This is a genomic window from Pseudomonas sp. GW821-FHT09C10 (genome assembly GCF_059418085.1).
Genome location: NZ_JBWKPE010000011.1, coordinates 122,265 through 178,532, shown reverse-complemented (window position 1 = coordinate 178,532; position 56,268 = coordinate 122,265). Strand labels below are relative to the sequence as shown.

The following is a 56,268-nucleotide window of genomic DNA, read 5'->3' as shown; positions in this document are numbered from 1 at the left end:
TTCGGCCGGGTGCTGACCGCCCTGCGCGATGCCGAGAACCGCCTGATGTTCTGCGGCTACGACCCGCGCGGCTTCAAGCTGTTCGTGTGGGTGCTGAGCGCGGTGTTGTGCGGCCTGGCAGGCGCGTTGTACGTGCCGCAGGTGGGCATCATCAACCCGAGTGAAATGTCGCCGACCAACTCCATCGAAGCCGCCGTGTGGGTGGCCCTGGGCGGGCGTGGCACGCTGATCGGGCCGTTGCTCGGCGCCGGTGTGGTCAACGGCATGAAGAGCTGGTTCACCGTGGCCTTCCCGGAGTACTGGCTGTTCTTCCTCGGGGCGCTGTTCATCATCGTCACCCTGTACCTGCCCAAGGGCGTTATCGGGCTGTTGAAGAAATGAGGAACGTCATGCTCGAACCTATTTTCGACGCGGGCAGCGGCCGTGATGCCATCGGCATCGGCCAGGCCGCAGGCACCGGCCTGAACACCCGCCACGGCACCATCCTGACCCTGGAAGATATCAGCGTCAGCTTCGATGGGTTCAAGGCGCTCAACGACTTGAACCTGTACATCGGCGTCGGTGAATTGCGCTGCATCATCGGCCCCAACGGCGCGGGCAAGACCACCCTGATGGACGTGATCACCGGCAAGACCCGGCCCAGCCACGGCAAGGCCTGGTTTGGCGAAACTCTCGACTTGACCAGCATGAGCGAAGTGCAGATCGCCCAGGCCGGTATCGGCCGCAAGTTCCAGAAGCCCACGGTGTTCGAAGCCCTGAGCGTGTTCGAAAACCTGGAGCTGGCGCAGAAGACCGACAAGTCGGTGTGGGCCAGCCTGCGTGCGCGCCTGAGCGGTGAGCAAAAGGATGGTATCGATGAAGTGCTCGACACCATCCGCCTCACCGCTTCGGTGCATCGGCCCGCCGGGCTGCTCTCCCACGGGCAAAAACAGTTCCTGGAAATCGGCATGCTGCTGATGCAAGACCCGCAACTGTTGCTGCTGGACGAACCGGTGGCGGGCATGACCGACGCCGAGACCGAATTCACCGCCGAACTGTTCAAGCGCCTGGCGGGCAAGCATTCGTTGATGGTGGTGGAACACGACATGGGCTTTGTCGGCTCGATTGCCGATCACGTCACCGTGTTGCACCAGGGCAGCGTGCTGGCCGAAGGGTCGCTGGAACAGGTGCAGGAAAATGAGCGGGTGATCGAGGTGTACCTCGGTCGCTAAGGAGAACTGAACATGCTGCAAGTCGACAAGCTGCACCAGTACTACGGCGGTAGCCACATCCTGCGCGGGCTGTCCTTTGACGTGAAGATCGGCGAAGTCACCTGCCTGCTCGGCCGTAACGGCGTGGGCAAGACCACCCTGCTCAAATGCCTGATGGGGTTGCTGCCGGCCAAGGAAGGCGTGGTGAACTGGGAGGGCAAGGCCATCACCGGCTTCAAGCCGCACCAGCGCGTGCACGCCGGCATCGCCTACGTGCCCCAGGGCCGGGAGATTTTCGGGCGGCTGACGGTGGAAGAAAACCTGTTGATGGGGCTGTCGCGTTTCCCCGGTGCCGAAGCCAAGGAAGTGCCGGCGTTTATCTATGAACTGTTCCCGGTTTTGCTGCAAATGAAGCACCGACGCGGCGGCGATTTGTCCGGCGGCCAGCAGCAACAGTTGGCCATCGGCCGCGCCCTGGCCAGCCGCCCGCGCCTGTTGATCCTCGATGAGCCCACCGAAGGCATCCAGCCTTCGGTGATCAAGGAGATCGGCGCCGTGATCAAGAAGCTCGCGGCGCGCGGCGATATGGCGATCCTGCTGGTGGAGCAGTTCTACGACTTTGCCGCCGAACTGGCCGACCAGTACCTGGTGATGTCGCGCGGTGAAATCGTGCAGCAGGGCCGTGGTGAAAATATGGAGAGTGAGGGTGTGCGCGGTTTGGTTACCATCTAACCTGTAGCGTCCTGACGATAAGCACAAGAAACCATGAACCTGCCCGTTTCCCCTGCCCTGTTCACCCCCAGCTGGCACGCCGAGCTGGACCTCGGCTACGCGCGTTTCGGCGACACCACGCGCCCGGTGATGCGCCGTCACCTTGGCCCGCTGCGGGTGCAAAAGCACCTGTACGCCGAAGGCCCCGAGGTGTGCCAGCACATCATCGTGCACCCGCCCGGCGGGATTGCCGGCGGCGACCGCCTGGACATCCGCGCCCATGTCGCCGAGGGTGCCTGGGCGCAATTGACCAGCCCCGGCGCGGCGAAGTGGTATCGCGCCAGCGGTCCGGCGTATCAGCAACTTGATCTCACCGTGGAGGCCGGCGCGACCCTGGAATGGCTGCCCCAGGAAACCATCGTGTTCAGCGCCGCCCAGGCCGAACTCAGCACCCGCATCGACCTGCACGGCGATGCACGGCTGCTCTACTGGGACGTGATCGCCCTGGGGCGCCCGGCCAGTGGCGAGCGCTTCGACCTGGGCCACTTTCAATCGCACCTGGATATCCGCCGCGACGGCCAGTTGCTCTGGCACGAGCGCCAGCGCATTGTGGGCGCCGATGGCCTGCTCGACTCGCCCATCGGCCTGGATGGCCAACCGGTGTTCGCCACCCTGCTGGTGACCGGCGACATCGAGCCCGAATTACTCGAACGCTGCCGCGCCCTGCCCCACGCCGTGCGCGGCGACCTGACCCAACTGCCCGGCTTGCTGGTCGCCCGCTGCCTGGCCAGTGAAGCGCTGCTGGCGCGGGGGTGGTTGATTAATTTATGGAAATTGTTACGCCCGGCGGTGCTAGGACGGGAAGCAGTTTCACCACGAATATGGAGCACATGAAGATCAAAATGTGGGAGGGGGCTTGCTCCCGATGGCGGTGGGTCAGTGAAAGATGTATTGCCTGACACCCCCCATCGGGGGCAAGCCCCCTCCCACACTTGATCTCTGTTGTATTTAAGAATGCATTCTTTGAAGGACCTTGAACCATGGACCTGACCCCACGGGAAAAAGACAAACTGCTGATCTTCACCGCCGGCTTAGTCGCCGAACGGCGCCTGGCGCGCGGTGTGAAGCTCAACTACCCGGAAACCATCGCCTATATCTCCGCCGCCTTGATGGAAGGCGCCCGCGATGGCCGCACCGTGGCCGACCTGATGCACTACGGCACCACCCTGCTCAGCCGTGAACAGGTGATGGAAGGCATCCCGGAAATGATCCCGGATATCCAGGTGGAAGCCACCTTCCCCGACGGCACCAAGCTGGTGACCGTCCACCAGCCGATTGCGTGAGGGCTGGCCATGATTCGTGATGCAACCGAGCAAGACCTGCCGGCGATCCGCAACATCTACAACGACGCGGTACTCAACACCACGGCAATCTGGAACGAACAACCGGTGGACCTGGCTAACCGCCAGGCCTGGTTCAATGCGCGCCAGGTCCAAGGCTATCCGATCCTGGTCGCGATGGAGAACGATGAAGTCACCGGTTACGCCTCATTCGGCGATTGGCGCCCGTTCGAAGGCTTTCGCTACAGCGTCGAACACTCGGTGTATGTACGCAACGACCAGCGCGGCAAGGGCCTCGGCCCACGGCTGATGCAGGCCCTGATCGAACGCGCCAGAACCTGTGGCAAACACGTGATGGTGGCGGCCATCGAAAGCGGCAACCAGGCCTCGATCCGTCTGCATGAGCGCCTGGGTTTCGTCACCACCGGGCAAATGCCTCAGGTGGGCATCAAGTTCGGCCGCTGGCTGGACCTGACCTTTATGCAACTGACATTGAATCCGGGCGCGCAACCGCCCAAGGAGTGAGTTCGATGAACGCCGCGCAACTGCGTCGAGTCAATGCTGAAAGTTTTGCCCACTACCGTCGGGGCCTGATCGAGCTGTTGCTGGATGCGGTCAAGCACGGTGCGTCGGTGGGTTTCATGGCCGACTTCGATGAGGCCCAGGCCCGTGCCTATCTGGACGGCGTACAGGCGAGCATTGAAGACGCCAGCCTGTTGCTGTGGGTGGTGGTGCGCGATGAGCAGGTGATCGCCAGCGTGCAGTTGGCGCTGTGCCAGAAAGCCAACGGCCTGAACCGCGCCGAAGTGCAAAAGCTGCTGGTGCACAGCAACGCGCGGCGCCACGGCCTGGGCCAACAATTGATGAACACCCTGGAACTCGCCGCGCGCCAGCACAAGCGCGGCCTGCTGTACCTGGACACCGAAGCCGGCTCGCCTGCCGAAGCCTTCTACCAGTCGCTGCGCTACACCAAGATCGGTGAACTGCCCGACTACTGCCAAAGCCCGGACGGGCGCTACAGCCCGACCGCCATCTACTTCAAGACCCTGGGGCAACCTGCATGATTCCTGGCGAATATCAGATCCAGCCTGGCGAGATCGAACTCAACGTCGGCCGACGCACCGTCACCCTCAGTGTGGCCAACAGCGGCGACCGGCCGATCCAGGTGGGTTCGCACTACCATTTTTTCGAGACCAATGACGCGCTGACATTTGACCGCCCATTGAGCCGTGGCATGCGCCTGAATATTCCGGCGGGCACGGCGGTGCGGTTCGAGCCGGGGCAGAGCCGTGAGGTCGAGCTGGTGGATTTGAGCGGCGGGCGGCGGGTGTTCGGGTTTGCCGGGCGGATCATGGGTGACCTTTAGGGCCTCATCGGGGGCAAGCCCCCTCCCACAGGGGAACGCATTCCAAAGGTGGGAGGGGGCTTGCCCCCGATAGCGATTTCACATTCAACACAAATATTTCAGGGCACACACATGAAAATCAGCCGCCAAGCCTACGCCGACATGTACGGCCCCACCCTCGGTGACAAGGTCCGCCTGGCCGACACCGAGCTGTTCGTCGAAGTCGAGCAGGACTTCACCGTCTACGGCGAAGAAGTGAAATTCGGCGGCGGCAAAGTGATCCGCGACGGCCAGGGCCAGAGCCAATTGCTCGCCCATGAAGTCGTCGACACCCTGATCACCAACGCGCTGATCATCGACCACTGGGGCATCGTCAAGGCCGACGTCGGCTTGAAGAACGGCCGCATCCACGCGATCGGCAAGGCCGGTAACCCGGATATCCAGCCCGGCGTGACCATGGCCATCGGCGCCAGCACCGAAGTGATCGCCGGCGAAGGCATGATCCTCACCGCCGGCGGCATCGACTCCCACGTGCATTTCATCTGCCCACAGCAGATCGAAGAGGCGCTGACCAGCGGTGTCACCACCATGATCGGCGGCGGCACCGGGCCGGCCACCGGCACCAACGCCACCACCTGCACCTCCGGGCCCTGGCACCTGGCGCGCATGCTGCAGGCCAGCGACTCGTTCCCGATGAACATCGGGTTTACCGGCAAGGGCAACGCCAGCTTGCCCGAGCCGTTGATCGAACAGGTCAAGGCCGGCGCCATCGGCTTGAAGCTGCACGAAGACTGGGGCACCACGCCCGCCAGCATCGACAACTGCCTGAGCGTCGCCGACCAGTACGACGTACAGGTGGCGATCCACAGCGACACCCTCAACGAATCCGGCTTTGTCGAAACCACCCTGGCCGCTCTCAAGGGCCGCACCATCCACACCTACCACACCGAAGGTGCCGGCGGCGGCCACGCGCCGGACATCATCAAGGCCTGCGGCTTTCCCAACGTGCTGCCCAGCTCCACCAACCCGACGCGGCCGTTCACGCGCAACACCATCGACGAGCACCTGGACATGTTGATGGTCTGCCATCACCTGGACCCGAGCATTGCCGAAGACGTGGCCTTCGCCGAAAGCCGCATCCGCCGTGAGACCATCGCCGCCGAAGACATCCTGCACGACCTCGGCGCGTTCTCGATGATCAGCTCCGACAGCCAGGCCATGGGCCGCGTCGGTGAAGTGATCACACGCACCTGGCAGACCGCCGACAAGATGAAGAAACAGCGCGGCGCCCTGCCCGGTGACGGCCCGGGCAACGATAACTTCCGCGCCAAGCGCTACATCGCCAAGTACACCATCAACCCGGCGATCACCCACGGCATCAGCCATATCGTCGGCTCCATCGAAGTGGGCAAATGGGCTGACCTGGTGCTGTGGCGTCCGGCGTTTTTCGGCATCAAGCCGACCCTGATCCTCAAGGGCGGCGCGATTGCGTCCAGCCTGATGGGCGATGCCAATGCGTCGATCCCCACCCCGCAGCCGGTGCACTATCGCCCGATGTTCGCCGGTTTCGGCAGCTCATTGCATGCCACCAGCCTGACCTTTATCAGCCAGGCAGCCCTGGACGCAGGCTTGCCGCAAGCCCTGGGACTGAAGAAACAGATTGGGGTGGTGAAAGGGTGTCGCGATGTGCAGAAAACCGACCTGATCCACAACGATTACCTGCCGGATATCGAGGTGGACCCACAGACCTATCAGGTCAAGGCCGACGGGGTGCTGCTGTGGTGTGAGCCGGCGGATGTGTTGCCGATGGCGCAGCGGTATTTCCTGTTCTGACTTGAAACCTGTGGTGAGGGAGCTTGTGCCCTCACCACAAATCCCCTTAGAACTGCTCGCGCGGATTGAACGCGGCTTTTTTGGCCAGCTCCTGCCACAACGCCTTCACGTCGTCATCGCCTGCCGGTGGCATCACCGCCTTGAGCTGCACGTACAGGAAGCCACGCTGCCCGGCCTTGTTCAGCAAGCCATGGCCCTTGGCGCGCATGCGCTGGCCGTTCTGGCTGCCGGCCGGCACCTTGAGGTTGATCTTGCCGGTCAGGGTCGGCACGGCCACTTCCGCGCCCAACGCCAACTCCCACGGCGCCAGCGGCAGGTTGATGATCAGGTTTTCGCCGTCCACTTCGAACTTCGGGTGCGGCGCAAACTTGACGATCAGGTACAGGTCACCGTTGGCCCCGCCGCCAACACCCGGTGCGCCCTGGCCCTTGAGGCGAATACGCTCACCGTCGGCCACGCCGGCGGGGATCTTCACGTTCAGGCTCTTGGTGGTGTTGCTGACATGCCGGCCCGAGGCGTCGTATTGCGGCACCTGGAAGCTGATCTGCTTGGACTCGGTGGACAGTGTCTCTTCGAGGAACACCGACAGCTGCATCTCCACGTCCTGGCCTTTACGCCCGGTTGGACGGCGCTGGCCGCCACCGAAGGCATCGCCACGCCCGCCAAAGATCGAGCTGAAGAAGTCGGAAAAATCCTCGGTGCCCTGGCCACCGCCAAACCCGCCACGGCTCTGCCAGCCTGGCGGGCCCTGGAACGGCTGGCCATGCTGGCCGTATTTGCGCAGTTCGTCGTATTCGGCGCGCTTGTCGGCGCTTTTAAGCGCTTCATAGGCTTCGGACGCGTCCTTGAACTTGGCTTCGGCGTCTTTTTCCTTGCTCACGTCCGGGTGATATTTGCGCGCGAGCTTGCGATAGGCGGCCTTGATTTCCTTGTCATCGGCGCTCGGCTCGACACCCAGAATCTTGTAGTAGTCTTTGAAATCCATCGGCGGTTCACCATCCTTAATCGAGATCGCACAGCCCGGGGCACAACGTGCGCTGGTTTGCACCTGTTGAGTCTTGTGGCCTGGGGGTGCGTCAAAGTGTTATCGGCGCTTGCCGTATGCACCAGATGTGGGGGCGAATGCTGAACTTTCAAGCACGATTTAACGGATGGTCGGCCTACGCATCCGCCCTCGACTGGCATACACTGCGCGGCCGTTTTTCAACCGGAACCCGATAGACATGAAAAACCCATCCCCAGCCCGTGCCTGCGGTATCGACTTCGGCACGTCCAACTCCACCGTCGGCTGGATCCGCCCCGGCATGGAAACGCTTATCGCGCTGGAGGACGACAAGATCACCCTGCCGTCGGTGGTGTTCTTCAACTTCGAGGAGCGCCGCCCGGTCTACGGTCGCCTGGCCCTGCACGAATACCTGGAGAACTACGAAGGCCGGCTGATGCGCTCGCTCAAGAGCCTGCTGGGTTCCAAGTTGATCAAGCACGACACCAGCGTATTGGGCACGGCGATGCCGTTCACCGACCTGCTGGCGCTGTTTATCGGCCAGCTCAAGAGCCGCGCCGAAGCCACCGCCGGCCGCGAATTCGAAGAAGTGGTGCTGGGCCGCCCGGTGTTTTTCGTCGATGACGACCCGATGGCCGACCAGGAAGCCGAAAACACCCTGGTCGACGTGGCGCGCAAGATCGGTTTCAAGGACATCTCGTTCCAGTACGAACCGATTGCCGCTGCGTTCGACTACGAGTCCACCATCGAGAAGGAAGAGCTGGTACTGATCGTCGACATCGGCGGAGGTACGTCCGACTTCTCGCTGGTGCGCCTGTCCCCGGAGCGCCGCCACAACGACAACCGCCAGGACGACATCCTCGCCACCGGCGGCGTGCACATCGGCGGGACCGACTTCGACAAGCAACTGTCCCTGGCCGGCATGATGCCGCTGTTCGGCTATGGCAGCCGCATGAAAAGCGGTGCCTACATGCCCACCAGCCACCACATGAACCTGGCGACCTGGCACACCATCAACTCGGTGTACTCGCAGAAATCCCAGCTGGCCCTGGGCAGCATGCGCTATGACATCGAAGACACCGGCGGCATCGATCGCCTGTTCAAGCTGATCGAACAGCGCGCCGGGCACTGGCTGGCCATGGAAGTGGAAGAGACCAAGATCCAGCTCACCCACGAAGACAGCCGCCACGTGCCGCTGGACCGGGTTGAAGCGGGGTTGAGCGTGGACCTGAGCCGCGCGCTGTTCGAGTCGGCCATCGATGGCTTGCTGGAGCGCGTGCGCAACAGCGTGACGCAGTTGCTCACCGATGCTTCGGTAGCGGTGGCCCAGGTGGACACGGTGTTCTTCACCGGCGGTTCCAGCGGCATCCCGGCGCTGCGCCACAGCATCTCGGCCATGCTGCCGAATGCCCGGCATGTGGAAGGCAATATCTTTGGCAGCATTGGCAGTGGCTTGGCGATTGAGGCGAGCAAGCGCTACGGCTGCTGAGTTTCACCTGAAATACCGTGGTGACTTCATCGGGGGCAAGCCCCCTCCCACACTGACCGTGTTCACAAGTCGACCGGTGTAGACACATTAAATGTGGGAGGGGGCTTGCCCCCGATGGGGCCCGCCCAGGCAACACACGCCTTAAACCATACCCCCGAGCTTCAGCTCACTCTTCAGATACGCATAGTAAATCGGCCCCGCCACCACCCCCGGCAAACCAAACGCCGCTTCAAACACCAGCATCGCCAGGAGCAACTCCCACGACTTGGCACTGATCTGCCCGCCGACGATGCGCGCGTTGAGGAAGTACTCGACCTTGTGGATCACGATCAGATACCCCAGCGCCGCCACCGCCACCCAGATCGACAACGACAGCGCGACGATGGTGATCAGGGTGTTGGACATCAGGTTGCCAATCACCGGCAACAGGCCGAGCAGGAAGGTCAGCACGATCAGGGTCTTGGTCAGCGGCAGGTGGATGCCGCACAGCGGAAGCACCACGGCGAGGAACACGGCGGTGAAGGCGGTGTTGAGCGCGGCGATCTTGATCTGCGCGAAGACGATATTGCGAAAGGCCTGGACCAGCAGGTGCAGGCGGTCGAACAGCGCGGCTGCCAGGGGTTTGCGCTTGGTCAGGTCGGGCACCCGCTGCAGGGCGATGATCGCACCGAGCACCATGCCGATCAGCAGGGTAACGAACATGTGGGCGGCGTCTTTGCCGACCAGTTGCAGTTCGCTCAGGTGCTTGCTCAGCCAGTCGCCGATGGCTACGCGGAACTCGGCCGCGCTGGCGGGCAGGTAGGCATCGAGGAACGGCGGCAGTTGGCCGCGCGCGCGGTCGACTACGCCCATGAATTTATCCAGGGAAGCCCCGGGGTTTTCCGCCTCATGAAGCAGGAAGCTGATGGCGCCGGCGAAGATCAGGGCCAGCACGCTGACGATCAGGGTGCCGAGCAAGGCCACCGCCAGCCAGCGCGCGCGGCGCCCTTCGATCAGCCGTTGCAGTTGGGGGGTGAGCATGTTGACCAGTTCATAGACCAACAGGCCGGCCAGCAGGCTGGGCAGCAATTTCAGCGGCAATACCAGCAGCAACCCGCCGAAAATGATGATGTAGCTGGCCAGCAATAACACGTGACGCTGAGAAAACGTTGGCATACAGCCTCAAAACGAACGGCGTTAAAGGATGGGCAGTCTGCCAGCCTTGAGAGAATCAAGCGAGTGGATAGGTTGCGAATACGATCAAGTGTGGGAGGGGGCAAGTCGAATAGTCGCCCCCTCCCACAAGGGGATTCGCGTACTCAACTGCCCTTGAGGCAGGTGCTCATGAACGTCTTGCGGGCATCGCCGGTCAGCGCCTTGGTTTTCGCCGACGCATTGCAATCCTTCATCTTCTGCTGTTGCGGGGTGAGCGTCTTCGCATCATTGGCCGCCGGCGCCGACAGGCAGGTTTTCATGAAAGCCTTGCGCTCGTCGCCCTTGAGCGTCTTGGTAGTGGCTTCGGCATTGCAGGTGGTCATCTTGTTTTGCTGGGCGGTGGCGGCAAAGCCTTGGGAACACAGCAGCAGGCCCATCATCAACAACGGAATACGCAGCATCTTCATGGAGTTTTCTCCCTGTTACCGTGCCGGGAGGCACGGCCTACCCAGCAGTGTAGCCAAACCTTGTTACATCTTCATCGGCTACGAATATTCGTCCGCCGGTACTGCTCCGGGGTGCAGCCGGCCTGGCGCTGGAACATCGCGATAAACGCCGAGGCGCTGCTGTAGCCGAGGTCAAACGCCACATTTTGCACACTGCGCTCGCTGTCGAGGGCTTCGATGGCGGCGAGGTAGCGCAGGCGCTGGCGCCATTCGCCAAAGCTCATGCCCAGCTCACGCACAAATTGCCGCGCCAGGGTGCGCTCGCTGACATGCACTTGTTCGGCCCAGTGCGCCAGGGGACGGTTGTCAGCGGGGTCGGCCTGCATGCCTTCCAACACGCCGAGCAGCCCGGGGTGGCGGGCGTAGGGCAAAAAACCCTCGTGGATCGGCGCCTGCCTGAGCTGATCGACCAGCACCTGGGCCAGGCGGATGTCGGCCTCGGTGTGCGGGATGTTGACGTCACGCTGGGCGAAGTCGCTGAGGATGGCCTTGAGGATGTCGCTGATGGCCAGGGTGCAAGGCTGCTTGGGCAAGTGCTCGCAGAGCGGCGGCGAAAGGCCCACCGAACGGTAGACAATCGCCTCGGCGTTGTAGGAGCTGTGTTCGGTACTGGGTGGGACCCACACCGCGTACTGCGGCGGCGATATAAAGCGGTTGCCGGCCACTTCCATGCGCATCACGCCGCTGGCGGAGTAGTCCAGTGAGCCCCAGACATGCTGGTGCGGGGTGCACTCCGTGTCGGGGGCAAAGTCGGAGTAGCGGAAGTACACGGGGCTTGGCAGGCGGGCAAAATCCGCGAGGCGTACGGTGTGTCTGGCCATATTGTCTGGATATAGAGGTCGTTTGTCTGGATCGCAGTATAGGCTTCGATCCAGACAAGGGATAATCCGGCCTCATCAACACACTTGGTTTCTTTCGATGCAATACGCGTATCCCCTGCTGGCCATCTTTATCTGGGCCGGCAATACCGTGGTCAATAAATTGGCCGTGGGTTCGATCTTCCCGGCTGAAATCGGCTTTTATCGCTGGTTGCTCGCGGCCCTGCTCTTCACGCCGTTCATGCTCAAGCCGGTCATCGCCCACTGGCCGCTGATCCGCCCGAACCTGGGCAAGATCGGCATCCTTGGCGTGCTGGGCATGGCGGTGTACCAGAGCCTGGCGTACTACGCTGCCTCGCTGACCAGCGCCACCAATATGGGCATCATCCTGTCGTTGATGCCGTTGATGGCCTTGACGGCGGCCATCATCAGCCTGGGCCAGCGCCTGACCTTTGGCGCACTGACGGGGGCGGTGCTGTCATTCGCAGGGGTGGTGGTGGTGGTGTCGGCCGGCAGCCTCGGCGCGTTGCTGCAGCACGGCGTGAATCTGGGCGATGCGATGATGCTGGTCGCGACCCTGGCGTACGCGGTCTACAGCACCCTGTTGAAAAAATGGCAACTGCGCCTGCCGCCGCTGGTGCTCCTGTATTTGCAGGTGCTGGTGGCGGTGGTGGTGCTGTTTCCGCTGTTTCTGTTCTCGGCAAAAGCCGGCCTGGGCTGGACGAATATTCCGCTGGTGCTCTATGCATGCTTGCTGGCTTCGATGCTGGCGCCACTGGCGTGGATGCACTCGGTGAAGACCCTGGGCCCCAGCCGCACCACGTTGTTTTTCAACCTGCTGCCGTTGATTACCGCATTGATTGCGGCCGTGGTGCTCAGGGAAGAATTGGCGTTGTATCACCTGGTGGGCGGCTTGCTGACCTTGGGCGGGGTGATTTTGTCGGAGCGTTGGACCACGCCAGTGCGCCGCCAGGCTTAAACCCCGGCCGCCTTCAGGCGCTGGGCATGCTCGACGAACAACCGAATCGGCTCGGCGCCCTTGCCGACCAGGCCCATGGATTGGTTGACGATGTCGAAGTGGTCCAGGGCGTAGTCATCGCCGATCACCCGCCCCAGGTGCGAGCTGCAGCGCCCGACCATGCCGTCGCACTGGCCCTTCTCGCGCACGAAGCTGCGGGCGAACAATCGGCAACTTCGATTCGTCCCGTCCAGCAGGTTGCGTCCGCGATCGGTCTTGCCCGGTTGCAAGGTGCCAGACCATGAGTAGTAGCGCACGCCATTGTCCACCTCCGCCCCGTGCCCGCCCCAGGTATGCGGCAACCCTTGGGGATACTTGCGGTTGAACAGCGCCACGCCTGCGCTGGTCAGGGAATGGTGGGACGCCTGCAAGTCCGCCTTGAAACGCGGGCCGCGATAGCCGGTTTCCAGCAGGCTCATCACCGTTGCAACCAGATGAAACAGCGCGCTCATCAGCCGGCCCTTCACGCTGTCGGCCGGATAATGGGCGTGGATATGGTCCGCCAGTTCCGAACCGTGGTTGGGCCCGGCCACCGACGTCACCGACGCCACCCACTCCGGGCGCTTGGCCGCCGCATAACGGGCGGTTAGCGCGCCCTGGCTATGGCCGATCAGGTTGACCTTGTCGGCGCCGGTCTCAAGGCGAATGCGCTCGATCTGCGCCAGCAACTGCTCGCCACGCACCTCGCTGGAGTCCAGCGGCGCCACCTGGATGGGAAACACCTGCGCCCCACCCGCCCGCAGTGCCGGGACAATGCCATACCAGTAGGGGAAGAACCCCAGGCGCACGAACCCCAGCATGCCGGGCACCAGCACCAAGGGATAACGCGTGGCTAACGACTGCGACATGAAGCGAACGTCCTTGATCAAGAGAGGATGATGGCAGGCTAGCCCAATTCCGGCGACGCGCTGATGACACGCCTGGCAAATCCAATAAAACTTTTTGCTGCGCCCGTGACTCACAACTGGGAGCGATCACGCCGACAGAGCGTGGCGTAAAACCGGATTAGCCCCAGGAGATTGAGATGACTGAAGCAAACTTGACTGACGTTGCGACCCTGCGCAGCCGCGCCCGCCAGAACGTCGAAAACGGTGCCGTGACCGAGGGCTATGACGCCGACCGCGAAGAGATCATCCGCCTGCTCAACGGCTCCCTGGCCACTGAACTGGTGTGTGTGCTGCGCTACAAGCGTCACTACTTCATGGCCAGCGGCGTTAAAGCGGCCGTCGCCGCGCAGGAATTCCTCGAACACGCCACCCAGGAAGCCGAGCACGCCGACAAACTCGCCGAACGCATCGTGCAGCTGGGCGGCGAGCCGGAGTTCAACCCGGACCTGCTGTCGAAGAACTCCCACGCCCAATACGTGGCCGGTAACAGCTTGAAGGAAATGGTCTACGAAGACCTGGTGGCCGAGCGGATCGCGGTGGACAGCTACCGCGAAATCATCCAGTACATCGGTGATAAGGATCCGACCACGCGCCGTCTGTTTGAAGAGATCCTGGCTCAGGAAGAAGAGCATGCGGACGATATGGCCGACATCCTCGAAAGTCTCTAAGCAGCGCAATTCAAAAAAATGTGGGAGGGGGCTTGCCCCCGATGCGTCGTTTCAGCCACTGCATCTGGTGACTGACACTCCGTCATCGGGGGCAAGCCCCCTCCCACATTGGGGTTTGTGCTCTATCTGCTAGCCTTTCACCGTCTTCGGCGCCTTGCCTTCCTTCATCTGCTGCAACAACGGTGCGCACTGGTTCGGCGCATCGGCGCTCGGTGCCACCAGCGCCAACAGGCCCGCTGCCGGGCCGGCGATCACGCCCAGTGCCACCATGCCCGCGCCACGCAGGGCCAGGGGAATGGCTTTTACACCCGCGTTGGGCTTGATGAACGGGCCGTTGACATACAACGGCGAACGCAGGGAAAACAGGCGGAAACCCTTGGATTCTGGGGTGATGGTCAGGTCGAGCTGTTCGGTGGCCATGTTGGCGGTGCCATCGATATAGATGATCGCGTTCTCGGTATCGAACACAAACAAGCGCGTGGTTGCCAGGCCGGTCTTGATCCCGAAGTCCGCCGCCGCGCAGTTGATCTTCACTTCCTTGTCGCCGAACAGGCGCCCCACCACGTAGTTGCCAACGTTGAGCCCGGCAATTTCCATCAGGCCACGGCTGATGGCGCCGTCGTTGATCAGCATCTTCAGGTCACCGTTGGAGGTGCCCAGCAGCGCCGCGACGGAGTTGCCACGCCCGGAAAGATCGGCATCGCCGTTGAGTTCACCGAAGCTGGTTTTCATCGGTTCGAAGGTCGGGAACAACTGTTTGAGCTTGAAGTTGCGCGCAGTCAGTTTGGCGCGGCCTTCCATCGGCGTGGTGCGGCCGTTCAAGCGAATCTGCGCATCCAGCCTGCCGCCGGCGACGCCGAATCGCAGCGGTTCCAGGTTCAGTTCGCCGTCGTTGAGCACCAGGTGGGTATAGAGGTCGGTGAAGGGCAACTCGGCACTGTGCACGATGCGTTTGCCGGTGAATTCCACATCGGCATCCATGTCGCGCCAGCGCTCGGTGCGGAACTCTTCCACCGGCAGCACTTTGGTCGCCGGCTGTTTGCTCTCACCGCCACGCGCTTTTTGCTTGGCGTTGGAGTCGGCACCGATCAGGGGGGCGAGGTCGCTCATCAGCAATTGGTTGGACACCAACGCACCGCTGAGCTTGGGACGTGGCTGGCTGGCGACATAGGCGAGACTGCCGTGAATATCGCTGTTGCCGATCTTGCCGTTGAAGTTCTCGTAGCTGAATGACGCGCCGCTGGCCTCGTGCAACTTGGCGATCAGGTGGCCGTCAGTGGAGTAGGCCGGCGAATCCGGCAAGGTGACGCCGGTCAGCGGGTAGAGGTTACCCAGGCTGCTGCCGGACAGTTTCAGGCGCAGGTCCAGGGCGCCGAGGTTCAACGGGTCGGTCAAGGTGCCGGCCAACGCGATGCTGGTATCGGCAATCTTGACCTGGGCTTGCAGCGGAAACGGCTTGGCCGCGTCCTGCAAGGCCAGCAGGCCGCCGATCTTGCCGCTGCCGTCGAGCTTCTGGCCGTGGTACTGGCCCTTGACCTTGAGGGCGAACGCATAGTCCTGGGGCGCGGAGCCTTTTTCCAGGGCCTTCCTGGCATCGGCGTCGCCGACGATCTCGCCGAACGGGATCGGCTTGCCCAGGGGGTCGATGATCACGTCCAGCTGAGTCTTGAGGGTCTGGTCGTCGAGGGTTACGTGGCCCTTGTCGAACCCGACGGCGCCGATGTCCACCACCCAGTTGGAAGGTTCGGCGTCGGGGTCCTTGGGGTCGAACGTGAACGTCCAGTTGGCGCGGCCATCGGCCAGGCGCTGCAACTCGGCACTCGGCTCGGTGAGGTCGATACGCGGGATCACCACGCGCTGCACCAGCAACGCCAGCGGCGAAATGCGCAGCTCGACCTTTTTCAGCGTGACCATCTGCGGTTTTTTCGACCAGTCGGGGTTGCCCAGGGTCAGGTCCTCGGCAATCACATGGGGCCACGGCACCCAGGCACGCCAGCCGCCTTCATCGGGCTCACGTGCCCACACCACCGCCAGGTTGCCGTTGATGGCAAACGGACGATGCAGTTCTTCGGAGACTTTGGCATTGAGGGGCGGTTTGATGCGGTTCCAGTCAAAGAACACCAGGACCACTACCACCACAGCGATTAACACAACGAAGCTGGCGCAGCTCCACATGACGATTTTACGAGTGCGCGTCATTGCACAGGACTCCTGAATACGACCGGCTGAACCAACACCTGTAGGACAGCTTATAAAACTACGACTGGCAAACCGCTCGTGGGTTTAACCCAATCTCCGATTTACCCTTGAAAACCTGCTTTCCTGACCGTTTCGACAGATTCGATCATCCACGGCGCACCATTGTTACCCATGTTCGTGTCGAAAATACCCACCTCGGTGCAAAACCGCGTGCTTGAGAGGCCCGATCTAGAGCCTCCCTGACGAACAATCAATTCTGTTGATTATTACCATTGTGTTTATGAACTTTTATATCGACTTATCGAGAGTAGCATTAGCCCTGTACCCACTTTATCGCCCTCCCAAGGAGCAACCCATCATGAAACGCCAAGTACTCGCTACCGTCCTGTTATCCATCCTGGCTTCCAGCGCCTTTGCCCTGCCAGCCGCCGAACAGGTTACCCCACAAGCCAAGGCCGACGCCGTTCACTTCAACCAGACCCTGGCCCGCAGCGGTTCGCAAGAAGACGAGAACCGTGACTACGCCAAAGGTGCTGTCGCTGAAAACGGTTCGGAACACGCCAACAAGCGCGCCTACGCTGAAGGTGTTGCCGAAGGTGGCCGTGATCGCCTGGAACAGAAAGGTCTGGTTGAAGGGGGTGCGGAACAAGCCAACGAGCGTGCCTACGCCGAAGGTGTTGCCGAAGGTGGTGCTGATCGCCTGCAAGAACTGCATCAAGCTCAGAGCTGACCCCGTGGTGGCCCAGAAAAAAGCCCGATCTGCCGACCGGGCTTTTGACTTTTTGTAGAGCCTGTCACGCAACATCCTCACCTATCCCCCGCCAAGTTCGACGTCAATGAAGCTGTTTTGCTAGAGTGCGTCGCTGTACTTGCCGACAAAGCCCGCCCGCCCATGCTGCCCCGCGCCGAACAGAAGCAACAAACCCGCCTCGCCCTGATGGACGCTGCCCGCCATCTGATGGAGTGTGGCCGTGGGTTTGGCAGCCTGAGCCTGCGTGAAGTGGCCAAGACCGCAGGCATTGTCCCCACCGGGTTCTATCGCCACTTTGCCGATATGGACCAGCTTGGACTTGTATTGGTGAGTGAGGTGGGCCAGACCTTTCGCGCCACCATTCGCCTGGTGCGTCACAACGAATTCGTGATGGGCGGCATTATCGATGCCTCAGTGCGGATTTTTCTCGATGTGGTCTCGGCCAACCGCTCGCAATTCCTGTTCCTGGCCCGCGAGCAATACGGCGGTTGCCTGGCGGTGCGCCAAGCCATCGGTGCCCTGCGTGAAGACATCACCCGCGACCTGGCGGCCGACCTGACGCTGATGCCCAAACTGCAGCACCTGGACGCCGAAGGGTTGCACGTGATGGCCGACCTGATCGTCAAAAGCGTGTTTGCCACCCTCCCCGACATCATCGACCCGCCCGCCCAGGCCTTGCCTGCCCACCTCACGCCCCAGGCGAAAATCACCCAGCAACTGCGCTTTATTTTTATCGGCCTCAAGCACTGGCAAGGCCTGGGCAGCACCGAATAGGTCGTCAACCCGCGGTGTGAAAACGCTTGGCGGTGGTGTAGTGCTTGTTCCAGTAGCTGTTGCTCAGTGAATCGATGCGGATGCTTTTGCCGGTGCGCGGTGAATGAATGAATTTACCCCCACCGATATACAGGCCGACATGGCTGACCTGGCCGCGCCCATTGCCTTTGAAAAACACCGCATCCCCTGGCTTTAAAGCCGTGCGCTGGATCGTCGGGGCCGTTGAGCGGTGCATTGCCACCGTGGTGCGCGGTATCTGGATATTGGCTTGGGTCTTGAACAGGTAAACCAGGAAGCTGCTGCAATCGAACCCCTGCTCTGCTGAAGAACCACCCCATTTGTAGGGGGTGCCCAGCAGCTCGTGAGCGCGGTCGATCACATCATTGATAGAGGCCTCCTTAACCGAAACTGTAAAGGTCGAACGCGGCTGCAGATTGGCCGAGGCCGATGAAATGGCCAAAGACAGACTGACAATAGCCAAGCAAAAAAATGACTTGAACATGATAAACGTCGCAGTGGATTAAACACGGCGCATAGCCTAAAGACACGGCACGTAACGTTTTGAACGCCAATTCCTGATCGAGCGTAGGACAAATCCGAAAACGCTCGAGAGCAGTGCACGCATAAGTTAATCGCACCATTTTTGACCACTCATAAACCCTTCCCACGCCCCGTTCAGTAGCACAGCCCTGTCTGCCGACAGGTAATTCCTACGCCTGACCGGATTGGCAAGCCCCTTGCTCTAGCACTTCCATCGCTCATAGCTGGAAGCTTCCTGATGCTGGTGATCCACCGCCGAATCGCCCCCCAAGCCCTCTGGGCCGCTGAGCTGCTGCTGAATTTCGAAGCACGCAGCAAAAGCCGCCTGCGCTGTTTCAGTGCCGACGGTGAAGACGTCGGCCTGTTTCTGGAGCGCGGCCAGCCGCCGTTGCACGATGGCGAATTCCTACAAGCCGAAGACGGACGTGTCGTACGCGTGTGCGCCCGCCCTGAACACCTGTTGCACGTCACCTGCAGCAACGCCTTTGAACTGACCCGCGCCGCCTACCACCTCGGCAACCGCCATGTGGCCTTGCAAGTGGGGGATGGCTGGTTGCGCCTGCTCGACGACTACGTGCTCAAGGCCATGCTTGAGCAACTGGGCGCCCACACCGAAACCATCGAGGCGCCGTTCCAACCGGAACACGGCGCCTATGGCGGCGGCCACCACCACTCCCGGCATGGCGATGAGGATTTCAACTACCCGCCCAAGCTGCATCAGTTCGGCGTACGTCTATGAGCCCAGCCTGGGCGCTGTTGCGTCTGGCCAGTCCGCAGTTGCCGATTGGCGGCTACAGCTATTCCCAAGGTTTGGAAATGGCCGTGGAGAACGGCCACGTCAACGATGCCGCCAGCGCTCGCCGCTGGATCAGCGACCAATTGCTGCTCAACCTCGCGCGCTTCGAAGCCCCGCTGTTGCTCGCCCATTGCCGCGCCGCCGCAGAGCAGGACTGGCCAGCGTTGGCGCAGCTGTGCGAAGCGCATCAAGCCAGCCGCGAAACCCGGGAGCTGTATCAGGAAAGTCGGCAGATGGGTTACTCCCTGCAGCAGTTGCTCAATGGCCTGCCGGAACTGGACAGCGACGCCCGCAGCTTCCTGGAGCAACGCCGCGAACCGCACTTGGCCCTCGGCTGGGCACTGGCCGCGCGCGCCTGGGCGATCAGCGCCGACGACGCTCTCGCCGCCTGGCTCTGGAGCTGGCTGGAAAACCAATTGGCCGTGCTGATGAAAACCCTGCCCCTGGGCCAGCAAGCCGCGCAACGCCTGACCAGCGAGCTGCTGCCCCTGCTGCAACAGGCCCAGCAGGACGCCGCCCGCATCGACCCCCATCATTTCGGCAGCGCCGCCTTCGGCCTGTCCCTGGCGAGCATGGCCCACGAGCGCCAGTACAGCCGCCTGTTCCGTTCCTAAGGCTTTTTTGGAGATTCAGACATGAATACACAACCCCTGCGTGTCGGTATCGGCGGCCCGGTCGGCTCCGGCAAGACCGCCCTGACCCTGGCCCTGTGCCTCGCGCTGCGCGATCGCTACAACCTGGCGGTGGTCACCAACGACATCTACACCCGCGAAGACGCCGACTTCCTGGTGCGCAACCAGGCCCTGGCGCCGGAGCGCATCATCGGCGTGGAAACCGGCGGCTGCCCGCACACGGCGATTCGCGAGGACGCCTCGATCAATCTGGAAGCGGTGGACCAACTCAACCGCCGCTTTCCCGGCCTGGACCTGATCCTGGTGGAGTCCGGCGGCGACAACCTCTCGGCCACCTTCAGCCCGGAGCTGTCGGACCTGACCCTCTACGTGATCGACGTGTCCGCCGGCGACAAGCTGCCGCGCAAAGGCGGCCCGGGTATCTGCAAATCCGACCTGCTGGTGATCAACAAGATCGACCTGGCGCCGCTGGTGGGCGCCTCGCTGGAGCTGATGAACAGCGACACCCAGCGCATGCGCAACGGCAAGCCCTTTGTGTTCAGCAACCAGAAAACCGGGGTCGGCCTGGATGAAATCGTCGCCTTCATCGAACGCCAAGGCCTGCTGACTGCCGCCTGATCAACCCATAAGGAACCTGTTTATGAACCTCAATAAACTCCTCGCAGCCGCCGCCCTGCTGCTCACTCCCGCCCTGGCCTTCGCTCACCCTGGCCACGGCGACAACGGCCTGGTGGCGGGTATCAGCCACCCGCTGGGTGGCCTCGACCATCTGCTGGCCATGCTTGCGGTGGGTCTGTGGGCCGCTCAGCAAAAAGGCGCCGCGCGCTGGGCCCTGCCGTGCACCTTTGTCGGCACCATGCTGATCGGTGGCATCCTGGGTTTTGAAGGCCTGCAATTGCCCGCGCTGGAAAGCGGGATCGCCGCCTCGGTGCTGGCCCTGGGCCTGGCCGTGGCACTGGCGGTGCGTCCGCCGTTGTTCATGGCCATGGGTGCAACGGCGTTGTTTGCGTTGTTCCATGGTGTGGCCCATGGCTTGGAGTTGCCGGAGATGTCGAGCCCTTGGGCGTATGCCGCCGGTTTTGTCGGCGCGACCGCTGCACTGCACGCAGCCGGGTATGCGCTGGTGCGCTGGTTGCCGGCCGCAGCGGCGCCGCTGGTGCGGATTGCCGGAGCGGCTTCGGCGGCGACTGGGGTGTGGTTGCTGGCAGGCTAAGATTTGCAGCGCTTATAAGGCCCTTATCGGGGCAAGTCCCCTCACATTCGACCGAGTTCCACCTGTGGAACGCAGTCAAAAGTGGGAGGGGGCTTGCCCCCGATAGCGGTGGCGCAGACACCACAGTTCCCAAGCCTGCTACCATGCGCGCCTACACCCCTGCCGTGACGACGCCAGCCGATGCCCATCGCTCCAAGCTCCGCCCCCCAGCCTTCGTTGAATGCCGTGCTCACGCACTTCCACACCCTGATCGTGCCGCTCTGGCAGGGCCCAGGCTGGAATGCCGAATTGGCGTTGCCCTATGAGGCGCTGGACGCCGATCACCACCCACTGCCGCCGCAACGCTACCGCGCCATGGCCTGCGCGCGACAGTTGTACCTGTTCGCCAGCCAGATCGGCGCGCCAGGGGCGGCCTTCGCAGAAGAGCGCGCGGCGGTGCTGTTCCGCTCCCTGCAACGGCATTTCCACGATGCCGAACACGGCGGCTGGTTCTACAGCATCGACCCCGCCGGCCAGCCGCTGGACAAGCGCAAAGACCTCTACACCCACGCCTTCATCATCTTTGCCTGCGCCCATTACTGGGCCAAGGTGCGTGAGCCGTTGGTGGAATCGGTGCTGAACGCCGCCCTCGAAGTCGTCGCCCAGCGCTTCGCCACCGAGGACGGCCTGTACGAGGCGGTGCTGGAACGCAACTGGTCGTCCCTCCAGTCCGGCCCGCTGCAAAACCCGTTGATGCACCTGGCCGAAGGTTTCCTCGCCACCCTCGCGGTGCGCGAGGATGCCCCTGTGCAAGCGGCCCTGCTGGCCTTGGCGACGGCCATGCAGCAGCGTTTCATCGACCGCCGGCACGGCGTGATGATGGAAAAACCGCTGGGCGCTGTGGATAACTGGTTTGAGCCGGGACACCAGTTCGAGTGGTTCTTTTTGCTCGAATCGTCGCCCGTGCTGCGCGGCACCCCGCTGCATGCGTCACTGACGCGGGCGTTTGCCTACGCTGAGCAAAAGGGTGTGGACAGCGCGACCGGAGCGGTCAGCGGCATGTTGGCACTCGACGGCAGCGTGCGCGACGGCACCCAGCGTATCTGGGCCCAGGCCGAGTACCTGCGGGCACTGACCTTGCGCCCTGGCAGTGAGTCGGTGCTGCAGCGCCAACTGCTGGCGCTGCAACAGCATTTCCTGCATGAGAAAGGCTGGCATGAATGCCTGGATGCCAACGGCGCGGTGAGCCGACGGGATATGCCATCGACCACCCCTTATCATTTGGCAACCTGCTACCAGGGGCTGATCCAGCATCTCGGGTGACCTGCAGGACCTCGGTCTAACGACCCATCACGCAATCCACTTGCGATCCCCGCTAAAGCTGATCGTCAGCCAGCGCGCCGCATCCGGTGCGCCCAGCCCTGTGGATATCTCTTCACGCAGCCCATCCAGGGTCGCGACGTTATCCACCGGGTAATCCGCCGGCAGCACCACATGGATTTCGATAAACCGCGCCCGACCGTGCTTTTGCACGTAGGACACGTAGTCATCGAACCCATGCCTGGCCTGCGCCGCGTCCATCACCTCGCGCACTTTGTCATCCAGGTGATCCGGCGCGATCCCCAGCACCTCGCGCAATGCCGGGCGCAGGATCTTGAACGCCGGTGCCAGCATGCTCAGGGCCAACAGGATCAGGATCAATGGGTCGACATACACCGCCCACTCGCCATAGCCCTGGGACTTGAGCACCAGCGCGGCGAGAAAGCTGACCAGCAGGCCCACCGAGAGCATCGCGTCCACCAGCCAACTGATGTTGTCGAACTGGATCAGCGAGGATTTCAGCCTACGGTTGCGATAGCGCACATAGAAGAAGTAGGCGAACTCGACCACGGTAAACACCGCCGCGTAGATGATCACCAGGCCCAACTCGATCTCGCGCCCGCCATTGATAATGCCGAACACACCGTTCAAAAACGCATAGATGGCGATCAGCAGCAGGAAGCTGCCTTCGATCAGCAGCACCATGGGTTCCAGGTGCCAATAGCCGAACTGGAAGCGCTCGTTGCTTTTCTTGGCGATCAGCTTGGCCGTGATCAGCATCAACACCTTGATGGCGGTGGCGATCAGCGAGAAAAAGCCGTCGAACAGAATGGATTGGGCGCCAGATATCACACCCGTGACAATCCCGGCGATCGCTACCGCGAACATCAGGATCGTCGATTGTTTGAGCAGTGACTGCTCACCTCGGTTACTCACATTTCCTCCCGTCAAAACCTTTAAACCGCAGGGTGCGGTGGGGTTTTCAGGGGTGGAGTGTACCTTATGGCCTGTTTTGGCCGATTTGACGCCATCGGGGTGGTGCGACGATTCGATAAGCCCCCGATGGCAGCAACGCGGTCTAGAGCCTTACTTGGCCCCCCGCTCAATCGCAAACCCAGCCCAGGTCTGGCTCACCGGCATCAGTTCCAGGCGGTTGATGTTGACGTGCGCCGGCGTGTTCAGCACCCAGAAGATGGTGTCGGCAATGTCCTGCGGCTGGATCGGCTCGGCACCGGCGTAGGTGGCGTCGTAGCGCGCCTGGTCACCGCCGAAGCGCACCAGGGAGAACTCGCTTTCGCACAGGCCCGGCTCGATGTTGGTCACACGCACGCCGGTGCCCTGCAGGTCACAGCGCAGGTTCAGGGAGAACTGCTTCACGAACGCCTTGGAACCGCCATACACATGGCTGCCCGGGTACGGGTAGCTGCCGGCGATGGAGCCCAGGTTGATGATCCCGGCGCCACGGCCGTGGGCGATCAAACGCGGCAACAGCAGGCTGGTGGTGGTCAACAGGCCTTTGATGTTGGTGTCGACCATGGTTTCCCAATCGTCGAGGTTGCACTTGGGCGCCGGGTCGGTGCCCACGGCCAGGCCCGCGTTGTTGATCAGCCCGCGCAGGGTGGCGAACGATGGCGGCAGGTTGGCGATCGCCTCTTCCATGCCTGTGCGATCCCGCACGTCCACCACCAGGCCGTGCACTTCGGTCTGCTTGGAAAGCTCTTCGACCAGCGCATTCAAACGCTCGGCACGACGACCGGTAAGCACCAGTTTCCAGCCGGCCTCGGCAAACCGACGGGCGCAGGCTTCGCCGAAACCTGAGGTGGCGCCAGTAATAAACAGCGTGTTGGACATGGTGTTCTCCTTGCGGGCATCGGGAAAAAAATCAGCCAGCAGAATGCCCTTACGCCGCGGTTGCGGCAACCGCCATGCATAGAACTTCATGCACGACTGGTCATTTTTTAATCATTCAGAGCAAAGCCTTATGAGCCGTGGCTTGCAGCCATATGCGCGCAGGTTATCCACAGCTGCGCCCACAGTCTCTGGGGGCAAGTGCAAAACGCTTCAGGCCGCTGTGTACAAGGCTTCCAGGCGATTTTAGAAAGTTTTTTGCTTGACCTGGACGAAGGCGTATGTAGACCCATGGGCATCGGTGGAAAACGAGCGATGGCTCCAGGCCAGTCATTCCGGCCTCTGCGGCCGTCTTTCCAGAGTTTAGTCACAGACTTATCCACAGGCCGGCGGGACATATTTCAGTCATATACCTGTGTCTTTAAACAGGTTGACAAACCCCTCGATCGGCCGCGAAAAAGCCACTGATCAAAAAACAACCATATAGCTGAAAGCCACGGTTTTAAAGGCGTTCAGCCAGCTACTCCCACGTTACCCACAGCCGGTTCCACAGTGGATGGGGACAAGTCAAAAGTGTGACAAAACAGGGATTTGCGGCGGCTATATGTCGCGCTTTGGAGGGGGGCTGGATTTGTTTTCCACAATTTGGGATCGGTCTTGCGGGCGACACAAAACAAATGTGAGAGGGGGCTTGCCCCCGATAGCGATTTGTCAGTCAGTACTTCTGAAACTGACACTCCGCCATCGGGGGCAAGCCCCCTCCCACAGGGGTACTGCGTCATTATTTAGATCAGTGGCCACCGAGATAAGCGTTGCGCACTTCCTCGTTCACCAGCAATTCCTTGCCGGTGCCGGTAAGGCGAATCTCACCGTTGACCATCACATACGCCCGGTCCGACAAACGCAGTGCGTGGTTGGCGTTCTGCTCCACCAGGAAGATGGTCATCCCGGTGGAGGCCAGCTCGCGCAGGGTGGAAAAGATCTGCTTCACCACAATCGGCGCCAGGCCCAGGCTCGGTTCGTCCAGCAGCAACAGCTTGGGTCGGCTCATCAGCGCGCGGGCGATGGCGAGCATTTGCTGCTCACCACCGGACATGGTCATGGCGCGCTGGTTACGTCGTTCCTTGAGCCGTGGGAACAGCTCGAACATGCGTTGCATATCGTCCTGGGCGAACTTGTCGCCAATGGGGATGGTGCCCATCAGCAGGTTTTCCTCGACGGTCATGTCGGGGAACACCCGCCGCCCTTCCGGCGACTGCGCAATGCCGTTGGAGGCGATGTAGTGGGACGACTTGTGGGTAATGTCGACGCCGTTGTAGAGGATCTGCCCCGACTCGGCCCGTGGCTGGCCGAAGATCGACATCAGCAGTGTGGATTTACCCGCGCCGTTGGAACCGATCAGGCTCACGGTTTCGCCTTCGTTGATGTGCAGCGAGACTTTTTTCAGGGCCTGGATCGGGCCGTAGAACACGTCCAGGTCCTTCATTTCGAGGATAGGTGCACTCATACCAGCTCCTCTTCGTCAGCGCCCAGGTAGGCGGCAATCACTTTCGGGTCGTTGCGGATCGCTTCCGGCCCGCCTTCGGCAATCACGTTACCGTGGTCCAGCACCACAATGTGGTCGGAAATACTCATCACCATGCCCATGTCGTGTTCGATCAGCACCACCGTCAGGTCGTGTTCGTCGCGCAACAGGCGAATCATCGCGCTGAGGGCTTCGGTTTCCTGGGGGTTGAGGCCCGCTGCCGGTTCGTCCAGGCAGATGATCTGCGGCCGGGTGCACATGGCGCGGGCGATTTCCAGGCGGCGCTGCTGGCCGTAGGAAAGCTCACCGGCCAGGCGGTTGGCGCAGTCCACCAGGTCCACCACTTCGAGCCAGTAGAACGCGTGGTCGAGGGCATCGCTTTCGGCCTTGCGGTAACCCTTGGTGTTGAGGATGCCCGCCAGCATGTTGCGGTTGACCCACATGTGCTGGGCCACCAGCAGGTTTTCCAGCACCGACATTTCCTTGAACAGGCGAATGTTCTGGAAGGTCCGCGCCAGGCCGGCGCGGTTGACCAGGTGGGTGCCGCCGAACATCTTGTAGTACACCCGGCTCAAGAAGCTTTTCGGCGATACGAAGTCGACGGCCTTGAAGCGCTCGCCGAGCAGCTGGATCACATTGGTCTGCTTGCCACGGATGTTCAGTTCGATCTTGCCGCCGCTGGCTTTGTAGAAGCCGGTGAGGCAGTTGAACACGGTGGTCTTGCCGGCACCGTTGGGGCCGATCAGGGCGAAGATCGAGTTGCGTTCGACCTTGAGGCTCACATCGCTCAAGGCCTTGATGCCACCGAAGTGCATCATCAGGTGTTCCACGGAGAGGACGATTTCCTTGCTCATGGCGCTACCCCCTTGCGTGGTGTCACACCGGTGCGGCTGATCCGGATCAGGCCGCGCGGTCGCCAGATCATCATCACCACCATCAGCACGCCAAACAGCAGCACGCGGTATTCGCTGAAGCTGCGCAGCAGTTCAGGCGCAACGGTCAACACGAACGCCGCGATCACCACGCCGACCGTCGAGCCCATACCGCCCAGTACCACGATGGCCAGGATCAGCGCCGACTCGAAGAAGGTGAACGACGACGGGTTGACGAAGCCCTGGTAACTGGCAAAGAACACCCCGGCCAAACCGGCCGTGGACGCGCCGATGGTGAAGGCCGAGAGCTTGACCAGCACGTGGTTCAGGCCCATGGAGCGGCAGGCGATCTCATCTTCGCGCAAGGCTTCCCAGGCGCGGCCGACCGGCATGCGGGTCAGGCGGTGCTTGATGTACAGCACGGCCAGCACCACCAGGAACAGCACGATGTAGATGAACATGAACTTGATGTTGGGGTTGTAATCGATGCCGAAGAACTCGTGGAACGGAACCCCGCCCTCCTTGGCCTTGCGCCCGAACTCCAGGCCCAGGAAGGTCGGCGAAGGCACCGGCATACCGTTGGGGCCGCCGGTGAACGACAGCCAGTTGTTGAGCACCAGGCGAATGATTTCACCGAAACCCAGGGTCACGATGGCCAGGTAGTCACCGTGCATTCGCAGCACCGGGAAGCCGAGTATGCACCCCGCTAAAGCCGCTGCGATGGCTGCCAGCGGCAACACGCTCCAGAAGCCCAGGCCGAGGTATTGATAACCCAGCGCCAGGCCGTAGGCGCCGATGGCGTAGAACGCCACGTAACCCAGGTCGAGCAGCCCGGCCAGGCCGACCACGATGTTCAGGCCCAGGCCCAGCAACACGTAGATCAGCCCGAGGATCACCACGGTCAGCAGGTACTTGTTGGCGAAGATCGGGAACACGATGGCGATCACGATCAGCGCCGGGATGATCCAGCGCAGCCGCGACTTGTAGTCCGGTGGCAGTACATGCACGCCGGAGCCGCTGCTTTCGAAGCCCTGCAGAATCTTCAGGCCCTTGGGGGTTTGCAGGAACAGGCTGAGGGCAAAGCGCCCGGCCATCACGATGGCAACCAGGGTAGCCACACGGACCGGTTCCAGGTTGAAGCTGTAGCCGTCGAGGACCACGCCGACGATCGGACCGAACACGATCAACGAAATCAGCCCGGCAAGGACCGTATCGACCACACTTTTCTTGATATTGATGGGTTTGGCAGCAGACATGTTTACACCTTAGCCACGAGTGGGCGACCAAGCAGGCCCTGGGGACGGAAAATCAGAATCACCACCAGCAGGGAGAAACTGAACACGTCTTTGTAGTCGGAGTTGATCAACCCCGAGAACAACGACTCGGAAATACCCAGGATGATCCCGCCCAGCATCGCCCCAGGCAGGGAACCGATGCCGCCGAGTACCGCTGCGGTAAACGCCTTGATGCCGATGATGAAGCCGGCGTAGAAGTCGAACGTGCCGTAGTTGAGGGTGATGAGCACACCGGCCAGGGCCGCCATGGCGGCACCGATGACGAACACGTAGGAGATCACGCGGTCGGTGTTGATCCCCAGGATCGAGGCCATCTTGCGGTCTTGCTGGGTGGCGCGGCACATGCGGCCGAGCTTGGTGTACTTGATGATGTAGGTGAGCAACGCCATGCCGGCAAACGCCGCCACGAGGATGAAGACCTTGGTGTACGTGAGTTGGACGAACCCACTGCCGATATCGACGCGCCAGGCGCCGGCCAGCAGGGTTGGAATGCCTTGTTGTTTCGCGCCCTGGGCGATCTGTGCGTAGTTCTGCAGGATCAGGGAGATGCCGATGGCGCTGATCAGCGGAGCCAGGCGGGTGGAGTTGCGCAACGGTTTGTAGGCGACCCGTTCGATGACCCAACCGTACACGCCGGTGACGACCACGGTGAAGATCAGGGTGCCGAGAATGAGCAGCGGGAAGGATTCGATGCCGAAGTAAGCCAGCAGTGCCAGACTGATCGCCGCGAGGTAAGCGGAAATCATATAAACCTCGCCGTGGGCGAAGTTGATCATGCCAATGATGCCATAGACCATTGTGTAGCCGATGGCGATCAGGCCATAGACCGACCCGAGGGTCAGGCCGTTGACCAGTTGCTGCAGGAAAATACCATCCATAACGCAATCTCACGCGGTGAGCACCTGCACACCAGTCGGTGTGCGGCGCTTCTGGAGGAAAAGACAGATCTCAATCACAACGCTGTCCCAATGTGGGAGGGGGCTTGCTCCCGATGCGGTGGGTCAGCTGAACAACTATTGACTGACCCACCGCTATCGGGGGCAAGCCCCCTCCCACATGGATTACTTCTGCTTTTCCAGCTGGTGGTATTTGCCGTCTTTATCCCACTGGTAAACCACGTAGTCGGAGACTTTCAGGTCGCCCTTCGCGTCCCAGGTCTTCTCGCCCATCACGGTTTTGACCGGGTGCGCTTTCAGCCATTTGGCCGCGTCTTCGCCCTTGTTGGACTTGGCGCCGTTGAAACCGGCGGCCAAGGCCTGCAGCGAGGCATAGGCGTACAGGGTGTAGCCCTCAGGCTCGTAGCCGGCCTTGCGGAACTCCTCCACCACGGCCTTGCTGTCCGGCAGCAGGCGCGGGTCGGCGCCAAAGGTCATGTACACGCCATCGACGTATTGCGCGCCGCCAGCGGTGGCCACCAGTTCATCGGTCACTACGCCGTCATCGGACATGAACTTGACGTCCTTCAGGCCCGCTTCACGAATCTGGCGAACCAATGGACCGGCTTCCGGGTGCAGGCCACCGAAGTACACGACGTCAGCGCCCAGGGAGCGGATCTTGGTGACCAGCGCACTGAAGTCCTTCTCGCCACGGGTCAGGCCTTCTTCCAGCACCGGCTTGACGCCGCGCTTGGTCAACTGGGCAGCGGTGGCGTCGGCCAGGCCTTTGCCGTAGGTGTCCTTGTCGTTGATGACGGCGACTTTCTTGCCCTTGAGCACGTCGACGATGTAGTCGCCGGCGACGATGCCTTGCTGGTCGTCACGCCCGCACATACGGAACATGGCGCCCAGGCCGCGCTCGGTCACTTGTGGGTTGGTAGAGCCGGGGGTGATCGCGATGATGCCCGCTTCGTCGTAGACCTCGGAGGCCGGGATGGTGTTCGACGAGCAGAAGTGCCCAACTACGCCAATCACTTTGTCCTGGTCAGCCAGGCGGTTGGCCACGGCCACGGCCTGCTTGGGTTCGCATGCGTCGTCGCCTGGCACCAGCACAACCTTCTCGCCGTTGATGCCGCCGGCTTTGTTGATCACTTCGGCTGCCGCCTGTGCACCCTTCATGTACTGCTCACCGAACGAGGCATTGGCGCCAGTCATCGGCCCCGCAACGCCAATCTTCACATCAGCTTGAACAAACGTAGAAACACCCAGCGCCGCTGCAACGGCGAGGGCCAGAAAACCTTTCTTGTAAAACGTCTGGGACATGAGTGGTGCTCCGATATTTTTGATTTTTGGCACGACAACTTGCGTTCAAACTTTTCACTGAAAGCCCAGAGCAAGCCTCGTGCCATTACGTTTTTATTCTTCAAAAAGACACGGTGTCATTGTTATTGCAGGCGTTTCGGCTCCGCTCGCCAGGACGTGCAACCCTCTAGCATCAATAGGTGCAACCCACGGTCCGAAAAAGTACAACCCTGACGGGTCGCACCTGCAACCAAAGCAATAAACGACAGTTCCTACAGCTGTAACAGCCTGCGTAACGGAACTGCACATTTACAGTGCGCGACTGCTACGACCTGCACCAATACAGATTAGTAGCCGGCTAAGAAAATGCAGGCTTCTGAGCGGTATTTCGCTGATCAGATCACGATCCTCAGACATTGCCCGGCGTGATACAGCGAGAATCCGGCCTCATACAGGCAACTGCGCAGCCCAACCCCGGCCAGCGGTTGCATGGGTGCAAACGGAATCGGCAACGCTTGGGGATCCTGGTGACACAAATAGTCGGCGAACGCCTTGCCGACCACGCTGCCGGTGGTCACGCCGCGCCCGTTATAGCCGGTTACCGCCACCAGGCCGGGGGCGGGCTCGAACAAGCGCATCAGGTGATCGGGGGTGAAGGCGATGCAGCCGGTCCAGGTGAATTCCCATTGCACCGATTTGAGGTACGGGAAGTAATGTTGCTGCACCCGATCAGCCCACGCCCTGAGGAACCAGGCCGGTTTCTGGTTGCCGTTGCCCAGGCTGCCGAGCAACAGGCGGCCATCGGCATCGCGGCGGATGCTGCTCAGTACCTGGCGCGTGTCCCATGAGCCTTGGCCACCGGGCAGAATCTGCTCGGCGGCGGCGTCGGTCAGCGGCGCGGAGGCGACCTGGTAGTAATAGCCGGGGAAAAAATTGCGTCGCAGCTCGGTCCATTCACCTTCGGTGTAGGCGTTGGAGGCGATGACCACTTGTGCAGCCTGCACCGAACCGCTGGCGGTCTGAACGGACCAGCTCGCACCTTGGCGCTCCAACCGGGTGACCGGCGAATGGTCGAACAACTGCCCGCCAAGTCCCACGGCGGCATTCGCCAAACCGCTGGTGTAGGCCATCGGGTTCAAGGTACCGGCACGCCGATCCAGCAAAGCGGCGGCGATTTTCTTGGTGCCGGTGGCGCGTTCGCAGGCCTGGCCGGTGAGCAATTCCACCGGCGCGCCACGGCGCTTCCACTGCTCTTCACGACTGCGCAAATCCGCCTCGCCACGGGCGTTATGTGCCATGTGCAAGGTGCCCTCGCGGCGCAATTGGCAATCGATGGTGTATTTGTCGATCAGGCTGAACACCAGCGACGGTGCCGCGCCGAGCATGCGGTTGAGCTGGCTGCCCACCGTTTCGCCGAAACCGGCTTCGATCTCGTCCGGGGGGATCCACAGGCCGGCATTCACCAACCCGACGTTGCGCCCCGAACCGCCGTGGCCGGTGCGATGGGCCTCCAGCACGGCGACGCTTTTACCCTGTTCCAGCAAATGAATGGCGGCGGACAAACCGGTGATCCCGGCGCCGATCACGCACACATCGACCTTGACCTCGCCCGCCAGCGCCGCACGCTCCGGTCGGCCGGGGGTTAGGTGTTCCCACAAACATGTTTCGCGTAGTGCCATTGCCAGACTCCGGTGAGACCTAACAAACAACAATCTTGATGTGCAATGCGGTCACATGTGGGAGGGGGCTTGCCCCCGATCGCAGTGTGTCAATCAACAGATGTGCAGCTGACCCACCGCTTTCGGGGGCAAGCCCCCTCCCACATGTGACCGCATTCCGTCTTGAGGAGGTCAGTCGAAGGTGATGCCTTGAGCCAGTGGCAACTCCAGCGAGTAGTTCACGGTATTGGTCTGGCGGCGCATATACCCGCGCCATGCATCCGAACCCGACTCACGCCCGCCGCCGGTCTCTTTCTCACCGCCAAACGCGCCGCCGATTTCCGCGCCGCTCGGGCCGATGTTGACGTTGGCGATTCCGCAGTCGCTGCCCACCGCCGACATGAATTGCTCGGCCTCGCGCACGTCAGTGGTGAAGATGCACGACGACAGGCCTTGGGGCACGGCGTTGTTGAGGCGCAGGGCTTCGGCAAAGTCCTTGTAACCGACGACGTACAAAATCGGCGCGAAGGTTTCGGTGCACACCACATCGCTCTGCTCAGGCATTTCGACAATGGCCGGCGACACGTAGTACGCGTTGGGAAACTTATCTTCCAACTGGCGCTTGCCGCCGAACACCTTGCCGCCTTCGCTCAAGGCCTGCTCCAGGGCGTCCTGCATAGCCTCGAAACCATGCTTGTCGATCAGCGGGCCGATCAGGTTGCCCTCCAGCGGGTGGCCGATGCGCACTTTGGAATAGGCGGCCTTGAGGCGGGTGACGATTTCTTCCTTGACCGACTCGTGGGCGATCAGGCGGCGCAGGGTGGTGCAGCGCTGGCCGGCGGTGCCGACGGCGCTGAACAGGATGGCGCGCACGGCCATGTCCAGGTCGGCGCTCGGGCCGAGGATCATGGCGTTGTTGCCGCCCAGCTCGAGGATGCTGCGGGCAAACCGCGCGGCAACTTTCGGCGCCACTTCGCGGCCCATGCGGGTGCTGCCGGTGGCGCTGATCAGGGCCACGCGCGGGTCATCCACCAGCGCAGCGCCGGCATCGCGGCCGCCGATGATGACCTGGCTCAGGTACTGCGGCGCGTCCTTGAAATTCTTCAGCACACGCTCGAACAGCGCCTGGCACGCCAGGGCGGTGAGCGGGGTCTTTTCCGATGGTTTCCAGATCACTGCGTTACCGCACACCAGCGCCAGTGTGGTGTTCCACGCCCACACGGCCACCGGGAAGTTGAAGGCGCTGATCACCCCGACCACGCCCAGCGGGTGCCAGGTTTCACGCATATGGTGGCCTGGGCGCTCGGAGGCGATGGTCAAGCCGTACAACTGGCGGGACAGGCCCACGGCGAAGTCGCAGATGTCGATCATTTCCTGTACCTCACCCAAGCCTTCCTGGGTGATCTTGCCGGCTTCCCAGGACACCAGTTCGCCCAGATCGGCCTTGTATTGGCGCAGTACATCGCCGAACTGGCGCACCAACTCGCCGCGACGGGGGGCCGGCACGTTGCGCCAGGCCTCGAATGCATGCTCGGCGCGACTGACCTGCTGCTCCACCTCGGCGGCACCTTCCCAGTGCACACTGCCGATACGGCTGCCATCAATCGGCGAATGCACGGGTTGTTTACCCGCCTGGTACAGCGCCGGGTTTACCCCGAGACGATCAAGCAATGCGGCAACCATGGGTCACTCCTTCAATCTTCGAACAAAAAATCGCACCGCGGCACGCACGGCGATCCAGGCCTTATTTGTAGCTGGCCCAAGACTTGCCAACAAACGACGATTAGGCGAGATATCATTCCGTTTATTCATGCAAAGAATAAAAAGAGGCATGCCGTGCTGAACAAAAGACATTTGCCCTCGATCACCGCCCTGCAGTGTTTCGAGGCCGCCACCCGCCACCTGAGCTTCACCCGCGCCGCCGAGGAGCTGAACCTCACGCAAAGCGCAGTGAGCAAACAGGTCGCGCAGTTGGAAGAACTGCTCCAGCACCTGCTGTTTCGCCGCGTGCGTCGCCGCTTGCAGATGACCCCGGCAGGCGATCTGTACCTGGTGGAAGTGCGCAAGATCCTCACGCAGGTGGAGATGTCCACCCACTACCTGCGCTCCTATGGCGGCGAGACCGAAGTGTTGCGCGTGTCCACCCCCTACACCTTTGGCGCGCGCTGGCTGGTGCCGCGCCTCAAGGGCTGGCGCCTGCGCCACCCGCAGATCCACCTGGACCTGTGCAACGAACAGGAGCCGGACGAACTGCTGCAAGGCAAGGCCGACATGGCCTTCTACTTCGGCCAGGGCTCGCGCCCCGGCACCGAGAGCCTGAAACTGTTCAGCGAAGAGTTGGTACCGGTGTGCGCCCCGGAAAGCCTGCCGGCGCAGCCGTTCACCGATCCCACGCAACTGAGCGACCTGGTGCTGCTGCAAAACGCCTCGCGCCCCCAGGGCTGGCATGATTGGTTTGCCGACCAGGGTTATCACACCGAACACAGCTACCACGGGCCGCGTTTCGACACCTTTTATATGTGCATTCGTGCGGCGCAGGTCGGTTGCGGCGTGGCGTTGTTGCCGCGCTTTCTGGTGGAGGAAGAACTGGCCGACGGCAAGCTGGTGATCCCCTGGCAGCATGCAATGCCCAGCCAGGACGCTTACTACCTGGCCTTCCCGGAACACGCGGCGGAGGTGCCCAAGGTGCGGGAGTTTGTGAAGTGGATGATGGAGCAGGTTGTTTAGTGCCTGGAATATCGCCATCGGCGGCAAGTGGCCTTGGCAAAAAAATCACTGGCAAACCTACCCGCGTCTATGCGCCACTAGCCCCCTTCCTTAATTGTGCGTAAAGGTCGGCGCCCATCGCCCGACCTGTCTGGAGATTCCCGTTATGAGCGAGAGTGTGTTTGCCGATCGCATCGTGCAGAACTTGCTCGACACCGACTTCTACAAGCTGACCATGATGCAGGCGGTGCTGCACAACTACCCCAACGTGGAAGTTGAATGGGAGTTTCGTTGCCGTAACAGCGAAGACCTGCGCCCGTACCTGGCGGAGATCCGCTACCAGATCGAGCGCCTCGCCGAGCTGAGCCTGAGCCCCGACCAACTGGGGTTCCTGGAACGCATCAGCTTTATGAAGCCGGATTTTTTGCGCTTTCTCGGGCTGTTTCGCTTCAACCTGCGCTATGTGCAGACCGGCATCGAGAACGGCGAGTTGTTTATCCGCCTGCGTGGGCCGTGGCTGCATGTGATTCTGTTTGAAGTGCCGTTGCTGGCGATCGTCAGCGAAGTGCGTAACCGCTACCGCTACCAGACGGTGATCCTCGAACAGGCCCGCGAGCAGCTGTACCGCAAGTTCGACTGGCTGACGGCCAACGCCAGCAGCGACGAGCTTGCCGAGTTGCAAGTGGCCGACTTCGGCACGCGCCGACGTTTCTCGTACCGCGTGCAGGAAGAGGTGGTCAGCGTGCTCAAACATGACTTCCCCGGGCGTTTTGTCGGCACCAGCAACGTGCACCTGGCCCGCGAGTTCGACATGAAGCCGCTGGGCACCATGGCCCATGAATGGATCATGGCCCACCAGCAACTGGGCCCACGCCTGATCGACAGCCAGATCGCCGCCCTCGACTGTTGGGTCCGCGAATACCGTGGCCTGCTGGGTATCGCCCTGACCGATTGCATCACCACCGATGCCTTCCTCGGCGACTTCGACTTGTACTTCGCCAAGCTGTTCGACGGCCTGCGCCACGACTCCGGCGACCCGGTGCAGTGGGCCGAAAAAGCCATCGCCCACTACCACAAGCTGGGCATCGAGCCGATGAGCAAGACCCTGGTGTTCTCCGACAGCCTGTCGTTGCCCAAGGCCTTGGAAATATTCCGCGCGCTGCGTGGTCGCATTAATGTGAGCTTCGGCATCGGCACCAACCTGACCTGCGATATTCCAGGGGTGGAACCGATGAGCATCGTGCTTAAAATGACCGCCTGCAACGGCCAGCCCGTCGCAAAGATCTCCGATGAAGCGGGCAAGACCCACTGCACCGACCCGAATTTTGTCGCCTATTTGCGTCATGTTTTCAAAGTACCTGCCATCTCTAGCAAGGAGTGAATCATGCAAGCCGTACAGCGTGAGATTGCTGAACAGCTCAAGGTCCAAGCGCCGTTCAAGGACCAGGCCGCCCTCGAGGCCGAGGTTGCTCGGCGCGTGGCGTTTATCCAGGACTGCCTGCGCAATTCCGGGCTCAAGACACTGGTGCTGGGCATCAGCGGCGGCGTCGACTCCCTGACTGCCGGCCTGTTGGCCCAACGCGCGATGCAGGAACTGCGCTCCCGCACCGGTGACGAGGCCTACCGCTTTATCGCCGTGCGCCTGCCCTACGAAACCCAGTTCGATGAAATCGATGCCCAGGCCTCGGTGGACTTTATCGACCCGGACGAGCGCCACACCGTGAATATCGGCCCGGCGGTGAAAGCCCTGGCCAATGAAGTGGCGGCGTTTGAAGGCAAGGCGGCGGTGTCCCGCGACTTCGTGCTCGGCAACACCAAGGCGCGCATGCGCATGGTGGCGCAGTACACCATCGCCGGCGCGGCCAGCGGCCTGGTGATCGGGACCGACCATGCGGCGGAAGCGGTGATGGGCTTTTTCACCAAGTTCGGTGATGGCGCCTGCGACCTGGCGCCGTTGAGCGGCCTGGTGAAAAACCAGGTACGCGCAATTGCGCGATTCTTTGGTGCGCCGGAGTCGTTGGTGGAGAAGGTGCCGACGGCCGATCTGGAAGACCTGTCGCCAGGCAAACCGGATGAAGCGTCACATGGCGTGACCTATGCCGAGATCGACGCGTTCCTGCACGGTGAGCCGGTGCGCGAGGAAGCGTTCCGAATCATCTGCGAGACGTACCGCAAGACCGAGCACAAGCGGGTGATGCCGTTTGCGCCTTGAGGTGAGCCAGATAGTGGTGTGTTGATTGGCAGGCCGCTATCGGGGGCAAGCCCCCTCCCACATTTGAATGTGTTCACAACTCAAGCGTGGGCGGGGGTTTGCTCCCGATAAACGATAACGCGGTCTTATTTGACGACCACAGTGCCCTTCATCATCGAGATGTGGCCTGGGAACGAGCAGAAGAACGCGTAATCCGTACCTGCCGCCAGTTTCGAGACATCGAAGGTCACCGAATCCTTCTCGCCGGCACCAATGATCTTGGTGTGGGCGATGATGCGATCGTCACCCTCTTTCAGGTAGTTCTTGTCGATGCCAGCAGCCATGCCATCAGTGGCAACCGGCTGCATGTTGGCGGCGCTGGTCAGCACCCAGTTATGGCCCATGACGTTTTTCGGCAGGTTGCCGGAGTGAGTCAACTCAACGGTAAACGTCTTGCAGCTCTTGTCGATCGTGATTTCCTTGGTGTTGAAGGACATCTGGTCAGTGGAGTCGACGGTGACCTTGCACTCTGCAGCAAGCAACTGGCCGCTGGCCAGAGTCAGCAGGGAAACAGCAACGAGTTTGGCAAACATGTGAATCTCCAAGGCAGGGTTTAAACAACGCGTAATGCGACAAGGGTGCCTGAGGCAGGCAGAAATGCTTATGACCTGAATCAACAGATTGTATACAACTTTAGGCTATCAGACTTATCGACACAATCAACCAGCCAAAGTGCCGCAGGCTGTCTATGATCGGCCCATCACCCACTGGAGCCCGAGCCATGCACCTCAACCAACTGTTCAATGGCCTCCTGGCCGCGTACGCCTGCGGTAAGTGAAGGCCAAGCGCCCCTTGAAGCTGCTACCATGTCGTCCCAAGGCAGCTGCGCGCCGCCACCCTCACCTTCGACCCTAGAGGATCGCCCATGGCCAAACCTAATTACTCCTTCGCCAAACGTCAGAGAGACTTGGCCAAGGAACAGAAGAAAGAGGAAAAGCTGCAACGCAAGAAAGCCGCGGTAGATGAAGAAGCCGGCGCACTCAACCCGGATGCTGATGGTGAAGTAACGAACGACGAGACTGAAACACCAAAAGATCCAGCTGAATAATTTTCGTTGTGGTGAGCAGGCCACCCCGGCTCACCACGCGCCCCTGTTATTCCAGCGGCATCACCGTCACCCGCACCTCCGGGTCATGGCTCCCTCCCCCCAGAATCACCCCACGCAACGGCGACACATCGGAGAAGTCCCGGCCCCAGGCCAGGGTGATGTGCTCCAGTGCCGGCTGCACATTGTTCGTCGGATCGAAATCCACCCAGCCCGATACCGGGCAATACACCGAGACCCACGCGTGGGAGGCATCGGCGCCGATCAGACGTGGCTGGCCGGGCGGTGGCTGGGTGAGCAGGTAGCCGCTGATGTAACGCGCCGCCAGGCCGCGCGAGCGCAGGCAGGCGAGCATCAGGTGGGCGAAGTCCTGGCACACGCCGCGGCGGCGCTCCAGCACTTCCACCAGTGGCGTGGCGACCTGGGTGGCTTCGGCATCGAAGGTGAATTCACTGAAGATCTTTTCCATCAGCGCCTGCACACCCAGCAGCAACGGTTTGCCAGGGGGAAAACAGCTTTCGGAAAATTCGACGAAGGTTTTCTTCAAGTGCACGTAGGGCGATTCGAAGCGGTAGCGACAGGCTTCGATCAGCTCGGACGACAGCGGCTGGCTGCTGTAGGTCAGGCTGTCACGGGTCCGATCCCAGGCGGGCGACTGCTGGAAATCCAGCACCGGCCGCGCCAGCACTTCCACGGTCAGCCCGGCGTTCACCAATAATTCATCATGGGGCCGCTCGAACGCCAGGCGGGTGATCGGGTTGCCGAACACGTCCAGCTCATCCCGGCGTGCGGACGGCGGCGGGCTGATATCCAGTTGCTGGGCGCTGCAACGCTGCCAGGCGCACGGCCTCGGCCATAAATGCGCGAGCTGCTGGGCCAGGGACACCGGGCTGTCGTAGTGGTAATGGGTATCGTGGAAAATCTGGTAGCGCGCACTCATCACACCGACACCGTTTGCTGACTGACATCATCCACATGGGCAAAGTGGCGCAAAGCCAGACGATCCGACACCTGCCCACTCTCATCGGCGACCGCCTGCAGCAGGTCGGCCAGGCCTTCCAGTGCGGCACGCACGCTGGGTTCGCCAAACAACGGGTTCTCCAGGCACGCCAAGTCGAAGCGCGCCAAGCGCTCAACCAATGGGCCCAGGCCGGTTTCCCGAGGCACACCAAAATCGTCGTTGAGACGTCGCAGCGTGCGGCTCACCAGCTTGAGCTGGAACAGCACCGCGTGGGGGTTCTGCTCGTCCAGCAGCAGCAGGTCGAGTACCGGGATCAACTGCGGCACCGCCAGGTAGCGCGAGCGGTAGGTGATGCTGCTGTTACCCAGTTCCAGCAACCACTCCAGCCCCGCCTGGTCGAACACCGCCACGCCACGCAGGAATGCCGCCAGGCTGCTGCTGAGAAATTGCAGGCGCTCGATGCGCCGCCCCATCATCAGGAAGCGCCAGCCTTCGTCGCGGGTCATGTCGTCGAGGGCAAACCCGGACAGCGCCGCCAGGGACATTACCAGGCGGTTGAGGAAGTCCAGCAACTCACCAAAATCCGGGCTTTCGCTCTCCAGCTCCAGGGCTTCGCGCTGCAGCTCCACCAGGGCCTGCCAGTTCTCACGGGACAGCTTGCCGCGCACCTGGGACGCCGCCCACTGCAAGCGTTGCAGGTTGGCGCGCAGGCTCGACGGCCAATCATCGCCGAGCAAGGCCGCCTGCAAACGCTCGGGCAGCTCGCCCTCCTCCGGCAGCAGGCGCAGGTTTTCACCCAACTCGACCGCCGCCTGCAAGGCCAGGGGGTCGTCGCCGTCGACATAGCGCGCCAGCACGATGCGCAGCCAGCGTGCGCTGTCGTCGCAGCGTTCGCAGTAACGGCCGAACCAGAACAGGTTTTCCACCACGCGGGACGGCAGATAAGGGTCGCGGCGCACCAGGTCGTGTGCACCAATCGCGCGCTGGGCGCGCCAATGCTCGCCACTGCTGGCGCGTTCGCCCAGCACCCAGGTGTCCTTGCTGGCGCCGCCGCGCTGCATCGATACCACTTCGGCATCGGCGTCGGCCGCCACGCGGGTCAGGCCGCCGGGCAGTACACGGTAGCCCTCCGCACTGGCCACGGCATACACGCGCATGCCGATGGCGCGGTGTTGCAGGTGATCCTCCACGGTGTGCCACACCGGTGCCTGGGACAGTTGCGCCAGTTCCTGGGCGACATAGGCGTAGGGCCGCGCACGCATGCGTTCGGCCAGGGCCTGGCGTTGCTCGTCGTTCAAGTCGCGACCGAATACCGGGGTGAAACTTTGCGACGGGAACGCTGGCTTGATCAGCAGTTCCGGCAGTTTCTCCAGGGCCTCGGCCAGCACCGGCGCCTCACCGCACCACCAGGTGGCGATGGACGGCAGGATCAACTCTTCGCCAAACAGGAACTGGTTGATCCTGGGCAGAAAGCCGAGCAAACCGGGGGATTCCAGCACGCCGCTGCCCAGGGCATTGGCCACCAGCACATTGCCCTGGCGCACCGCGTCGAGCAGGCCGGGCACGCCGAGAGCGGAGTCGGTGCGCAATTCCAGCGGATCACAGAAATCGTCGTCGAGGCGACGCATGATCGCGTGCACCCGGCGCAGGCCACTGAGGGTTTTCAGGAACACCGTGCTGTCGCGCACCGTGAGGTCGCCGCCTTCCACCAGCGGGTAACCGAGCTGGCGCGCAAGGTACAGGTGTTCGAAATAGCTTTCGTTGAAACGCCCAGGGGTGAGCAGCACGATCAGCGGCGGCTGGTCATCGCTCGGCGCCTGGCGGGCCAGGGTTTCCTGGAGCGTGCGGAAGAAACCGGTGAGGTGCTGCACCTGCAGATCACGGTACAGGTCCGGGAAGGCGCGGGACACGATGGTGCGGTTTTCCAGCGCATAACCGGCGCCCGAAGGCGCCTGGGTACGGTCGGCGGTGACCCACCAGCGGCCATCCGGGGTACGCGCCAGGTCCACGGCATACAGGTGTAGAAACGCACCGTCGGGCGGTTGGATGCCCTGGCATGGCCAGAGGAAATTGTTATGCCCGAACACCAGCTCGGCCGGCAGCAGGCCTTCCTTGATCAAGCGTTGCGGCCCGTAGAGGTCCGCCAGCACCGCGTTGAGCAGGCGCCCACGCTGGGCGATACCGGCTGACAGCTGCTGCCATTCATCGGCCGCCAGCACATGGGGCAGCAGGTCCAGCTCCCACGGGCGATCGGCGCCCTTGGGGTCGGCGTAGACGTTATAGGTGACGCCGTTTTCCTGGATCTGTCTTGTCAGCAGCGCCTGGCGCTGGGCCAGTTGCGCGGGTGTGCTGCGTTGCAGGTGATCGAGCAAGCGCTGCCAATGGGCGCGTACTGCGCCACTGTCGTCCAGCAGTTCGTGATAAGTACCCGCGGTCAGCGGGTATTGGTCGAGCAAGTCGGGCATGGAACGCTCGGCAGAGGCAAAGGGGCTCAGTTTAATTCAAATTCACTGCAATCTAATGTGAGAGGGAGCAAGCGCCCTCCCACATCTGGATCGCTTTTAGTCATTTTTATTGGGGTGACGCCGCAGATCCAGGGTCATCGGCAATTCGTCATTGATCACAACACTCGGCACGGTGAGCTTGCCAGGTGTATGGCCGAGACGGAAAAACCGCGCCATGCGCCGGCTCTCCGCCTCATTGGCATTCACCGGCAGGCTGTCGTAGTTACGCCCGCCCGGATGCGCAACATGGTACTGGCAGCCGCCCAGGGAGCGTTGCATCCAAGTGTCCAGCAGGTCGAACACCAGCGGCGCGTGCACCGGGATGGTCGGTTGCAGGCAGTTGGCCGGTTGCCAGGCGCGGTAACGCACGCCGGCGACGAACTCACCGATGCGCCCGGTCGGTTGCAGCGGCACCGGGATGCCATTGCAGGTCAGCAGGTAGCGTTGCGGCGGCAGCCCGCTCACCTTCACCTGCAAGCGCTCCAGGGACGAATCCACATAGCGCACCGTGCCGCCCACCGCGCCCTCTTCGCCCAGCACATGCCAAGGCTCCAGGGCCTGGCGCAGTTCCAGCTCGATCCCGCTGACGGCGTAATCGCCCACCTTGGGGAAGCGGAACTCCAGGTGCGCGGCGAACCATTCGGCCCGCAATGGGTAACCGGCGGCGTTCAATTCGACGATCACATCGGCAAAGTCCTGCTCGATAAAGTGCGGCAACAGGAAGCGGTCATGCAGTTCGGTGCCCCAGCGCGCCAGTTTCGGCGGCGCATAGGGTTCACGCCAGAAGCGCGCCACCAAGGCCCGCAGCAGCAGTTGCTGGGTCAGGCTCATGCGTGCGTGGGGCGGCATTTCAAAGGCCCGCAACTCGAGCAACCCCAGGCGGCCAGTGGCACCGTCGGGCGAGTAGAGTTTGTCGATACAGAATTCGGCGCGGTGGGTATTGCCCGTCACGTCGATCAACAGGTTGCGCAGCAGGCGATCCACCAACCACGGCGGGCATTCTTCACCCGGCTGCGGCATTTGCGCAAAGGCGATTTCCAGTTCATACAGCGCGTCGTTGCGGGCTTCGTCGACCCGCGGTGCCTGGGAGGTCGGGCCGATAAACAGGCCGGAAAACAGGTACGACAGCGAGGGGTGGTTATGCCAATAGCTGATCAGGCTGCGCAGCAGGTCGGGCCGGCGCAGGAATGGGGAGTCCTTGGGCGTCGCGCCCCCCAGCACAAAGTGGTTACCGCCGCCGGTGCCGGTGTGGCGGCCGTCGATCATGAACTTCTCGGTGGTCAGCCGGGTTTGCCGCGCCTCCTCGTAGAGGAATTCGGTGCGTTCAACCAACTCGTCCCAGGTCGCGGACGGCTGCACGTTGACCTCGATCACCCCCGGATCCGGCGTAACGCGGAAGTTGCTCAGGCGCATATCGAACGGCGGTTCGTAGCCTTCCAGCAGCACCGGGCAGTGCAACTCCTCGGCAGTGGCTTCGATGGCGGCCACCAGTTCCAGGTAATCCTCGACGCGTTCCAGGGGCGGCATAAACAGGTACAGGCGCCCTTCCCGCGCTTCGGCGCAGAGGGCGGTGCGGGTCAGCCAGTCGGCGGACTCGTCGACCTCGGGCACTCGCTCGTCGCTCGGCGCGGGTTCGCCATGGCTTTGCAGTTGCGCACTGGTCGGCAGTTCCGGCTGATCCTGGTTAGGGTCGGTGGGGTGCACGAACGGATACTCCGCCGCCGTCACCCACGGCTGCGAGGCCAACGGCAGGCGATAGCCCAGCGGCGAATCCCCCGGCACCAGGCGGCAATGGTTATCGCGCAGGTACCAGCGCCCGCTCTGCCAGTGGTCATTGGCGGCGGTGCGTGCCAGCGGCAGCACCTGGCCGATGACTTTATCCAGGCCCTGGCTGAACACCTTGCGCAGGCGTTCGCGCTCCAGCTCGTCACTCAAGCGCGGGTCCTGGGCAGTGACGTTTTGCGGCAACGCACCTTCGCGCCACAGGTAGTAGAAATTGTCTTCGTAGGCCGGGAATACAAAGCGCGCCGGCAACTTCAGGCGCTCGGCGACGCTGGCCAGGAAGCGCCCGGCCATTACGCCATCGGCGCCGTAGTCCTGTTGTTCATCGGCGATCAGCGCGCTGTTGTGCCAGATGGGCACGCCGTCACGGCGCCAGTAGCAGTTAAGCGACCAGCGCGGCAATTGCTCGCCGGGGTACCACTTGCCCTGGCCGAAGTGCACCAGGCCCTTGGGTGCGTAGTGCTTGCGCATGCGCTGGAACAGCTCGGCGGACAAGCGCCGCTTGTCCGGCCCGAGGGCCGCGGTGTTCCACTCGGCGCCGTCGGGATCGTCGATGGAGACGAAGGTCGGCTCGCCACCCATGGTCAGGCGCACATCATCCTTGAGCAAGTCGCCATCGATCTGCCGGCCCAGGGCCTGGATCGCCAGCCATTGCTCTTCGGTGTAGGGCTTGGTCACCCGTGGCGCTTCCCAGATGCGCTCCACCGACATCTCGTGGGTAAATTCGCACTCGCAAGGTTCCACCAGCCCACTGATCGGCGCGGCGGACGATGGATCAGGACTACAGGCCAATGGGATATGCCCTTCACCGGCGAACAGCCCGGAGGTGGCATCCAGGCCGATCCAGCCGGCACCGGGCAAATACACTTCGCACCAGGCGTGCAGGTCGGTGAAGTCGACTTCGGTGCCGGAGGGGCCGTCGAGGGCTTTGACGTCGGCGGTCAGTTGGATCAGATAACCGGACACAAACCGCGCCGCCAACCCGAGGTTGCGCAGCAATTGCACCAGCAGCCAGGCCGAATCACGGCAGGAGCCGGAAGCGTTTTCCAGGGTGAATTCCGGGGTTTGCACCCCCGGTTCCATGCGGATCAGGTAGCCGATGTCGGCGGCCAGGCGCTGGTTGAGGCCCACCAGGAAGTCCACGGCCGGCAACGGCGTGCGGTCGATACCCGCCAGGTAGGCGGCAAACCTCGGCGTCAGCGGCAGGGTTTCCAGGTACGGCGCCAGCTCGCGCTGTTCATCGGCGGCGTAGCTGAAGGGGATTTTTTCGGCATAGGGCTCAAGGAAAAAATCGAACGGGTTGAACACCGCCATCTCGGCGACCAGGTCAACCTCGATGCGCAGTTCATCGGTCTTTTCCGGGAACACCAGACGCGCCAGGTAATTGCCCTGGGGGTCCTGCTGCCAATTGATGAAGTGCTGCTCGGGCAGCACTTTGAGTGCGTAGGACAAAATCCGCGTGCGGCTATGGGCCGCCGGGCGCAGACGCACAATCTGTGGGCCGAGTTCGACCGCGCGGTCGTAGCGGTAATGCGTAACGTGGTGCAACGCGACATGAATCGACACGGCGGCCTCCTGCGAGCCAGGGCATGGACACAAAGCGCGCAAGACTTATGCCAGAGCGGCGGTCATTGCGCTTTATCGTAAGACCCGGTGCAGTACAGCACCAAAACGGCGCCGACAGTGGTGTCGTGGTGCAGGCGTCGCACATATTTGTGGCGTTAATGTGAGGATGGGTGGCGAATCTACCCAATCAACGGGTTTTGCGCTTTGCGATTACGGCTGGTTTAACCGCCTGCCGAATGCGACGGATTCCCACGAGTTTCGTGCGCATCTCTCGTTGAACCTTGCTGTTAAGTGTCAATAATCCGAGCAATGGGAATAACAGCGCCAACCCATAAAGGACTTTGTGAGGCTGGAATTGAACCATCGGAGCTACAAACAGCAGACAGGCGACATAGATACCGACCATTACCCACACCCAGGAGGGTCGGCCCCGCAAAATCATAAAGTTGCTATGGACCGTCAACAGAATGAGCAGCGCCCCGGCAGACATGATCTTGAGCCCCACTTGAGCCATCGGCGCATCACGAAAATAGGTGATGAACGCCAGCGCCACAGCCAACGCCAAAGAAAAACACGCAGCAAATACGCCGCCCATAAACGTCAGAAAGTATTGTCTGAAAAAGTCGCGTAGCGTCATCAATTCGCTCATTCGCTTACCTCCTCGTACAGTCCAATCGCGATGGTGTTGACGTTTCCGGAGTAGGCACTCCCGCCAAACCCAACGCTTGCGCCCAGGACGTCTTTGATCTGGGTAGTGGTGCTGTGCTTGAGCTGCGTAGGGGTGAAACGCTTGGTGAGCTCGCCCGACGCCTGCCTCAATTTGATCATCTTCGCGGTCAAGCTGGGATGGTTGATGCTCAGCAGCTCTTTCGTCAGCTTGGCTCTTTCCTGGCGGTTCAAACCGCGAAGCACATCACGCAGGCTCTTGCCCGTCGATGCTTTGGCGGCCCTGACCAGCTTGACCGTCGTCAGGGCCGAAGCGCCCACGCCAGCCAGTGATACGGCGTCCAGCACGATGGACGCATTCTGGTACCAGCCTTCACTGTCGAGCGAATCCTTGACCTCAGGTTTGGCGACTTCCAGCGCTGTTCGGGCAACGCCGTTGAAACACTGAAGCGTACTTGCGCCGGCAGCCGCATACCCCACTACGACGATGACGGAACTGGCGCCAGCGCTGAAAGGCACCAGAATTGTTCCACTGGCGATCGCAGCCCAACTGATCACCGCCCCCAAGCAGGAGATTCCGGTATTCACGGCTTCGCCAATCAGTCGCGATTCTCGAGGATTGCTCACGACATGTTGAGCAAACTGTGTTGGCGCAATGTACTTCTGCGCTTCACGCAAAATGATGCGCTTGGGCTTGATGCTGCAGATGGGCTTGAATTCGCGCAGGGTAATGACATTGAAGTCAGCGTCGATATACACCACCCCCGCGCCGACGATGCTGGGGTCGGCGTCGATGGCCGCGAACAGCCGTGGCAGGTTGATCTGGCTTTCGATGCGCTGGCGCGCCATGAACTGGGAGCGGTTGGAGTCCATGCCGATGCCGGCCAGGGGGTTGCCCATGGGGTGTTCTTCCTTGAAGGGGTGGAGACTGGACTGACGCTATCGGGGGCAAGCCCCCTCCCACACTTGTCCGTATTCGCAATCCAATATGGGAGGGGGCTTGCCCCCGATAGCGATTTAATGGGCGCCACCTTACCAAACAGCCTCCCCACCGCCTAGAAAGCAAAACGCCAGCACAAGGCTGGCGTTTGCATTTTCAAGCGACGATCAACGCGGCACCACCGGCTTGCGGGCCGGCTTGCCGCCCTTGCCCTTGGCCGCATCGCTGCGTTCCTTGGCCGCCTGCTTGTTACGCGCCTGGGCCGCGGCCTTGGCTTGCTCACGCTTATCCCACGGGTTGCTGCCGTCGCTGCCACGGGGCGGCAGGCCGGTGTGCTGGGTGAGGATCCTGGTGGTGGTTTCCTTGGCGACCTTGTGGCTGCCGGCCGGCGTCGAGTTCTTGCGACGGGCGCTCTGGTAGCTGTCGGTGCTCGGCTGGTGCAGCGGGATCAGTTGGTCCTTGCCCGGCCCGATCAGGTCGGCACGACCCATGCGGGTCAGCGCTTCACGCAGCATCGGCCAGCCCTTCGGGTCGTGATAGCGCAGGAACGCCTTGTGCAGGCGGCGCTGCTCTTCGCTCTTGACGATGGTCACCGCGTCGCTCTTGTAGGTGACCTTGCGCAGCGGGTTCTTGCCCGAGTGGTACATCGCGGTGGCGGTGGCCATCGGCGACGGGTAGAACGCCTGCACCTGGTCGGCGCGGAAGCCGTTGCCCTTGAGCCACAGGGCCAGGTTCATCATGTCTTCATCGGTGGTGCCCGGGTGGGCGGCGATGAAGTAAGGGATCAGGTACTGCTCCTTGCCCGCTTCCTTGGTGTACTTCTCGAACATGCGCTTGAACTTGTCATAGCTGCCGATGCCCGGTTTCATCATCTGGTTGAGCGGACCTTCCTCGGTGTGTTCCGGGGCGATCTTGAGGTAGCCACCGACGTGGTGGGTGACCAGCTCCTTGACGTATTCCGGCGACTCGACCGCGAGGTCGTAGCGCAGGCCGGAAGCGATCAGGATCTTCTTCACCCCAGGCAATGCACGGGCGCTGCGGTACAGCTGGATCAACGACGAGTGGTCGGTGTTCAGGTTCGGGCAGATGCCGGGGAACACGCACGACGGCTTGCGGCACGCGGATTCGATTTCCGGGCTCTTGCAGGCAATGCGGTACATGTTCGCGGTCGGGCCGCCGAGGTCGGAGATCACACCGGTGAAGCCTGGAACCTTATCGCGGATCTCTTCGATTTCGCGAATGATCGACTCTTCGGAACGGTTCTGGATGATCCGCCCTTCGTGCTCGGTAATCGAGCAGAAGGTGCAGCCGCCGAAGCAGCCACGCATGATGTTCACCGAGAAGCGGATCATGTCGTAGGCCGGGATTTTCTCCTTGCCGTACGCCGGGTGCGGAACACGGGCGTAAGGCATGCCGAACACGTAGTCCATTTCTTCGGTGGTCATCGGAATCGGCGGCGGGTTGAACCACACGTCCACTTCGCCGTGCTTCTGCACCAGGGCGCGGGCGTTGCCTGGGTTGGTTTCCAGGTGCAACACGCGGTTGGCGTGGGCATAGAGCACGGCGTCGCCACGGACTTTTTCCACCGAGGGCAGGCGGATCACGGTCTTGTCGCGGGTCATGCGCGGGCTGGCCAGGATCTGCACGACCTTGGCTTCTTCCGGATCATCGACCGGCCCCTTTTCCTGCTCGATGGCGCAGGCCTGGGTGTCCTGGGTGTTGACGTACGGGTTGATGATCTTGTCGACCTTGCCCGGGCGGTCGATACGTGTGGAATCCACTTCGTACCAGCCGGCTGGGGTATCGCGACGGATGAACGCGGTGCCGCGCACATCGGTAATGTCTTCGATCTTGTGGCCCCACGACAGGCGCTGGGCGACTTCGACGATAGCCCGCTCGGCGTTGCCGTACAGAAGGATATCGGCGGTGGCGTCGATCAGGATCGAGTTGCGCACGCGGTCCTGCCAGTAGTCGTAGTGGGCGATGCGGCGCAGGGACGCTTCGATGCCGCCGAGTACGATCGGCACGTTCTTGTAGGCTTCCTTGCAACGCTGGCTGTACACCAGGCTGGCGCGGTCCGGACGTTTGCCGGCCATGCCGCCAGGGGTGTAGGCGTCGTCGGAACGGATTTTCTTGTCGGCGGTGTAGCGGTTGATCATCGAGTCCATGTTGCCGGCCGCGACGCCGAAGAACAGGTTCGGCTCGCCCAGTTTCATGAAGTCGTCTTTGGACTGCCAGTTCGGCTGCGCAATGATCCCGACGCGGAAGCCCTGGGACTCCAGCAGCCGGCCGATGATGGCCATGCCGAACGACGGGTGGTCCACGTAGGCATCACCGGTGACGATGATGATGTCGCACGAATCCCAGCCAAGCTGATCCATCTCCTCCCTGCTCATCGGCAGGAATGGCGCAGGACCGAAACATTCGGCCCAGTACTTGGGATAGTCAAATAACGGCTTGGCTGTTTGCATGACGGTGACCGGTGTTGAGATGAAAAATCGCGGGCGCGGAATATAGCACAAATTTTGACCAATTCCGACGGTAATGGTCGGAATTGAGCAGACGGGTTATTCGTCGTCGTCGAAGTTGTAACTGCCCGGCGCCAGGTTCTCGAAGCGCGTGTATTTGCCGATGAATGCCAGGCGAACAAAGCCGATCGGGCCGTTACGCTGCTTGCCGATAATGATCTCGGCAATGCCTTTGTGCTCGGTCTCGGGGTGATACACCTCGTCGCGGTACACGAACATGATCACGTCGGCATCCTGCTCGATCGCTCCGGATTCCCGCAGGTCGGAGTTCACCGGGCGCTTGTTGGGACGTTGTTCCAGGGAGCGGTTGAGCTGGGACAGGGCGACTACCGGGCAGTTGAATTCCTTGGCCAGGGCCTTGAGGGACCGGGAGATTTCGGAAATTTCGTTGGTGCGGTTATCGCCACTGGAGCCCGGGATCTGCATCAATTGCAGGTAGTCGATCATGATCAGGGCGATGTCGCCGTGCTCACGTACCAGGCGGCGGGTACGTGCACGCATCTCGGACGGGCTGATACCGGCGGTGTCATCGATAAACAGCTTGCGGTCGTTGAGCAGGTTGACCGCCGAGGTCAGGCGCGGCCAGTCGTCGTCTTCCAGGCGACCGGCACGCACCTTGGTCTGGTCGATACGGCCGAGGGACGACAGCATACGCATGATCAGCGATTCGCCTGGCATCTCGAGGGAGTACACCAGGACGGTCTTGTCGCTGCGCAACACGGCGTTTTCCACCAGGTTCATCGCAAAGGTGGTCTTACCCATGGATGGACGGCCGGCGACGATGATCAGGTCGGACGGCTGCAGGCCGCTGGTCTTCTCGTCGAGGTCGGTGTAGCCGGTGGAAATACCAGTGATGGCGTTGTCGGTGTTGAACAAGGTGTCGATGCGGTCGATGGCCTTGGTCAACAGGTCGTTGACGCTGACCGGGCCGCCGGTTTTCGGGCGCGCTTCGGCGATCTGGAAGATCTGGCGCTCGGCTTCATCAAGGATTTCGGCGGCGGTGCGGCCTTCGGGGTTGAAGGCGCTGTCGGCGATTTCGGTGCTGATGCCGATCAACTGGCGCAGGGTGGCGCGCTCGCGAACGATCTGGGCATAGGCCTTGATGTTGGCGACGGACGGTGTGTTTTTTGCCAGCTCACCCAGGTAGCCCAGGCCACCGACCTGGGAGGTCTGGCCTTCCTTGTCCAGCTGTTCAGCCAGGGTCACCACGTCGATTGGGGAGTTCTGGTCGGCCAGCTTGGCGATGGCACGGAAGATCAGGCGGTGGTCATGACGATAGAAATCACCGTCCGAGACTTGATCCAGCACGCGTTCCCAGGCGTTGTTGTCCAGCATCAGGCCACCGAGCACGGCCTGTTCGGCCTCGATGGAATGCGGCGGCACCTTCAGGGCAGCGGTTTGCAGATCGTATTGCTCAGGAGCTGAAATATCGTTCATGGCCACTTGGAATTAGGGGATTGTAGAAAAACAAAAGGCACGACCTGTAAACAGGATCGTGCCCGATGTTAACTGCCCGGCACACGAGGTGCCAGTCAGTTAGGTGCGACTTAAGCTGCTACCACGACAACGCGTACGGTGGCTTCAACTTCGGCGTGCAGGTGCACGGCTACGTCGAATTCGCCTACGTTGCGGATGGTGCCGTTCGGCAGACGAACTTCGCTCTTCTGCACTTCAACGCCGGAGGCGGTCAGTGCATCAGCGATGTCGTGGGTGCCGATCGAACCGAACAGCTTGCCTTCGTCACCGGCGGTGGCAGTGATAGTCACTTCCAGCTCAGCCAGTTGGGCAGCGCGAGTTTCGGCCGAAGCTTTTTTGTCTGCTGCTGCTTTTTCCAGCTCAGCGCGACGCTCTTCAAACGCAGCCAGGTTGGCAGCGGTTGCAGCGGTGGCTTTGCCGTATGGCAGCAGGTAGTTACGACCGTAGCCGGCCTTAACGTTCACTTTGTCGCCCAGGTTGCCCAGGTTGGCGACTTTTTCCAGAAGGATCAGTTGCATGTGAAAATCCTCTAACTTTTAACCTTCACCGTTCGCGTTATCGGCGTCTTTCGGCGCAGAACGTCCGCGAAAATCAATCAGGCTGTCGACAATGGCCAAGACCACGAGTAACGGACCGATCAAGTGCATGAGCGGCAGGACGGTGACGTAGATCCCCACCAGCCAGAAACTGGCCAGTCTTTTCTGCGCGACCAGCCCGTGAATCAGGGACAAGCCAGCGAAGAACAGCGGCACACCGCACAACGGCAACAGGATCAAGGTGTGCCACCCGATAAACGGGGCAACGCACATGACGGCCAGCAGTGACAGCGCAACGCGCTTGGGGATCCGGATTGCGCGAAACTCGCTTCCGAAACCGCCGGGGTTATACAACAACGCCTGCCAATAGCGCCCAAGAATCAGGCACAACACACTAAAGACCTGCACCGAAACCGCTGTCGAAATGATCAACATCGGAACTGCCAGTGAAGCGAGTGCTGCTTTCTGGTCTGCCGAGAACTTCTCGTAAGACTCACCCATCACCAGCGGCAAGACGTGTTGAAACGTCTGCGCCAGCGACTCGATGAAGGAACCGAAGACGGTCCCCAGGCTCACCGCACACAACAACCCCACGGCCGTGCTGACCAGCAGCACGCGATTCCAGGAATGCCCGGCGCGCAAAACCAACGCCAGGCTGCAACTCCCCAACAGCACCAGAAGTGCTGTCGGGTCTTGCAGGAAATGCCAGCTCACCAACACTGACAACAACCCCAGACCCAGGACGCTCAAGGCGTCCGAACCGCGCCGCAGGAGCACAAGGCAACCCGCGGCGGCACCCAACCAGAACAACAACGGCAACACTGCACATCCAGCCACTACCAGAGTGGCCTGCACACGACCGCGCATGATGAACTCAGCTAAGGCGCGCATGCATTCAATCCCTTACTACTTGTCGACTGCCCGGTCTCAGCGGCCGTGGCTGTCGGTGTAGGCCAGCAGGGCCAGGAAGCGGGCGCGCTTGATAGCGGTAGCCAGCTGACGCTGATAACGTGCTTTGGTACCGGTGATACGGCTTGGAACGATTTTGCCGGTCTCGGATACGTAGGCTTTCAGAGTGTTGAGATCTTTGTAGTCGATCTCCTTCACTTCTTCAGCGGTGAAGCGGCAAAACTTACGACGACGGAAGAAACGTGCCATTTGATAGGCTCCTTAATAAGGTCCGTGGATTACTCGTCAGCGTTATCGCTGCTGTCGCTGTCATCACTATCAGCGCTATCAGCGCCTTCGTGCTCAGGACGGTCGCGACGCTCACGGCGCTCACTGCGGTTTTCTTCAGCCTTGAGCATCTCGGATTGGCCGGTAACGGCTTCTTCGCGACGGATGACCAGGTTACGGATCACTGCATCGTTGTAGCGGAAGTTGTCTTCCAGCTCGGCCAGGGCCTTGCCAGTGCACTCAACGTTCAGCATCACGTAGTGAGCCTTGTGAACATTGTTGATTGCGTAGGCCAGTTGACGACGACCCCAATCTTCCAGACGGTGGATTTTGCCGCCGTCTTCTTCGATCAGCTTGGTGTAACGCTCAACCATGCCGCCGACTTGCTCGCTTTGATCCGGGTGGACCAAAAAGATGATTTCGTAATGACGCATGAATGCTCCTTACGGGTTGTAGCCTGCCGCTCAAAAACGGTCAGACAAGGAGTGAATGACACTTATGGATCTTGCCGCAGGGAGGCACATCGGTGCCTGCCAGGAAGGCAAGGGGCGCAATTGTAGAGAAGGGGAAGAACGGGCGCAAGGTGATTGGTGATTATTTGAACAATCGCCCAGGCACCACAAAAGCAAATGTGGGAGGGGACAGCCTCCTCCCACATGTTGGTTCTACGCCAGGCTTGGAATTACTTCTTCGCCTTGGCCTTGGCACCACGCTGACGCTGGGCCTCAAACAGGCACACGCCGGTCGCAACCGACACGTTCAGGCTGCTGACGCTACCGGCCATCGGCAGGTGCACCAGGTAATCGCAATGTTCACGGGTCAGGCGACGCATGCCCTTGCCTTCGGCCCCCATGATGAGGATGGTCGGACCGGTGAGGTCCTGGTCATAAATGCTGACCTCGGCCTCTCCCGCCGTGCCCACGACCCACAGGCCGCGCTGCTGGAGTTTCTCCAGGGTGCGCGCCAGGTTGGTCACGGCCACCAGTGGAATCACTTCCGCCGCGCCACAGGCGACTTTACGCACCACCGGCGTCAAGGTAGCCGACTTGTCCTTCGGCACAATCACCGCCAGCGCACCTGCTGCATCCGCCGAGCGCAGGCACGCGCCGAGGTTGTGCGGGTCGGTCACGCCGTCCAGCACCAGCAGCAGCGGTGCACCTTCGGTACGGTCGAGCAGCTCATCGAGCATCGCTTCGCCCCAGACCTGGCTAGGACTCACGTCCGCCACCACACCCTGGTGAACGCCTTCGACCCACACGTCCATTTCACGCCGCTCGGCCTGGCCGATTGCGACCTTGTTTTGGTTGGCCAGCTCGACTAACGCCTGTACGCGCGGCTCGCTGCGGCCTTCGGCCAGCCAGACTTGCTTGACGCGCTTAGGGTGGTGACGCAGCAGTGCTTCTACGGCGTGGACGCCGTAGATTTTTTCCAGACTCATGACTTGGCCTTAGGTTTGCGCGAACCGCCGCTTTTCGCGGGGGCCGAACCCGCTTTTGGCGGGCCTTTACGGTGTTTACTTGGCTTGCTCGACGGCTTTTCCGCCCCTTGGGACTTTCCCCCAGACGCCGCTTTACCACCGCTTTTGGCTTCGTTGAGCAACTGCTGCTTCAACTCACGGCTCTTGCGCAGTTCGGCGTTTTTCGCCGCCGCGTCGCTTGGGCGGTAGGCCTCGGGCGCTTTGTCCTTGGCTGCAGGACGGCGCCCGGCCTTGGCTGGAGCGGGCTCTGCCACTGCCGCTTTGGCGGGAGCGCCTTTGCCTTTGCTTGCAGGCGCGGTCGTTTCGCTGCCACGCTTTTTACGGCCCGGCGCTTCAGCGGGCTTGTCAGGCATGCCAAAGTCGATCTTGCGCTCGTCGAGATCGACGCGCATGACCTGCACTTCCACGGTATCGCCCAAACGGAAGCTGCGACCGGTACGCTCGCCCGCCAGGCGGTGGTGCACAGGGTCGAAGTGGTAGTAGTCACCCGGCAAGGCGGTGACGTGCACCAGGCCTTCGACGTAGATGTCGGTCAGCTCGACGAACAAGCCAAAGCCGGTGACGGCGGTGATCACGCCTGGGAACGACTCGCCCACGCGGTCCTTCATGAACTCGCACTTGAGCCAGTTCACCACGTCGCGGGTGGCTTCGTCGGCGCGGCGCTCGCTCATGGAGCACTGCTCGCCCAACTGTTCCAGGGCCGCTTCGTCGTACGGATAGATCCGCGCCTTCGGAATGGTCATGGCACCGGCACGCTTGACGTGCGGGGTGTTTTGCTTGGAATGGATCACGCTGCGGATTGCGCGGTGCGTGAGCAAGTCCGGATAGCGGCGAATCGGCGAGGTGAAGTGGGTGTACGCCTCGTAATTCAGGCCGAAGTGGCCCTGGTTATCGGCGCTGTACACCGCCTGGCTCAGGGAGCGCAGCATCACGGTCTGGATCACGTGGTAATCCGGACGGTCCTTGATGCTGGCCAGCAGTGCCTGGTAGTCCTTCGGCGTCGGGCCGTCCTTGCCTTTGTGCAGGGACAGGCCCAGCTCGCCGAGGAACGCGCGCAGTTTTTCCAGGCGCTCCGGTGGCGGACCATCGTGCACACGGTAGAGCGCAGGGATTTCGTGCTTTTTCAGGAATTCAGCGGTGGCCACGTTGGCCGCCAGCATGCATTCCTCGATCAGCTTGTGCGCATCGTTACGGGTGGTCGGGGTGATCGCGGCGATCTTGCGCTCGGAACCGAAGACAATCCGGGTTTCCTGGGTTTCAAAATCGATCGCGCCACGCACATGACGGGCACCCAGCAACACTTTGTACAACGCATACAGCTGCTTGAGGTGCGGCACCACATGCCCGTACTCACCACGCAACGCCTTGGCTTCGCTGGTTTTCGGCTGTTCCAGGATGGTGCTGACCTTGTTGTAGGTCAGGCGCGCCTGGGAGTGGATCACCGCTTCGTAGAACTGGTAATCGGTCATTTCGCCGGTTTTCGAGATAGTCATCTCGCAGACCATGGCCAAACGGTCGACTTTCGGGTTCAGGGAGCACAGGCCATTGGACAGCTGCTCAGGCAGCATCGGGATCACGCGCTCAGGGAAATACACGGAGTTGCCGCGTACCTGGGCTTCGTTATCCAGGGCCGAACCGATCTTCACATAGCTGGAAACGTCGGCAATCGCGACGAACAACTTCCAGCCGCCGGAGAACAGGCGCAGCTTGCCGGGTTTGGCTTCGCAGTAGACCGCATCGTCGAAGTCGCGGGCATCTTCACCGTCAATGGTGACGAACGGCAGATGGCGCAGGTCGATGCGTTTTTCCTTGTCCTTCTCTTCGACTTCCGGCTTGAGCTTGGCGGCTTCCTTGAGCACAGCCTCAGGCCAGACGTGAGGAATATCGTAGGTGCGCAGCGCGACGTCGATTTCCATGCCCGGCGCCATGTAGTTGCCGACCACTTCAACAATATCGCCCTGGGGCTGGAAGCGCGCAGTGGGCCAGTGGGTGATTTTCACCTCGACGAACTGACCGACCTTGGCAGCGCCATTGCGGCCCGGGGTGATCAGCACTTCCTGCTGGACCTTCGGGTTATCCGGCACAACAAAGCCGATACCGCCTTCTTCGAAGTAACGGCCGACGATGGACTCGTGGGCACGGGACACCACTTCGACGATCACGCCTTCACGGCGACCGCGACGGTCCAGGCCGGAAACCCGCGCCAGGGCACGGTCGCCATCGAACACCAGGCGCATTTGCGCCGGGCTCATGAACAGGTCATCACTGCCGTCATCCGGGATCAGGAAGCCGAAGCCGTCACGGTGGCCGGCAATGCGGCCGAGGATCAGGTCGAGCTTATCCACGGGTGCATAGGTGCCACGGCGGGTGTAGATCAGTTGAGCATCGCGCTCCATGGCACGCAGGCGGCGGCGCAGGGCTTCGAGCTGGTCTTCGGTGGTCAGACCGAACTCTTCGACCAGCTGCTCACGGCTAGCAGGCGAACCCCGATCGGCGAGGTGCGCCAGGATCAGTTCGCGGCTAGGAATAGGGTTTTCATATTTTTCCGCTTCACGAGCGGCCTCGGGATCGAGGGACTGCCAATCGGCCATTAGAGATTTTTCACCTTGTCTATATGCGGGTTAGTTTGGCATACGCGTATTGAAACGGGAAATTTCAGGCATCAACAAGCGTTTAAAAGCCTTTTACAGCCCTCGCCGCGCACCTTGCACGACCATTGGCGAAATTTTCCAGGTTTTTTTCATAGCAGGGGTTTACAGCTAAAAAACCGCTCCGTATAGTGCGCGCCATCGACGACGGCAACGTTGTTGATGCTGCCCAGGTGGTGAAATTGGTAGACACGCCAGCTTCAGGTGCTGGTGATCGCAAGGTCGTGGAAGTTCGAGTCTTCTCCTGGGCACCAAATTCAGATCAAACCCGCGAAAGCGGGTTTTTTCGTTTCAGGCTTCTGATTTTTAACGAGAAAATCGATTTATATTTTTCGAATCAGGGGTTTACAGATTAAAAAGCCCGCCGTATAGTTCGCCCCATCAACAGCGGCAACGTTGCTTGATAATGCCCAGGTGGTGAAATTGGTAGACACGCCAGCTTCAGGTGCTGGTGATCGCAAGGTCGTGGAAGTTCGAGTCTTCTC

Annotated in this window: 53 protein-coding genes and 1 tRNA gene (1 of these 54 cut by a window edge); 24 read left to right on the top strand and 30 right to left on the bottom strand. The window is 61.6% G+C overall.

The genetic code is table 11. The features are described 5' to 3' along the window. The 9 genes from urtC to ureC form a co-directional block, all read left to right on the top strand. Positions 1-381, top strand: the 3' end of a protein-coding gene (gene urtC / locus AC07OT_RS21065; RefSeq protein ID WP_495108960.1) for an urea ABC transporter permease subunit UrtC. The gene continues 687 nt to the left of window position 1, outside the view; only the last 381 of its 1,068 coding nucleotides appear in the window; its start codon lies off the left edge, out of view; its stop codon occupies positions 379-381. Next, entirely contained in the window at positions 378-1,211 is an 834-nt protein-coding gene (gene urtD, locus AC07OT_RS21060; RefSeq protein WP_174562753.1) for an urea ABC transporter ATP-binding protein UrtD, read from the top strand. The genes urtC and urtD overlap by 4 nt, the downstream gene beginning before the upstream one ends. A gap of 12 nt (positions 1,212-1,223) precedes the next feature. Further along, positions 1,224-1,922, top strand: a complete 699-nt coding sequence (urtE, locus tag AC07OT_RS21055) for an urea ABC transporter ATP-binding subunit UrtE (RefSeq protein ID WP_065940908.1) — start codon at positions 1,224-1,226, stop codon at positions 1,920-1,922. A 33-nt stretch (positions 1,923-1,955) separates the two neighbouring features. Beyond that, a complete protein-coding gene (locus tag AC07OT_RS21050; RefSeq protein WP_495108959.1) occupies positions 1,956-2,795 on the top strand; it encodes an urease accessory protein UreD in 840 nt (279 codons plus the stop codon). Positions 2,796-2,941: 146 nt separating this feature from the next. Then, positions 2,942-3,244, top strand: a complete 303-nt coding sequence (gene ureA, locus AC07OT_RS21045) for an urease subunit gamma (protein WP_003171437.1) — start codon at positions 2,942-2,944, stop codon at positions 3,242-3,244. Positions 3,245-3,253: 9 nt separating this feature from the next. Next, positions 3,254-3,766 (top strand): GNAT family N-acetyltransferase, encoded by a 513-nt coding sequence (locus AC07OT_RS21040; RefSeq protein WP_495108958.1) that lies wholly within the window; start codon positions 3,254-3,256, stop codon positions 3,764-3,766. 5 nt (positions 3,767-3,771) lie between these two features. After that, positions 3,772-4,305, top strand: coding sequence for a GNAT family N-acetyltransferase (locus tag AC07OT_RS21035; protein ID WP_027607725.1), 534 nt, complete (start codon positions 3,772-3,774; stop codon positions 4,303-4,305). Then, complete coding sequence (locus AC07OT_RS21030) at positions 4,302-4,607, top strand: urease subunit beta (RefSeq protein ID WP_027607724.1); 306 nt, start codon at positions 4,302-4,304, stop codon at positions 4,605-4,607. The genes AC07OT_RS21035 and AC07OT_RS21030 overlap by 4 nt, the downstream gene beginning before the upstream one ends. A 111-nt stretch (positions 4,608-4,718) precedes the next feature. Next, positions 4,719-6,419, top strand: coding sequence for an urease subunit alpha (gene ureC / locus AC07OT_RS21025; RefSeq protein ID WP_495108957.1), 1,701 nt, complete (start codon positions 4,719-4,721; stop codon positions 6,417-6,419). A gap of 46 nt (positions 6,420-6,465) precedes the next feature. On the opposite strand, the gene AC07OT_RS21020 is transcribed toward ureC, so the two are convergent. Then, a complete protein-coding gene (locus AC07OT_RS21020) occupies positions 6,466-7,404 on the bottom strand; it encodes a DnaJ C-terminal domain-containing protein (RefSeq protein WP_027607722.1) in 939 nt (312 codons plus the stop codon). Positions 7,405-7,642: 238 nt separating this feature from the next. Here AC07OT_RS21020 and AC07OT_RS21015 point away from each other — a divergent pair, with 238 nt between their 5' ends. Continuing rightward, positions 7,643-8,911: an Hsp70 family protein gene (locus tag AC07OT_RS21015; protein WP_495108956.1), complete on the top strand. Its 1,269-nt coding sequence runs from the start codon at positions 7,643-7,645 to the stop codon at positions 8,909-8,911. Positions 8,912-9,052: 141 nt separating this feature from the next. On the opposite strand, the gene AC07OT_RS21010 is transcribed toward AC07OT_RS21015, so the two are convergent. From AC07OT_RS21010 to AC07OT_RS21000, 3 genes are all read right to left on the bottom strand, one after another. Further along, entirely contained in the window at positions 9,053-10,066 is a 1,014-nt protein-coding gene (locus tag AC07OT_RS21010; RefSeq protein WP_027607720.1) for an AI-2E family transporter, read from the bottom strand. Positions 10,067-10,209: 143 nt separating this feature from the next. After that, complete coding sequence (locus AC07OT_RS21005) at positions 10,210-10,512, bottom strand: PsiF family protein (protein WP_010213547.1); 303 nt, start codon at positions 10,510-10,512, stop codon at positions 10,210-10,212. 71 nt (positions 10,513-10,583) lie between these two features. Next, positions 10,584-11,372 (bottom strand): AraC family transcriptional regulator, encoded by a 789-nt coding sequence (locus tag AC07OT_RS21000; RefSeq protein ID WP_495108955.1) that lies wholly within the window; start codon positions 11,370-11,372, stop codon positions 10,584-10,586. A gap of 97 nt (positions 11,373-11,469) precedes the next feature. Between AC07OT_RS21000 and AC07OT_RS20995 the strand changes: the two genes are divergently transcribed. Beyond that, positions 11,470-12,348, top strand: coding sequence for a DMT family transporter (locus AC07OT_RS20995; RefSeq protein WP_115486380.1), 879 nt, complete (start codon positions 11,470-11,472; stop codon positions 12,346-12,348). Here AC07OT_RS20995 and AC07OT_RS20990 read toward each other — a convergent pair. Further along, positions 12,345-13,235 carry an esterase/lipase family protein gene (locus AC07OT_RS20990; protein WP_027607716.1) on the bottom strand — a complete coding sequence of 297 codons (891 nt, stop codon included), beginning with the start codon at positions 13,233-13,235 and terminating at the stop codon, positions 12,345-12,347. The two genes, AC07OT_RS20995 and AC07OT_RS20990, sit on opposite strands and share 4 nt — an antisense overlap. 176 nt (positions 13,236-13,411) lie before the next feature. Here AC07OT_RS20990 and AC07OT_RS20985 point away from each other — a divergent pair, with 176 nt between their 5' ends. Continuing rightward, complete coding sequence (locus AC07OT_RS20985) at positions 13,412-13,942, top strand: ferritin-like domain-containing protein (RefSeq protein ID WP_027607715.1); 531 nt, start codon at positions 13,412-13,414, stop codon at positions 13,940-13,942. A 129-nt stretch (positions 13,943-14,071) separates the two neighbouring features. On the opposite strand, the gene AC07OT_RS20980 is transcribed toward AC07OT_RS20985, so the two are convergent. After that, positions 14,072-16,141, bottom strand: a complete 2,070-nt coding sequence (locus AC07OT_RS20980; protein ID WP_495108954.1) for an AsmA family protein — start codon at positions 16,139-16,141, stop codon at positions 14,072-14,074. Between the two features lie 358 nt (positions 16,142-16,499). Here AC07OT_RS20980 and AC07OT_RS20975 point away from each other — a divergent pair, with 358 nt between their 5' ends. Further along, positions 16,500-16,871: a hypothetical protein gene (locus AC07OT_RS20975; RefSeq protein WP_065940898.1), complete on the top strand. Its 372-nt coding sequence runs from the start codon at positions 16,500-16,502 to the stop codon at positions 16,869-16,871. Positions 16,872-17,033: 162 nt separating this feature from the next. Further along, the gene (locus tag AC07OT_RS20970; protein ID WP_065900186.1) at positions 17,034-17,666 is read left to right on the top strand and encodes a TetR family transcriptional regulator; all 633 of its coding nucleotides are present in this window, start codon (positions 17,034-17,036) and stop codon (positions 17,664-17,666) included. Positions 17,667-17,670: 4 nt separating this feature from the next. On the opposite strand, the gene AC07OT_RS20965 is transcribed toward AC07OT_RS20970, so the two are convergent. Then, the gene (locus AC07OT_RS20965) at positions 17,671-18,168 is read right to left on the bottom strand and encodes a C40 family peptidase (protein WP_065940897.1); all 498 of its coding nucleotides are present in this window, start codon (positions 18,166-18,168) and stop codon (positions 17,671-17,673) included. Between the two features lie 276 nt (positions 18,169-18,444). Between AC07OT_RS20965 and ureE the strand changes: the two genes are divergently transcribed. The 5 genes from ureE (at position 18,445) to AC07OT_RS20940 (ending at position 22,149) form a co-directional block, all read left to right on the top strand. Next, complete coding sequence (gene ureE / locus AC07OT_RS20960; RefSeq protein WP_065947138.1) at positions 18,445-18,945, top strand: urease accessory protein UreE; 501 nt, start codon at positions 18,445-18,447, stop codon at positions 18,943-18,945. Further along, positions 18,942-19,616 carry an urease accessory protein UreF gene (locus tag AC07OT_RS20955; RefSeq protein WP_495108953.1) on the top strand — a complete coding sequence of 225 codons (675 nt, stop codon included), beginning with the start codon at positions 18,942-18,944 and terminating at the stop codon, positions 19,614-19,616. The genes ureE and AC07OT_RS20955 overlap by 4 nt, the downstream gene beginning before the upstream one ends. A 21-nt stretch (positions 19,617-19,637) precedes the next feature. Beyond that, positions 19,638-20,252: an urease accessory protein UreG gene (gene ureG, locus AC07OT_RS20950; RefSeq protein WP_083355517.1), complete on the top strand. Its 615-nt coding sequence runs from the start codon at positions 19,638-19,640 to the stop codon at positions 20,250-20,252. Positions 20,253-20,274: 22 nt separating this feature from the next. Then, positions 20,275-20,847, top strand: coding sequence for a HupE/UreJ family protein (locus AC07OT_RS20945; protein WP_495108952.1), 573 nt, complete (start codon positions 20,275-20,277; stop codon positions 20,845-20,847). A gap of 180 nt (positions 20,848-21,027) precedes the next feature. Beyond that, on the top strand, positions 21,028-22,149 hold the full coding sequence (locus AC07OT_RS20940) for an AGE family epimerase/isomerase (RefSeq protein WP_495108951.1): 1,122 nt from the start codon (positions 21,028-21,030) through the stop codon (positions 22,147-22,149). 27 nt (positions 22,150-22,176) lie between these two features. Here the strand turns inward: AC07OT_RS20940 and AC07OT_RS20935 are convergent, their stop codons facing one another. The 9 genes from AC07OT_RS20935 to amaB all read right to left on the bottom strand — a co-directional run bounded on the left by AC07OT_RS20935 (position 22,177) and on the right by amaB (position 33,204). Beyond that, positions 22,177-23,082: a cation diffusion facilitator family transporter gene (locus AC07OT_RS20935; RefSeq protein ID WP_495108950.1), complete on the bottom strand. Its 906-nt coding sequence runs from the start codon at positions 23,080-23,082 to the stop codon at positions 22,177-22,179. 150 nt (positions 23,083-23,232) lie between these two features. Then, the gene (locus tag AC07OT_RS20930) at positions 23,233-23,997 is read right to left on the bottom strand and encodes an SDR family oxidoreductase (RefSeq protein ID WP_027607705.1); all 765 of its coding nucleotides are present in this window, start codon (positions 23,995-23,997) and stop codon (positions 23,233-23,235) included. A 787-nt stretch (positions 23,998-24,784) separates the two neighbouring features. Then, positions 24,785-25,501, bottom strand: coding sequence for an ABC transporter ATP-binding protein (locus AC07OT_RS20925; protein ID WP_027607704.1), 717 nt, complete (start codon positions 25,499-25,501; stop codon positions 24,785-24,787). Further along, positions 25,498-26,373: an ABC transporter ATP-binding protein gene (locus AC07OT_RS20920; RefSeq protein ID WP_115486386.1), complete on the bottom strand. Its 876-nt coding sequence runs from the start codon at positions 26,371-26,373 to the stop codon at positions 25,498-25,500. Before AC07OT_RS20920 ends, AC07OT_RS20925 begins: the two co-directional genes overlap by 4 nt. Beyond that, positions 26,370-27,647: a high-affinity branched-chain amino acid ABC transporter permease LivM gene (gene livM / locus AC07OT_RS20915; protein WP_495108949.1), complete on the bottom strand. Its 1,278-nt coding sequence runs from the start codon at positions 27,645-27,647 to the stop codon at positions 26,370-26,372. Before livM ends, AC07OT_RS20920 begins: the two co-directional genes overlap by 4 nt. Positions 27,648-27,649: 2 nt before the next feature. Next, complete coding sequence (locus tag AC07OT_RS20910) at positions 27,650-28,564, bottom strand: ABC transporter permease subunit (RefSeq protein ID WP_003236186.1); 915 nt, start codon at positions 28,562-28,564, stop codon at positions 27,650-27,652. A 183-nt stretch (positions 28,565-28,747) separates the two neighbouring features. After that, positions 28,748-29,884: a branched-chain amino acid ABC transporter substrate-binding protein gene (locus tag AC07OT_RS20905; RefSeq protein ID WP_495108948.1), complete on the bottom strand. Its 1,137-nt coding sequence runs from the start codon at positions 29,882-29,884 to the stop codon at positions 28,748-28,750. Positions 29,885-30,258: 374 nt separating this feature from the next. Then, positions 30,259-31,542 (bottom strand): L-pipecolate oxidase, encoded by a 1,284-nt coding sequence (gene amaA, locus AC07OT_RS20900; protein WP_495108947.1) that lies wholly within the window; start codon positions 31,540-31,542, stop codon positions 30,259-30,261. 171 nt (positions 31,543-31,713) lie between these two features. Then, a complete protein-coding gene (amaB, locus tag AC07OT_RS20895) occupies positions 31,714-33,204 on the bottom strand; it encodes an L-piperidine-6-carboxylate dehydrogenase (protein WP_141156609.1) in 1,491 nt (496 codons plus the stop codon). Between the two features lie 153 nt (positions 33,205-33,357). Here amaB and AC07OT_RS20890 point away from each other — a divergent pair, with 153 nt between their 5' ends. From AC07OT_RS20890 to nadE, 3 genes are all read left to right on the top strand, one after another. After that, positions 33,358-34,248 carry a LysR family transcriptional regulator gene (locus tag AC07OT_RS20890; RefSeq protein WP_065925611.1) on the top strand — a complete coding sequence of 297 codons (891 nt, stop codon included), beginning with the start codon at positions 33,358-33,360 and terminating at the stop codon, positions 34,246-34,248. 145 nt (positions 34,249-34,393) lie between these two features. Beyond that, entirely contained in the window at positions 34,394-35,608 is a 1,215-nt protein-coding gene (gene pncB / locus AC07OT_RS20885; RefSeq protein ID WP_495108946.1) for a nicotinate phosphoribosyltransferase, read from the top strand. 3 nt (positions 35,609-35,611) lie between these two features. Next, positions 35,612-36,439 (top strand): NAD(+) synthase, encoded by an 828-nt coding sequence (nadE, locus tag AC07OT_RS20880; protein WP_027607697.1) that lies wholly within the window; start codon positions 35,612-35,614, stop codon positions 36,437-36,439. 125 nt (positions 36,440-36,564) lie between these two features. On the opposite strand, the gene azu is transcribed toward nadE, so the two are convergent. After that, positions 36,565-37,011 carry an azurin gene (gene azu, locus AC07OT_RS20875; RefSeq protein WP_495101320.1) on the bottom strand — a complete coding sequence of 149 codons (447 nt, stop codon included), beginning with the start codon at positions 37,009-37,011 and terminating at the stop codon, positions 36,565-36,567. 332 nt (positions 37,012-37,343) lie between these two features. Here azu and AC07OT_RS20870 point away from each other — a divergent pair, with 332 nt between their 5' ends. Further along, positions 37,344-37,526, top strand: coding sequence for a hypothetical protein (locus AC07OT_RS20870; protein WP_027607695.1), 183 nt, complete (start codon positions 37,344-37,346; stop codon positions 37,524-37,526). A gap of 46 nt (positions 37,527-37,572) precedes the next feature. Here the strand turns inward: AC07OT_RS20870 and AC07OT_RS20865 are convergent, their stop codons facing one another. From AC07OT_RS20865 to rnr, 13 genes are all read right to left on the bottom strand, one after another. Then, on the bottom strand, positions 37,573-38,463 hold the full coding sequence (locus tag AC07OT_RS20865) for a transglutaminase family protein (RefSeq protein WP_495108945.1): 891 nt from the start codon (positions 38,461-38,463) through the stop codon (positions 37,573-37,575). Next, positions 38,463-40,949 (bottom strand): circularly permuted type 2 ATP-grasp protein, encoded by a 2,487-nt coding sequence (locus tag AC07OT_RS20860; RefSeq protein WP_495108944.1) that lies wholly within the window; start codon positions 40,947-40,949, stop codon positions 38,463-38,465. Before AC07OT_RS20860 ends, AC07OT_RS20865 begins: the two co-directional genes overlap by 1 nt. Before the next feature lie 96 nt (positions 40,950-41,045). Next, complete coding sequence (locus tag AC07OT_RS20855) at positions 41,046-44,336, bottom strand: transglutaminase family protein (protein ID WP_495108943.1); 3,291 nt, start codon at positions 44,334-44,336, stop codon at positions 41,046-41,048. Positions 44,337-44,523: 187 nt separating this feature from the next. Then, positions 44,524-44,985: a hypothetical protein gene (locus AC07OT_RS20850; protein ID WP_495108942.1), complete on the bottom strand. Its 462-nt coding sequence runs from the start codon at positions 44,983-44,985 to the stop codon at positions 44,524-44,526. Further along, entirely contained in the window at positions 44,982-45,902 is a 921-nt protein-coding gene (ssp4, locus tag AC07OT_RS20845) for an Ssp4 family T6SS effector (protein WP_495108941.1), read from the bottom strand. The genes AC07OT_RS20850 and ssp4 overlap by 4 nt, the downstream gene beginning before the upstream one ends. Before the next feature lie 207 nt (positions 45,903-46,109). Continuing rightward, positions 46,110-48,413, bottom strand: coding sequence for a YgiQ family radical SAM protein (locus tag AC07OT_RS20840; protein ID WP_027607690.1), 2,304 nt, complete (start codon positions 48,411-48,413; stop codon positions 46,110-46,112). Positions 48,414-48,509: 96 nt separating this feature from the next. Beyond that, a complete protein-coding gene (dnaB, locus tag AC07OT_RS20835; RefSeq protein ID WP_065940881.1) occupies positions 48,510-49,907 on the bottom strand; it encodes a replicative DNA helicase in 1,398 nt (465 codons plus the stop codon). Positions 49,908-50,017: 110 nt separating this feature from the next. Next, positions 50,018-50,464 carry a 50S ribosomal protein L9 gene (rplI, locus tag AC07OT_RS20830; protein ID WP_003171376.1) on the bottom strand — a complete coding sequence of 149 codons (447 nt, stop codon included), beginning with the start codon at positions 50,462-50,464 and terminating at the stop codon, positions 50,018-50,020. Positions 50,465-50,482: 18 nt separating this feature from the next. Beyond that, positions 50,483-51,373 (bottom strand): YybS family protein, encoded by an 891-nt coding sequence (locus AC07OT_RS20825; protein WP_065925619.1) that lies wholly within the window; start codon positions 51,371-51,373, stop codon positions 50,483-50,485. Between the two features lie 36 nt (positions 51,374-51,409). Next, positions 51,410-51,640, bottom strand: coding sequence for a 30S ribosomal protein S18 (rpsR, locus tag AC07OT_RS20820; protein WP_003171373.1), 231 nt, complete (start codon positions 51,638-51,640; stop codon positions 51,410-51,412). A 29-nt stretch (positions 51,641-51,669) separates the two neighbouring features. Then, on the bottom strand, positions 51,670-52,092 hold the full coding sequence (rpsF, locus tag AC07OT_RS20815) for a 30S ribosomal protein S6 (protein WP_003171371.1): 423 nt from the start codon (positions 52,090-52,092) through the stop codon (positions 51,670-51,672). 248 nt (positions 52,093-52,340) lie between these two features. Then, complete coding sequence (gene rlmB / locus AC07OT_RS20810) at positions 52,341-53,096, bottom strand: 23S rRNA (guanosine(2251)-2'-O)-methyltransferase RlmB (protein WP_003217493.1); 756 nt, start codon at positions 53,094-53,096, stop codon at positions 52,341-52,343. After that, on the bottom strand, positions 53,093-55,726 hold the full coding sequence (gene rnr / locus AC07OT_RS20805; RefSeq protein ID WP_065947127.1) for a ribonuclease R: 2,634 nt from the start codon (positions 55,724-55,726) through the stop codon (positions 53,093-53,095). Before rnr ends, rlmB begins: the two co-directional genes overlap by 4 nt. 224 nt (positions 55,727-55,950) lie before the next feature. Between rnr and AC07OT_RS20800 the strand changes: the two genes are divergently transcribed. Beyond that, positions 55,951-56,037, top strand: a tRNA-Leu gene (locus AC07OT_RS20800). The last annotated feature ends 231 nt before the right edge of the window (positions 56,038-56,268 follow it).

Excerpts from the sequence above, each read along its gene's own strand:
- urtD (WP_174562753.1), top strand. The coding sequence starts at position 378 with ATGAGGAACGTCATGCTCGAACCTATTTTCGACGCGGGCAGCGGCCGT.
- urtE (WP_065940908.1), top strand. The coding sequence starts at position 1,224 with ATGCTGCAAGTCGACAAGCTGCACCAGTACTACGGCGGTAGCCACATC.
- AC07OT_RS21050 (WP_495108959.1), top strand. The coding sequence starts at position 1,956 with ATGAACCTGCCCGTTTCCCCTGCCCTGTTCACCCCCAGCTGGCACGCC.
- ureA (WP_003171437.1), top strand. The coding sequence starts at position 2,942 with ATGGACCTGACCCCACGGGAAAAAGACAAACTGCTGATCTTCACCGCC.
- AC07OT_RS21040 (WP_495108958.1), top strand. The coding sequence starts at position 3,254 with ATGATTCGTGATGCAACCGAGCAAGACCTGCCGGCGATCCGCAACATC.
- AC07OT_RS21035 (WP_027607725.1), top strand. The coding sequence starts at position 3,772 with ATGAACGCCGCGCAACTGCGTCGAGTCAATGCTGAAAGTTTTGCCCAC.
- AC07OT_RS21030 (WP_027607724.1), top strand. The coding sequence starts at position 4,302 with ATGATTCCTGGCGAATATCAGATCCAGCCTGGCGAGATCGAACTCAAC.
- ureC (WP_495108957.1), top strand. The coding sequence starts at position 4,719 with ATGAAAATCAGCCGCCAAGCCTACGCCGACATGTACGGCCCCACCCTC.
- AC07OT_RS21020 (WP_027607722.1), bottom strand. The coding sequence starts at position 7,404 with ATGGATTTCAAAGACTACTACAAGATTCTGGGTGTCGAGCCGAGCGCC.
- AC07OT_RS21015 (WP_495108956.1), top strand. The coding sequence starts at position 7,643 with ATGAAAAACCCATCCCCAGCCCGTGCCTGCGGTATCGACTTCGGCACG.
- AC07OT_RS21010 (WP_027607720.1), bottom strand. The coding sequence starts at position 10,066 with ATGCCAACGTTTTCTCAGCGTCACGTGTTATTGCTGGCCAGCTACATC.
- AC07OT_RS21005 (WP_010213547.1), bottom strand. The coding sequence starts at position 10,512 with ATGAAGATGCTGCGTATTCCGTTGTTGATGATGGGCCTGCTGCTGTGT.
- AC07OT_RS21000 (WP_495108955.1), bottom strand. The coding sequence starts at position 11,372 with ATGGCCAGACACACCGTACGCCTCGCGGATTTTGCCCGCCTGCCAAGC.
- AC07OT_RS20995 (WP_115486380.1), top strand. The coding sequence starts at position 11,470 with ATGCAATACGCGTATCCCCTGCTGGCCATCTTTATCTGGGCCGGCAAT.
- AC07OT_RS20990 (WP_027607716.1), bottom strand. The coding sequence starts at position 13,235 with ATGTCGCAGTCGTTAGCCACGCGTTATCCCTTGGTGCTGGTGCCCGGC.
- AC07OT_RS20985 (WP_027607715.1), top strand. The coding sequence starts at position 13,412 with ATGACTGAAGCAAACTTGACTGACGTTGCGACCCTGCGCAGCCGCGCC.
- AC07OT_RS20980 (WP_495108954.1), bottom strand. The coding sequence starts at position 16,141 with ATGACGCGCACTCGTAAAATCGTCATGTGGAGCTGCGCCAGCTTCGTT.
- AC07OT_RS20975 (WP_065940898.1), top strand. The coding sequence starts at position 16,500 with ATGAAACGCCAAGTACTCGCTACCGTCCTGTTATCCATCCTGGCTTCC.
- AC07OT_RS20970 (WP_065900186.1), top strand. The coding sequence starts at position 17,034 with ATGCTGCCCCGCGCCGAACAGAAGCAACAAACCCGCCTCGCCCTGATG.
- AC07OT_RS20965 (WP_065940897.1), bottom strand. The coding sequence starts at position 18,168 with ATGTTCAAGTCATTTTTTTGCTTGGCTATTGTCAGTCTGTCTTTGGCC.
- ureE (WP_065947138.1), top strand. The coding sequence starts at position 18,445 with ATGCTGGTGATCCACCGCCGAATCGCCCCCCAAGCCCTCTGGGCCGCT.
- AC07OT_RS20955 (WP_495108953.1), top strand. The coding sequence starts at position 18,942 with ATGAGCCCAGCCTGGGCGCTGTTGCGTCTGGCCAGTCCGCAGTTGCCG.
- ureG (WP_083355517.1), top strand. The coding sequence starts at position 19,638 with ATGAATACACAACCCCTGCGTGTCGGTATCGGCGGCCCGGTCGGCTCC.
- AC07OT_RS20945 (WP_495108952.1), top strand. The coding sequence starts at position 20,275 with ATGAACCTCAATAAACTCCTCGCAGCCGCCGCCCTGCTGCTCACTCCC.
- AC07OT_RS20940 (WP_495108951.1), top strand. The coding sequence starts at position 21,028 with ATGCCCATCGCTCCAAGCTCCGCCCCCCAGCCTTCGTTGAATGCCGTG.
- AC07OT_RS20930 (WP_027607705.1), bottom strand. The coding sequence starts at position 23,997 with ATGTCCAACACGCTGTTTATTACTGGCGCCACCTCAGGTTTCGGCGAA.
- AC07OT_RS20925 (WP_027607704.1), bottom strand. The coding sequence starts at position 25,501 with ATGAGTGCACCTATCCTCGAAATGAAGGACCTGGACGTGTTCTACGGC.
- AC07OT_RS20920 (WP_115486386.1), bottom strand. The coding sequence starts at position 26,373 with ATGAGCAAGGAAATCGTCCTCTCCGTGGAACACCTGATGATGCACTTC.
- livM (WP_495108949.1), bottom strand. The coding sequence starts at position 27,647 with ATGTCTGCTGCCAAACCCATCAATATCAAGAAAAGTGTGGTCGATACG.
- AC07OT_RS20910 (WP_003236186.1), bottom strand. The coding sequence starts at position 28,564 with ATGGATGGTATTTTCCTGCAGCAACTGGTCAACGGCCTGACCCTCGGG.
- AC07OT_RS20905 (WP_495108948.1), bottom strand. The coding sequence starts at position 29,884 with ATGTCCCAGACGTTTTACAAGAAAGGTTTTCTGGCCCTCGCCGTTGCA.
- amaA (WP_495108947.1), bottom strand. The coding sequence starts at position 31,542 with ATGGCACTACGCGAAACATGTTTGTGGGAACACCTAACCCCCGGCCGA.
- amaB (WP_141156609.1), bottom strand. The coding sequence starts at position 33,204 with ATGGTTGCCGCATTGCTTGATCGTCTCGGGGTAAACCCGGCGCTGTAC.
- pncB (WP_495108946.1), top strand. The coding sequence starts at position 34,394 with ATGAGCGAGAGTGTGTTTGCCGATCGCATCGTGCAGAACTTGCTCGAC.
- nadE (WP_027607697.1), top strand. The coding sequence starts at position 35,612 with ATGCAAGCCGTACAGCGTGAGATTGCTGAACAGCTCAAGGTCCAAGCG.
- azu (WP_495101320.1), bottom strand. The coding sequence starts at position 37,011 with ATGTTTGCCAAACTCGTTGCTGTTTCCCTGCTGACTCTGGCCAGCGGC.
- AC07OT_RS20870 (WP_027607695.1), top strand. The coding sequence starts at position 37,344 with ATGGCCAAACCTAATTACTCCTTCGCCAAACGTCAGAGAGACTTGGCC.
- AC07OT_RS20865 (WP_495108945.1), bottom strand. The coding sequence starts at position 38,463 with ATGAGTGCGCGCTACCAGATTTTCCACGATACCCATTACCACTACGAC.
- AC07OT_RS20860 (WP_495108944.1), bottom strand. The coding sequence starts at position 40,949 with ATGCCCGACTTGCTCGACCAATACCCGCTGACCGCGGGTACTTATCAC.
- AC07OT_RS20850 (WP_495108942.1), bottom strand. The coding sequence starts at position 44,985 with ATGAGCGAATTGATGACGCTACGCGACTTTTTCAGACAATACTTTCTG.
- ssp4 (WP_495108941.1), bottom strand. The coding sequence starts at position 45,902 with ATGGGCAACCCCCTGGCCGGCATCGGCATGGACTCCAACCGCTCCCAG.
- AC07OT_RS20840 (WP_027607690.1), bottom strand. The coding sequence starts at position 48,413 with ATGCAAACAGCCAAGCCGTTATTTGACTATCCCAAGTACTGGGCCGAA.
- dnaB (WP_065940881.1), bottom strand. The coding sequence starts at position 49,907 with ATGAACGATATTTCAGCTCCTGAGCAATACGATCTGCAAACCGCTGCC.
- rplI (WP_003171376.1), bottom strand. The coding sequence starts at position 50,464 with ATGCAACTGATCCTTCTGGAAAAAGTCGCCAACCTGGGCAACCTGGGC.
- AC07OT_RS20825 (WP_065925619.1), bottom strand. The coding sequence starts at position 51,373 with ATGCGCGCCTTAGCTGAGTTCATCATGCGCGGTCGTGTGCAGGCCACT.
- rpsR (WP_003171373.1), bottom strand. The coding sequence starts at position 51,640 with ATGGCACGTTTCTTCCGTCGTCGTAAGTTTTGCCGCTTCACCGCTGAA.
- rpsF (WP_003171371.1), bottom strand. The coding sequence starts at position 52,092 with ATGCGTCATTACGAAATCATCTTTTTGGTCCACCCGGATCAAAGCGAG.
- rlmB (WP_003217493.1), bottom strand. The coding sequence starts at position 53,096 with ATGAGTCTGGAAAAAATCTACGGCGTCCACGCCGTAGAAGCACTGCTG.
- rnr (WP_065947127.1), bottom strand. The coding sequence starts at position 55,726 with ATGGCCGATTGGCAGTCCCTCGATCCCGAGGCCGCTCGTGAAGCGGAA.